This window comes from Micromonospora yasonensis (genome assembly GCF_026013475.1).
Classification (GTDB): Bacteria; Actinomycetota; Actinomycetes; order Mycobacteriales; family Micromonosporaceae; genus Micromonospora; species Micromonospora yasonensis.
Genome location: NZ_JAPDPH010000022.1, coordinates 1 through 54,404 on the forward strand (window position 1 = coordinate 1; position 54,404 = coordinate 54,404).

Annotated in this window: 55 protein-coding genes, 2 pseudogenes and 1 riboswitch; of the genes and pseudogenes, 31 read left to right on the top strand and 26 right to left on the bottom strand. The window is 73.3% G+C overall.

The window, feature by feature from the left end:
- From sepH to ONA70_RS07410, 3 genes are all read right to left on the bottom strand, one after another.
- The coding region (sepH, locus tag ONA70_RS07400) for a septation protein SepH (RefSeq protein ID WP_265005585.1) at positions 1-965 on the bottom strand (965 nt) is incomplete at its 3' end.
- Positions 966-1,153: 188 nt separating this feature from the next.
- Positions 1,154-2,281 (bottom strand): phosphoserine transaminase, encoded by a 1,128-nt coding sequence (gene serC / locus ONA70_RS07405; RefSeq protein ID WP_265005586.1) that lies wholly within the window; start codon positions 2,279-2,281, stop codon positions 1,154-1,156.
- A gap of 276 nt (positions 2,282-2,557) precedes the next feature.
- A complete protein-coding gene (locus tag ONA70_RS07410; RefSeq protein ID WP_265005587.1) occupies positions 2,558-3,664 on the bottom strand; it encodes a citrate synthase 2 in 1,107 nt (368 codons plus the stop codon).
- Positions 3,665-3,933: 269 nt separating this feature from the next.
- On the opposite strand from ONA70_RS07410, the gene pdxH reads away from it, so the two are divergent.
- The 7 genes from pdxH (at position 3,934) to ONA70_RS07445 (ending at position 9,936) form a co-directional block, all read left to right on the top strand.
- Positions 3,934-4,563 carry a pyridoxamine 5'-phosphate oxidase gene (gene pdxH, locus ONA70_RS07415; protein ID WP_265005634.1) on the top strand — a complete coding sequence of 210 codons (630 nt, stop codon included), beginning with the start codon at positions 3,934-3,936 and terminating at the stop codon, positions 4,561-4,563.
- Positions 4,560-5,855, top strand: a complete 1,296-nt coding sequence (locus tag ONA70_RS07420) for an MFS transporter (RefSeq protein WP_265005588.1) — start codon at positions 4,560-4,562, stop codon at positions 5,853-5,855. The genes pdxH and ONA70_RS07420 overlap by 4 nt, the downstream gene beginning before the upstream one ends.
- A gap of 67 nt (positions 5,856-5,922) precedes the next feature.
- Positions 5,923-6,846, top strand: a complete 924-nt coding sequence (locus ONA70_RS07425) for an aldose 1-epimerase family protein (RefSeq protein ID WP_265005589.1) — start codon at positions 5,923-5,925, stop codon at positions 6,844-6,846.
- Between the two features lie 2 nt (positions 6,847-6,848).
- Positions 6,849-7,451, top strand: a complete 603-nt coding sequence (locus ONA70_RS07430; RefSeq protein WP_265005590.1) for a nitroreductase family protein — start codon at positions 6,849-6,851, stop codon at positions 7,449-7,451.
- Between the two features lie 121 nt (positions 7,452-7,572).
- Positions 7,573-7,878, top strand: coding sequence for a type II toxin-antitoxin system VapB family antitoxin (locus tag ONA70_RS07435; RefSeq protein WP_265005591.1), 306 nt, complete (start codon positions 7,573-7,575; stop codon positions 7,876-7,878).
- Positions 7,879-7,910: 32 nt separating this feature from the next.
- Positions 7,911-9,071: an acyl-CoA dehydrogenase family protein gene (locus ONA70_RS07440; protein WP_265005592.1), complete on the top strand. Its 1,161-nt coding sequence runs from the start codon at positions 7,911-7,913 to the stop codon at positions 9,069-9,071.
- Between the two features lie 100 nt (positions 9,072-9,171).
- On the top strand, positions 9,172-9,936 hold the full coding sequence (locus ONA70_RS07445; protein WP_265005593.1) for a DUF4230 domain-containing protein: 765 nt from the start codon (positions 9,172-9,174) through the stop codon (positions 9,934-9,936).
- 52 nt (positions 9,937-9,988) lie between these two features.
- On the opposite strand, the gene ONA70_RS07450 is transcribed toward ONA70_RS07445, so the two are convergent.
- The gene (locus tag ONA70_RS07450) at positions 9,989-10,186 is read right to left on the bottom strand and encodes a PspC domain-containing protein (protein WP_265005594.1); all 198 of its coding nucleotides are present in this window, start codon (positions 10,184-10,186) and stop codon (positions 9,989-9,991) included.
- 401 nt (positions 10,187-10,587) lie between these two features.
- Between ONA70_RS07450 and ONA70_RS07455 the strand changes: the two genes are divergently transcribed.
- From ONA70_RS07455 to ONA70_RS07480, 6 genes are all read left to right on the top strand, one after another.
- Positions 10,588-11,958 carry an L-serine ammonia-lyase gene (locus ONA70_RS07455; protein ID WP_265005595.1) on the top strand — a complete coding sequence of 457 codons (1,371 nt, stop codon included), beginning with the start codon at positions 10,588-10,590 and terminating at the stop codon, positions 11,956-11,958.
- A gap of 64 nt (positions 11,959-12,022) precedes the next feature.
- Positions 12,023-12,853 carry an ABC transporter permease gene (locus tag ONA70_RS07460; protein ID WP_265005596.1) on the top strand — a complete coding sequence of 277 codons (831 nt, stop codon included), beginning with the start codon at positions 12,023-12,025 and terminating at the stop codon, positions 12,851-12,853.
- Entirely contained in the window at positions 12,854-13,597 is a 744-nt protein-coding gene (locus ONA70_RS07465) for an ABC transporter ATP-binding protein (protein ID WP_265005597.1), read from the top strand.
- Positions 13,594-15,585 carry a DUF5941 domain-containing protein gene (locus ONA70_RS07470; protein ID WP_406601161.1) on the top strand — a complete coding sequence of 664 codons (1,992 nt, stop codon included), beginning with the start codon at positions 13,594-13,596 and terminating at the stop codon, positions 15,583-15,585. The genes ONA70_RS07465 and ONA70_RS07470 overlap by 4 nt, the downstream gene beginning before the upstream one ends.
- A gap of 16 nt (positions 15,586-15,601) precedes the next feature.
- Positions 15,602-17,791: a bifunctional glycosyltransferase/CDP-glycerol:glycerophosphate glycerophosphotransferase gene (locus ONA70_RS07475; RefSeq protein ID WP_265005598.1), complete on the top strand. Its 2,190-nt coding sequence runs from the start codon at positions 15,602-15,604 to the stop codon at positions 17,789-17,791.
- An 86-nt stretch (positions 17,792-17,877) separates the two neighbouring features.
- Positions 17,878-19,182: an ABC transporter ATP-binding protein gene (locus tag ONA70_RS07480; protein ID WP_265005599.1), complete on the top strand. Its 1,305-nt coding sequence runs from the start codon at positions 17,878-17,880 to the stop codon at positions 19,180-19,182.
- A gap of 101 nt (positions 19,183-19,283) precedes the next feature.
- Here the strand turns inward: ONA70_RS07480 and ONA70_RS07485 are convergent, their stop codons facing one another.
- Both ONA70_RS07485 and ONA70_RS07490 read right to left on the bottom strand, forming a co-directional pair.
- A complete protein-coding gene (locus ONA70_RS07485; RefSeq protein ID WP_265005600.1) occupies positions 19,284-19,583 on the bottom strand; it encodes a hypothetical protein in 300 nt (99 codons plus the stop codon).
- On the bottom strand, positions 19,580-19,792 hold the full coding sequence (locus ONA70_RS07490) for a hypothetical protein (RefSeq protein WP_265005601.1): 213 nt from the start codon (positions 19,790-19,792) through the stop codon (positions 19,580-19,582). Before ONA70_RS07490 ends, ONA70_RS07485 begins: the two co-directional genes overlap by 4 nt.
- 207 nt (positions 19,793-19,999) lie before the next feature.
- Between ONA70_RS07490 and ONA70_RS07495 the strand changes: the two genes are divergently transcribed.
- From ONA70_RS07495 to ONA70_RS07515, 5 genes and pseudogenes are all read left to right on the top strand, one after another.
- On the top strand, positions 20,000-20,800 hold the full coding sequence (locus ONA70_RS07495) for a helix-turn-helix domain-containing protein (RefSeq protein WP_265005602.1): 801 nt from the start codon (positions 20,000-20,002) through the stop codon (positions 20,798-20,800).
- A pseudogene (locus ONA70_RS07500) lies at positions 20,791-20,978 on the top strand (DUF397 domain-containing protein). The gene ONA70_RS07495 and the pseudogene ONA70_RS07500 overlap by 10 nt, the downstream one beginning before the upstream one ends.
- A 60-nt stretch (positions 20,979-21,038) precedes the next feature.
- A complete protein-coding gene (locus tag ONA70_RS07505; RefSeq protein WP_265005603.1) occupies positions 21,039-21,506 on the top strand; it encodes a DUF4442 domain-containing protein in 468 nt (155 codons plus the stop codon).
- 47 nt (positions 21,507-21,553) lie between these two features.
- The gene (locus tag ONA70_RS07510; RefSeq protein WP_265005604.1) at positions 21,554-22,303 is read left to right on the top strand and encodes an HAD family hydrolase; all 750 of its coding nucleotides are present in this window, start codon (positions 21,554-21,556) and stop codon (positions 22,301-22,303) included.
- Entirely contained in the window at positions 22,300-24,672 is a 2,373-nt protein-coding gene (locus ONA70_RS07515) for a glycoside hydrolase family 65 protein (protein WP_265005605.1), read from the top strand. The genes ONA70_RS07510 and ONA70_RS07515 overlap by 4 nt, the downstream gene beginning before the upstream one ends.
- Before the next feature lie 41 nt (positions 24,673-24,713).
- On the opposite strand, the gene ONA70_RS07520 is transcribed toward ONA70_RS07515, so the two are convergent.
- The 3 genes from ONA70_RS07520 to ONA70_RS07530 form a co-directional block, all read right to left on the bottom strand.
- Positions 24,714-24,890, bottom strand: a complete 177-nt coding sequence (locus ONA70_RS07520; RefSeq protein ID WP_265005606.1) for a hypothetical protein — start codon at positions 24,888-24,890, stop codon at positions 24,714-24,716.
- 62 nt (positions 24,891-24,952) lie between these two features.
- Positions 24,953-25,300, bottom strand: coding sequence for a thioredoxin (trxA, locus tag ONA70_RS07525; protein WP_319956366.1), 348 nt, complete (start codon positions 25,298-25,300; stop codon positions 24,953-24,955).
- Positions 25,270-25,662, bottom strand: a complete 393-nt coding sequence (locus tag ONA70_RS07530) for a MerR family transcriptional regulator (protein ID WP_265005607.1) — start codon at positions 25,660-25,662, stop codon at positions 25,270-25,272. The genes trxA and ONA70_RS07530 overlap by 31 nt, the downstream gene beginning before the upstream one ends.
- 128 nt (positions 25,663-25,790) lie before the next feature.
- On the opposite strand from ONA70_RS07530, the gene ONA70_RS07535 reads away from it, so the two are divergent.
- A complete protein-coding gene (locus ONA70_RS07535; RefSeq protein WP_265005608.1) occupies positions 25,791-26,450 on the top strand; it encodes a dienelactone hydrolase family protein in 660 nt (219 codons plus the stop codon).
- An 80-nt stretch (positions 26,451-26,530) separates the two neighbouring features.
- Here the strand turns inward: ONA70_RS07535 and ONA70_RS07540 are convergent, their stop codons facing one another.
- From ONA70_RS07540 to eccB, 7 genes are all read right to left on the bottom strand, one after another.
- Positions 26,531-27,169, bottom strand: coding sequence for a C39 family peptidase (locus ONA70_RS07540; protein ID WP_265005609.1), 639 nt, complete (start codon positions 27,167-27,169; stop codon positions 26,531-26,533).
- 303 nt (positions 27,170-27,472) lie between these two features.
- On the bottom strand, positions 27,473-27,814 hold the full coding sequence (locus ONA70_RS07545; protein ID WP_265005610.1) for a YkvA family protein: 342 nt from the start codon (positions 27,812-27,814) through the stop codon (positions 27,473-27,475).
- Positions 27,815-27,853: 39 nt separating this feature from the next.
- Complete coding sequence (locus ONA70_RS07550) at positions 27,854-28,675, bottom strand: hypothetical protein (RefSeq protein ID WP_265005611.1); 822 nt, start codon at positions 28,673-28,675, stop codon at positions 27,854-27,856.
- A gap of 150 nt (positions 28,676-28,825) precedes the next feature.
- Positions 28,826-29,290, bottom strand: a complete 465-nt coding sequence (locus tag ONA70_RS07555; protein WP_265005612.1) for a hypothetical protein — start codon at positions 29,288-29,290, stop codon at positions 28,826-28,828.
- 162 nt (positions 29,291-29,452) lie between these two features.
- Positions 29,453-30,682: a WXG100 family type VII secretion target gene (locus tag ONA70_RS07560; RefSeq protein WP_265005613.1), complete on the bottom strand. Its 1,230-nt coding sequence runs from the start codon at positions 30,680-30,682 to the stop codon at positions 29,453-29,455.
- The gene (locus ONA70_RS07565) at positions 30,675-31,049 is read right to left on the bottom strand and encodes a hypothetical protein (protein ID WP_265005614.1); all 375 of its coding nucleotides are present in this window, start codon (positions 31,047-31,049) and stop codon (positions 30,675-30,677) included. Before ONA70_RS07565 ends, ONA70_RS07560 begins: the two co-directional genes overlap by 8 nt.
- 115 nt (positions 31,050-31,164) lie before the next feature.
- Positions 31,165-32,652: a type VII secretion protein EccB gene (gene eccB / locus ONA70_RS07570; RefSeq protein ID WP_265005615.1), complete on the bottom strand. Its 1,488-nt coding sequence runs from the start codon at positions 32,650-32,652 to the stop codon at positions 31,165-31,167.
- 162 nt (positions 32,653-32,814) lie between these two features.
- Between eccB and ONA70_RS07575 the strand changes: the two genes are divergently transcribed.
- Complete coding sequence (locus tag ONA70_RS07575) at positions 32,815-33,987, top strand: type VII secretion protein EccE (RefSeq protein ID WP_265005616.1); 1,173 nt, start codon at positions 32,815-32,817, stop codon at positions 33,985-33,987.
- Here ONA70_RS07575 and eccD read toward each other — a convergent pair.
- Positions 33,971-35,368 (bottom strand): type VII secretion integral membrane protein EccD, encoded by a 1,398-nt coding sequence (gene eccD / locus ONA70_RS07580; protein ID WP_265005617.1) that lies wholly within the window; start codon positions 35,366-35,368, stop codon positions 33,971-33,973. The genes ONA70_RS07575 and eccD overlap by 17 nt on opposite strands.
- A gap of 172 nt (positions 35,369-35,540) precedes the next feature.
- Here eccD and eccCa point away from each other — a divergent pair, with 172 nt between their 5' ends.
- The 3 genes from eccCa (at position 35,541) to ONA70_RS07595 (ending at position 40,388) form a co-directional block, all read left to right on the top strand.
- Positions 35,541-39,506 (top strand): type VII secretion protein EccCa, encoded by a 3,966-nt coding sequence (gene eccCa, locus ONA70_RS07585; protein WP_265005618.1) that lies wholly within the window; start codon positions 35,541-35,543, stop codon positions 39,504-39,506.
- Between the two features lie 266 nt (positions 39,507-39,772).
- Entirely contained in the window at positions 39,773-40,081 is a 309-nt protein-coding gene (locus ONA70_RS07590) for a WXG100 family type VII secretion target (RefSeq protein ID WP_265005619.1), read from the top strand.
- 28 nt (positions 40,082-40,109) lie between these two features.
- Positions 40,110-40,388 carry a WXG100 family type VII secretion target gene (locus tag ONA70_RS07595; protein ID WP_265005620.1) on the top strand — a complete coding sequence of 93 codons (279 nt, stop codon included), beginning with the start codon at positions 40,110-40,112 and terminating at the stop codon, positions 40,386-40,388.
- Between the two features lie 84 nt (positions 40,389-40,472).
- Here ONA70_RS07595 and mycP read toward each other — a convergent pair whose 3' ends face one another.
- Both mycP and ONA70_RS07605 read right to left on the bottom strand, forming a co-directional pair.
- Positions 40,473-41,708: a type VII secretion-associated serine protease mycosin gene (gene mycP / locus ONA70_RS07600; RefSeq protein WP_265005621.1), complete on the bottom strand. Its 1,236-nt coding sequence runs from the start codon at positions 41,706-41,708 to the stop codon at positions 40,473-40,475.
- 56 nt (positions 41,709-41,764) lie between these two features.
- Positions 41,765-42,103 (bottom strand): helix-turn-helix transcriptional regulator, encoded by a 339-nt coding sequence (locus ONA70_RS07605; RefSeq protein ID WP_265005622.1) that lies wholly within the window; start codon positions 42,101-42,103, stop codon positions 41,765-41,767.
- Between the two features lie 175 nt (positions 42,104-42,278).
- Between ONA70_RS07605 and ONA70_RS07610 the strand changes: the two genes are divergently transcribed.
- Positions 42,279-42,950, top strand: coding sequence for a carbonic anhydrase (locus ONA70_RS07610; protein WP_265005623.1), 672 nt, complete (start codon positions 42,279-42,281; stop codon positions 42,948-42,950).
- A gap of 67 nt (positions 42,951-43,017) precedes the next feature.
- On the opposite strand, the gene ONA70_RS07615 is transcribed toward ONA70_RS07610, so the two are convergent.
- On the bottom strand, positions 43,018-44,037 hold the full coding sequence (locus ONA70_RS07615; protein WP_265005624.1) for a coiled-coil domain-containing protein: 1,020 nt from the start codon (positions 44,035-44,037) through the stop codon (positions 43,018-43,020).
- Between the two features lie 4 nt (positions 44,038-44,041).
- A riboswitch (cyclic di-AMP (ydaO/yuaA leader) is annotated at positions 44,042-44,172 on the bottom strand.
- Between the two features lie 154 nt (positions 44,173-44,326).
- A complete protein-coding gene (locus tag ONA70_RS07620) occupies positions 44,327-45,634 on the bottom strand; it encodes a YibE/F family protein (protein ID WP_265005625.1) in 1,308 nt (435 codons plus the stop codon).
- 191 nt (positions 45,635-45,825) lie between these two features.
- Here ONA70_RS07620 and ONA70_RS07625 point away from each other — a divergent pair, with 191 nt between their 5' ends.
- Both ONA70_RS07625 and ONA70_RS07630 read left to right on the top strand, forming a co-directional pair.
- Entirely contained in the window at positions 45,826-46,278 is a 453-nt protein-coding gene (locus ONA70_RS07625; RefSeq protein ID WP_265005626.1) for a DUF6153 family protein, read from the top strand.
- 118 nt (positions 46,279-46,396) lie between these two features.
- Positions 46,397-46,999 carry a DUF305 domain-containing protein gene (locus ONA70_RS07630; protein ID WP_265005637.1) on the top strand — a complete coding sequence of 201 codons (603 nt, stop codon included), beginning with the start codon at positions 46,397-46,399 and terminating at the stop codon, positions 46,997-46,999.
- A 57-nt stretch (positions 47,000-47,056) separates the two neighbouring features.
- Here ONA70_RS07630 and ONA70_RS07635 read toward each other — a convergent pair whose 3' ends face one another.
- Together ONA70_RS07635 and ONA70_RS07640 are read right to left on the bottom strand one after the other, a co-directional pair.
- Positions 47,057-47,242, bottom strand: a complete 186-nt coding sequence (locus tag ONA70_RS07635; RefSeq protein ID WP_265005627.1) for an SHOCT domain-containing protein — start codon at positions 47,240-47,242, stop codon at positions 47,057-47,059.
- 172 nt (positions 47,243-47,414) lie between these two features.
- Positions 47,415-47,714: a metal-sensitive transcriptional regulator gene (locus ONA70_RS07640; protein ID WP_046568942.1), complete on the bottom strand. Its 300-nt coding sequence runs from the start codon at positions 47,712-47,714 to the stop codon at positions 47,415-47,417.
- A gap of 152 nt (positions 47,715-47,866) precedes the next feature.
- Between ONA70_RS07640 and ONA70_RS07645 the strand changes: the two genes are divergently transcribed.
- From ONA70_RS07645 to ONA70_RS07665, 5 genes are all read left to right on the top strand, one after another.
- Positions 47,867-48,076: a heavy-metal-associated domain-containing protein gene (locus tag ONA70_RS07645; protein ID WP_265005628.1), complete on the top strand. Its 210-nt coding sequence runs from the start codon at positions 47,867-47,869 to the stop codon at positions 48,074-48,076.
- Positions 48,077-48,111: 35 nt separating this feature from the next.
- Positions 48,112-49,086 (top strand): hypothetical protein, encoded by a 975-nt coding sequence (locus tag ONA70_RS07650; protein WP_265005629.1) that lies wholly within the window; start codon positions 48,112-48,114, stop codon positions 49,084-49,086.
- 14 nt (positions 49,087-49,100) lie between these two features.
- Entirely contained in the window at positions 49,101-51,353 is a 2,253-nt protein-coding gene (locus tag ONA70_RS07655) for a heavy metal translocating P-type ATPase (RefSeq protein ID WP_265005630.1), read from the top strand.
- A gap of 95 nt (positions 51,354-51,448) precedes the next feature.
- Positions 51,449-51,622: a CsbD family protein gene (locus ONA70_RS07660; protein WP_265005631.1), complete on the top strand. Its 174-nt coding sequence runs from the start codon at positions 51,449-51,451 to the stop codon at positions 51,620-51,622.
- A 205-nt stretch (positions 51,623-51,827) separates the two neighbouring features.
- Positions 51,828-52,322, top strand: a complete 495-nt coding sequence (locus tag ONA70_RS07665; RefSeq protein ID WP_265005632.1) for a hypothetical protein — start codon at positions 51,828-51,830, stop codon at positions 52,320-52,322.
- Between the two features lie 12 nt (positions 52,323-52,334).
- Here ONA70_RS07665 and ONA70_RS07670 read toward each other — a convergent pair whose 3' ends face one another.
- The 3 genes and pseudogenes from ONA70_RS07670 to ONA70_RS07680 form a co-directional block, all read right to left on the bottom strand.
- The gene (locus ONA70_RS07670; protein ID WP_265005633.1) at positions 52,335-53,579 is read right to left on the bottom strand and encodes an RNA polymerase sigma factor; all 1,245 of its coding nucleotides are present in this window, start codon (positions 53,577-53,579) and stop codon (positions 52,335-52,337) included.
- Positions 53,576-53,938, bottom strand: coding sequence for a YciI family protein (locus ONA70_RS07675; protein ID WP_265005638.1), 363 nt, complete (start codon positions 53,936-53,938; stop codon positions 53,576-53,578). Before ONA70_RS07675 ends, ONA70_RS07670 begins: the two co-directional genes overlap by 4 nt.
- A 102-nt stretch (positions 53,939-54,040) precedes the next feature.
- Positions 54,041-54,404 (bottom strand): annotated as a pseudogene (locus ONA70_RS07680) (DUF2786 domain-containing protein); the annotation flags it as partial.

Sequence of the window (54,404 nt, forward strand, 5' to 3'; positions counted from 1 at the left end):
CCCTCCCCCCTTCCCCTACCCGCCCCCCTTCCGATCTGTACGGCGGGGACCTCCTTCGGCGCGTCCGAGTCGTCGTCGAACGCCGACCCCTGACCGCCGCCGAGCAGTGCCGCCGCGCCGCCCGAGACGGCCCGCTGCCGGGGTGCGTCCGGGCCGGCCATGGCGGCCGGGGACCGGGTCTCCAGGCCCCGGCCGGACGAGCCGCCGAGCGGCCGGTCCAGCGAGGCGAGCAGGGCATCCCGGCCGGCGCGGATCGGGTCCCGCCCCGGGCGGGTGTGATCGGCCGGCGTCGGCAGGCCGTGCCCGCCCCGGTTCGGCTCGCCGCGCGACGGGCCGGGCAGCGCGTGGCCGCCCCGCTCCGGCGCCGGCTCCTGGCCGAGGATCGGCGTGGGGCGCTCGGCGCACAGGTATTGCGCCATGTCGTCGTGCGGGGCGACCTGCTGCCGGGTCTTGTCGAGGTCCCAGACCGCCTGTGCGGTGGCCTTGCCCGACGGCCAGGTGGCGATGATCCGCCAGGTGCCGTCGTCCCGCCGGTACGCGTCCCAGGAGATCTTCTCGGTGTCGATCCCGTGCTGGGCCAGCCGGCCGTTGACCACCTCGGCCAGCGGGGTGGGCTTCTCCGCGCCCTTGAGCCGGGTCCGGCGGGCGTGCTGGGCGAGCATGGCCCGCTCCTGGAGCACCGGGCCCGCGTAGCGCAGGACGCGGTCGACCGGGACGCCCGCGATCCGGGCGACATCCTCGGCGGACTCGCCGGAGCGGATCCGGGCCTGGATGTCCCGCGGGGAGAGGGACGGCGTCGGGTCGGCCGAGGTCGGCACCACCGCCAGGGGCGCCGCGCCAGGTTCGGCGTGCAGCACCCCGGCGACGCGTTCGTCGATGGGGAGGGCGAGCAGGCGCCCGACCTCGTCGGTGAGCACCAGAGCCTGGCCGTCCTCGGAGAGGGCGACGAAGCGTACTGGGCGCATGGGCTTGCCTCCGTCCCGCTTCGCTGGCCGTCACGCCACGAGCCGGCCACCCGGGCGTCTCGCACCACCGTACGCTCATCTACCCGAAGGTGGGGGATGCGACACCCGGCATGTCGTGACTGAGCTGCGGTGATGATCACCGTGGGTGGCCGTCGGAGCCCCGACGACCACCCACCGTCACGAGGTGATCAGAGTCGCTCGACCACGTAGTCGATGGACGCGGTGAGCGCCTCGACGTCGGCCGGCTCGACCGCCGGGAACAGCGCGACGCGGAGCTGGTTGCGGCCCAGCTTCCGGTACGGCTCGGTGTCCACGATGCCGTTGGCGCGCAGCGCCTTGGCGATCGCCGAGGCGTCCACCCCGTCGGCGAAGTCGATCGTGGCGACCACGTTGGAGCGCAGCGCCGGGTCGGCCACGAACGGGGTGGCGAACTCGGCGCGCTCGGCCCAGCCGTACACGATGCCGGCACTCTCGGCGGTGCGCTTGGCCGCCCAGGAGAGGCCGCCCTGCGCGTTCATCCAGTCGGTCTGCTCGGCCGCCAGGAAGATGGTGGCCAGCGCCGGGGTGTTGTACGTCTGCTCCAGCCGCGAGTTGTCGATCGCGGTGACCAGGTCGAGGAAGGCCGGGATGTAGCGGCCCGACTCCTTGATCTCGGTGGCCCGGGCGATCGCGGCCGGCGACATCAGGGCCAGCCAGAGGCCGCCGTCGGAGCCGAAGCACTTCTGCGGGGCGAAGTAGTAGACGTCGGTCTCGCCGACGTTGACCTCCAGGCCGCCGGCTCCGGAGGTGGCGTCGACCAGCAGCAGCGAGCCCTCGTCGGCACCCGCCACCCGGCTGATCGGCACGGCCACGCCGGTGGAGGTCTCGTTGTGCGGGGTGGCGTAGACGTCCACGCCCGCCTCGGCCACCAGGGCCGGCGCGGTGCCCGGCTCCGACTTGCGGACGGTCGGTTCGCCCAGGAACGGGGCGTCCTTGACCGACTTGGCGAACTTCGCGCCGAACTCGCCGAAGCTGGCGAACTGGGCCCGGTCGCGGACCAGCCCGAAGGTGGCGACCTCCCAGAACGCGGTGGTGCCACCGTTGCCGATGACCACCTCGTAGCCCTCGGGCAGGGCGAAGAACTCGGCGAGGCCCCGGCGCAGTCGGGCCACCTGGTCGCGTACCGTCTTCTGCCGGTGCGAGGTGCCCAGGTAGCTGGTGGCGACGTCGGCAAGTGCGGAGACCGCCGCCGGACGGACCTTGGACGGCCCGCAGCCGAAACGCCCGTCGGCGGGCTTGATGTCGTCGGGAATCCGGATGGTCGGTGCGTCAGCCACGGTTGTCTCGATCCTTCCGCATGGGCGAGGGCGGGCCCTTCAGCGGGCGCGGACCAATGGCCGGCTCGTGCGCCGGGCGCACGGGGAGGCCGGGTCCGCCGACCCGGCCGGCAACGCTGCCGGCCTTCATCCTCGCACCCCCGGCACCCGCTCCGGCGGTTGGTCCCACTCCTGCCACTGAGGGATGCGCCACACGCGGCGAGGCCCCGGCCGGAGCCGGGGCCTCGCTGGCGTTCCTTCTCTGCCGAAGGCGTTGAGAAGGGCCTTCCTCACCCCTCAGACGCCGTGCGGGATGGCGTTCCAGCCCTCGACCTCCTGCGGCTTGCGCGGGCCGTGGCCGACGTACCGGGCCGACGGGCGGACCAGCCGCTGTAGCTTCTTCTGCTCGAGGACGTGCGCGGACCAACCGCCCATCCGGGCACAGGTGAACATCGAGGTGAACATGTGCGCCGGCACCTCGGCGAAGTCCAGCACCACGGCCGACCAGAACTCGACGTTGGTGGCGAGCACCCGGTCCGGGCGGCGGGCCTGGAGCTCGGCCAGGGCGGCCTTCTCCAGCGCCTCGGCGACCTCGAAGCGCGGCGCGCCCAGCTCCTTGGCGGTACGGCGGAGCACCCGGGCGCGCGGGTCCTCGGCCCGGTAGACCCGGTGGCCGAAACCCATCAGCCGCTCGCCCCGGTCGAGCACGCCCTTGACGTACCCCTCGGCGTCGCCGCTGCGCTCGACCGCCTCCAGCATGCTGAGCACCCGGGAGGGCGCGCCGCCGTGCAGCGGGCCGGAGAGCGCCCCGATGCCGGAGGAGATGCAGGCGGCGGCGTCGGCACCGGTGGAGGCGACGATCCGGGCGGTGAAGGTGGAGGCGTTCAGGCCGTGCTCGGCGGCCGAGATGAAGTACGCGTCGACGGCCTTGACGTGCCGCGGGTCGGGCTCACCCCGCCAGCGCTTCATGAACCGCTCGACGATCGTCTCCGCCTTGTCGATCTCCTTCTGCGGCACGGCCGGCAGGCCGAGGCCGCGGGCGGACTGGGCGACGAAGGAGAGCGCGGTGACCGACACCCGGGCCAGGTCCTCGCGGGCCTGCTCGTCGGAGATGTCGAGGAGCTGGTTGAGCCCCCAGTACGGGGCGAGCATGGCGACCGCGGACTGCACGTCGACGCGGATGTCGCCGGAGTGCACCGGCACCGGGAACGGCTCGGCCGGCGGCAGGCCCGGGCCGAACCGCCCGTCGACCAGCAGCGCCCAGACGTTGCCGAAGGAGACCTGACCGATCAGATCCTCGATGTCCACGCCGCGATAGCGCAGCGATCCGCCCGCGCGGTCCGGTTCGGCGATCTCGGTCTCGAAGGCTACGACGCCCTCCAGGCCCGGTTTGAAGTCGGACATGTCGTCTCCTGGCTTCCGGCGGTGGTGGCCGCGCGGGCTCGACCGGCCCGCGGCTTAGGCGACCCTCAGGGATGTGTTCGTGACATCTTGCCTGCTCGGTAACCGAGTGCGCGACCCGCGGCGACTGTGCGCCACATGACATCCCCGCCAGTGGACAAGCTCGCGGGCTGGAGAAGACTGGGTGGCGGGGCGTGGCCAGCGTCGGGGGACGCCGGACGCCGAGGGAAGGAACGACGAGAGTGACGGGCAACACACCAGCTCCGGCCGATATGCGTAACGAGTACGCGGCCGACCTGGGCCTTTCCGAATCGGATCTCGCGGCGGACTGGCCCACCCAGTTCGCCCGCTGGTTCGCCGACGCGGTGGCGTACCCGCTCCCCGAGCCGAACGCCATGGTGGTCGGCACCGCCGACGCCGACGGCCGCCCCAGCGGCCGGACCGTCCTGCTCAAGGGGTACGACCCCGAGGGCTTCGTCTTCTACACCAACTACGGGTCGCGCAAGGGCGTCGAGGTGACCGCCAACCCGTGGGCCAGCCTGGTCTTCCCCTGGTTCCCGATGCAGCGCCAGGTGGTGGTGGCCGGGCGGGTGGAGCGGGTCGACCGGGCCGAGACCGAGGCGTACTTCACCAGCCGGCCGCGCGGCTCCCAGCTCGGCGCCTGGGCCAGCGCCCAGTCCACGGTCGTCCCGGACCGGGCCGCGCTGGACGCCACGTACCGGGCCGCGGCCGAGCGCTTCGCCCGGGTCGACGAGATCCCCGCGCCGCCGCACTGGGGCGGGTTCCGGGTCCGCCCCGAGACCGTGGAGTTCTGGCAGGGCCGGGCCAGCCGGCTGCACGACCGGCTGCGCTTCCGGCGGACCGACGAGGGTGCCTGGGTCGTCGAGCGGCTGGCACCGTGACCGGAGTGAAGGAGGCCCGGCCGCGCGGGGCGCACCGCTGGGCGATCGACCTGCGCCCACTCGGCGTGCCGGCGTACCGGCGGGTGTGGCTCGGCAACGGCGTGGCCATGTTCGGCTTCCAGTTCACCGCCGTGGCGGTGCCGGTGGAGATGTTCGACCTGACCGGCGGCTCGTTCTGGGTCGGCCTGCTCGGGATCGCCGGCTTCCTGCCGCTGCTGGTGTTCGGACTCTGGGGCGGGGCGGTCGCCGACGCCCGGGACCGGCGGCGGGTGCTGCTGGCCGGGGGCGCCCTGCTCTGGGCGTCGACCCTGGCGCTGCTGCTCCAGTCGCTGCTGCGGGTGGGCAGTCCGCTGCTGCTGCTCGCGCTGGTGGCGGTGCAGTCGACCGCGTTCGCGATCACCTCGCCGGCCCGCAGCGCGATCCTGCCCCGGCTGGTGCCGGTCGAGCTGGTCCCGGCCGCCAGCACGCTGAACTTCACCACGTTCACCGCGACCTCGGTCTTCGGCCCGCTGACCGCCGGCCTGATCTTCGCCACCTGGCCCACCGAGGCCGGGCTGCCGATCGCGTACGCGGTGGACGCGCTGCTGTTCACCGTCTCGCTCTGGGCCACCCTGCGGCTGCCGGCGATGCTGCCCGAGCCGGACCCGGACGGCGGCGGCGGCGGCTCGCGTCGGGCCGGCCTGTCCAGCATCGTCGACGGGTTCCGCTACCTGGCCACCACGCCGGTGCTGTTGCTCTCCTTCGCCATCGACCTGATCGCGATGATCCTGGCGATGCCCCGGGCGCTCTTCCCCGAGCTGGCCCAGGAGCGGTTCGGTGGCGGCGCCGCGGTCGGCTGGCTCTACAGCGCCATCGCCATCGGCGCGATGCTGGGCGGCCTCACCTCCGGCTGGATCGGCCGGGTACGCCGGCAGGGCCTGGTCCTGGTGGTCGCCGTGGTGGGCTGGGGCGTGGCGATCGCCCTGGCCGGGCTGGCCCGCCAGCTCTGGCTGGTGGTGCTGCTGCTCGGCCTCGCCGGAGCCGCTGACCTGGTCAGCGCGACCCTGCGGCAGTCGATGCTGCTGGTCTACGCGCCGGACCGGATGCGCGGCCGGCTCCAGGGGGTGAACACCGTGGTGGTCGCGGGCGGCCCGCGTCTGGGCGACCTGCGGGCCGGCGCCACGGCGGCGGCGTTCGGCACCGGGGTCGCCATGGTCGGTGGCGGCCTCGCCTCGGCCGTCCTGGCCGTACTGCTGGTGGTGGCCTTCCCGGCACTGCTCCGCTACCGGTCCGCCACCGCCGCCACCCGGTAGCAGGGGACCCTGCCCTACCGCCGGCGTTGACCGGGGGCCCTTCCTCACGTCGACTAAGGTCGCCGGCATGGAGATCGCCGCGCAGTCACCGTCCGGGGCACAGTGGACCATCGCCGCCGACGGCCACGAGGCCGTCGTGGTCGAGGTCGGCGGCGGCCTGCGGACCTACCGGCACGACGGGGTCGACCACCTCGACGGGTACGAGGCGGACGAGCTCTGCCCCGGCTCGGCCGGCCAGGTGCTCGCCCCCTGGCCCAACCGCATCCGGGACGGCGCGTACACCTTCGGTGAGCGGTCGTTGCAGCTCGACCTGAGCGAGCCGGCCCGGCACAACGCCCTCCACGGGCTGGTCAACTGGGTCGCCTGGCATTTGATCGAGCAGTCGCCGGAGAGCGTCACGATCGGCTACGACCTGCCGCCGCGCCCGGGCTACCCCTGGTCGCTGCGGCTGCGTACCCGGTGGACCGTGGGGGCGGACGGGCTGCGTGCCGAGCACGAGGTGACCAACCTGAGCGGGGAGCCGGCGCCGTTCGGCTTCTCGGTGCACCCCTACCTGCGGCTGGCCGGGGTGGGTGTGGACGAGGTGTCGCTGCGGGTGCCGGGGCGTACCCGGGTGCTGGTGGACGGCCGGCTGCTGCCGGTCGCCGCCACCGAGGTGGCCGGCACCGAGTACGACTTCACCGAGCCCCGGGCGATCGGTGCCGCGGTGCTCGACGTGGCCTTCGGCGACGTCGTCCGGGACGCCGACGGCGGCTCGTCGGTGACCCTCGCCGGGCCGGGCGGGGCGGCCGTGCACGTCTGGGCGGACCGCGAGTTCGGCTGGTGGCAGGTGTTCACCGGCGACACCCTCTCCGGCGAGCGCCGCCGCCGCTCGGTCGCGGTGGAGCCGATGACCTGCCCGGCGGACGCGTTCCGTTCCGGCAAGGGCCTCATCACGCTGGCCCCCGGCGAGACCTGGCGGGGTGCCTGGGGCATCCGGCCCGGAGCCTGAGCGTGGAGTTCGCCGAGGTCGTCCGCCGGCGCCGGATGATCCGTAACTACGACCCCGACCGGCCGGTCCCGCCCGAGGTGGTGGACCGCCTGCTGGCGCACGCGACCCGGGCGCCCTCGGCGGGTTTCGCCCAGGGCTGGGGTTTCCTGGTGCTGGAGGAGCCGGCCGACCGGGAGCGGTTCTGGGCGGCGGCCACCCCGGGTGGTGGCGGGCGGGAGCGCTGGCTGGCCGGGATGCGTCTGGCCCCGCTGATCGTGGTGCCGCACGCCAACCGCTCCGTCTATCTGGACCGGTACGCGGAGGCGGACAAGGGCTGGACGGACCGGTCGACCGAGCGCTGGCCGGTGCCCTACTGGTACGTGGACACCGGCTTCGCCGCGCTGCTCATGCTGCTCACCGCCGTGGACGAGGGGCTTGGCGCGTGCTTCTTCGGCATCCCGCCGCACCGGCTCGACGCGTACCGGGAGGCGTTCGGGGTGCCGGCGGAATACGAGCCGGTCGGCGCGATCACCATCGGTTACCGGGCGCCGGACCACCGGTCACCGTCGTTGCGCCGAGGTCGGCGCCCGGTGGACGAGGTGGTCCGGCGGGGCCGGTGGAGTTGAACGGATCCCGGCGGGGTAACGGTGCTGGCGAAACCGACATGAGGGAGTAAAACGCGGTGTGGCGGGTGCGGCTAGGCTGGCACCGACATCACCAGCCGGGCCAGGGGGAGGGGAGCGCGCCTTGATCTTCAGAGCGGTCCGGGACGGGCGTCCCTACCCGGAGCACAACCTCACGCTCAAGCAGTGGGCGGAGATCCCGCCGCGCCCGCTGCGGCTGGACCAGCTCATCACCACCAAGCGCGAGCTGGCGCTGGACAAGCTCCTCGCCGAGGACTCCACCTTCTACGGCGACCTCTTCCCGCACGTCGTGCAGTGGAACGGCGGCCTCTACCTGGAGGACGGCCTGCACCGGGCGCTGCGGGCGGCGCTCCAGCAGCGCAACCAGATCCACGCCCGGGTGCTGGTGCTCAGCCCGCTGGGCGAGTGACCCCCTCCCTGAGTCTTCGTTAAGGTGACGGCATGACTCCTCTCGACCTGCTCGACATCGACGCGTCGCTGGACGAGGAGGAGCGGCAGATCCGCGCCGTCGTGCGCCAGCTCGTCGACGATCGGGTACGCCCCCACGTCGCCGGCTGGTACGAGGACGGCCAGGTCCCGGCCCGCGAGCTGGCCCGCGAGTTCGGCAAGCTCGGCCTGCTCGGCATGCACCTGACCGGGTACGGCTGTGCCGGCGCGTCGGCCGTCGCGTACGGACTGGCCTGCCTGGAACTGGAGGCCGGCGATTCCGGCGTCCGCTCGCTGGTCTCGGTGCAGGGTTCGCTGGCCATGTACGCCATCTGGCGCTACGGCAGCGAGGAGCAGAAGCAGCGCTGGCTGCCCGCCATGGCGGCCGGTGAGGCGATCGGCTGCTTCGGGCTGACCGAGCCGGACCACGGCTCCGACCCGGCCTCGATGGCCACCCGGGCCCGCCGGGACGGCGACGACTGGATCCTCAACGGCAGCAAGCTGTGGATCACCAACGCGCCGATCGCCGACGTGGGGGTGATCTGGGCGCGCACCGATGAGGGCGTGCGTGGCTTCGCCGTACCCATGGACACGCCCGGCGTGACGGCGCGCGAGATCCGGCACAAGATGTCGCTGCGCGCGTCGCTGACCGGGGAGATCGCCCTCGACGACGTGCGGCTCCCGGCGGACGCCCGGCTGCCCGAGGCGATCGGGCTCAAGGCGCCGCTGAGCTGCCTGACCGAGGCCCGGCACGGCATCGTCTGGGGCGCGCTCGGCGCGGCCCGCGACTGCCTGGAGACCGCCCTGTCCTACGCGACCACCCGGACCCAGTTCGGCCGGCCGCTGGCCGGCTTCCAGCTCACCCAGGCCAAGCTCGCCGACATGGCGGTCGAGTGGAACAAGGGCCTGCTGCTGGCGCTGCACCTGGGGCGGCTCGCCGACGCCGGCCGGTTGCGGCCCCATCAGGTCAGCGTGGGCAAGCTGAACAACGTCCGAGAGGCCCTCACCATCGCCCGGCAGTGCCGGACCATCCTCGGCGCGAACGGCGTCTCCGGCGAGTACCCGGTGATGCGGCACGCCAACAACCTGGAGAGCGTGCTGACCTACGAGGGCACCTCGGAGATCCACCAGTTGGTCATCGGTCAGCAGCTCACCGGGCTGTCCGCCTTCGCCTGAGCTGCGGGTTCACCCGTTCGGGTCGCCCGACGGGCGAGTGTCGCACCAGGGCCGTACCGTCATCATCAGTCGATGTGTCTGACGAGGACGGTGAGGGCGAATGGCCCGCGACGGTGACATCAACGAGCCCACCAGGGAGTTCCCGGAATACCCGACCGGCGACCACCTTCGGGCCCGGGCGGACGTCACAGGCGAACCGGCACCGGGTGGCCCGCGGTCGTCCGGCGGCCCGGTCCGCGGCCTGCTCGTGGTGCTCGGCGCGGCCGCGCTGGTCGTGGTGGCGCTGCTCGGCGTGCAGGCGACCGGGATCCTGCCACACTTCCGTAACCCGTTCGCCCAGCAGCAGACCGACCGCAGCCAGCCGCCGCTGCTGAAGTCGATCCGGGACCTCAGCCGGTACGTGGCCGCCGAGGGTGACTTCCAGGTGGTCGTCGACCTGCAGAAGGACCGGAAGAACGTGCCGGACTTCCTGCTCAACGAGCGGACGCTCTTCGTCGGGGCGGGCCGGGTCGAGGCGTACGTGGACTTCGCGAAGATCGCCGACGGGGCGGTGGTGGTCTCCGACGACAAGAAGTCGGTGGAGATCAAGCTGCCCGCGCCGCAGCTCGGCGAGACCGACCTCGACCTGGAGAAGAGCTACGTCTTCGCCGAGGAACGCGGCCTGATCAACCGGCTCAACGACCTGGTGGCCGGCGATCCCAACCGGCAGCAGGCGGTCTACAAGCTGGCCGAGGACCGGATCACCACCGCCGCCCGGGACAGCGGGCTGACCACCCGGGCGGAGGAGAACACCCGCAAGATGCTGGAGGGTCTGCTCCGCTCCCTCGGCTACCAGAAGATCACGGTCACCTACACGGCCCCCTGATTCTCGACACCGACGCCCGCCCGGTCCCCGGGCGGGCGTCGCGCTGTCCGGCTCAATAGCGCACGCGGTCCTCGTTGGGCATCAGGATCCAGAGGATCAGGTAGATGATCACCTGGGTGCCGGGCAGCAGCAGCGACAGCAGGAACAGCAGCCGGACCATGCCGGCGGACATGCCGAACCGCTGGGCCAGACCGGCGCAGACACCGGCGAACATGCGCCCCTGGCGGGGCCGGACCAGTTTGCGACTCATCGTCGTACTCCCACTCTGCGGCGATCCGCCGCGCTGAATTCCACGCTAGGAACGGGTGCCCACCGCGCCCTCGGCCCCGAGGAGGATCGGCGACCCGGGCACCCGTAGGTGCATACCCCGGCCGGCCCCGCCCGAAGGACCCGGCGATCGCCGGCGAGGCGGGTGTGGTTGCTTGCCGGCGGTGCCCGCCCCGGCCGCTCGTGCGGCGGGGTGGTGACGGTGGGGAGGCGGGTGGCGGCGGAGAGTGGGCGTGTGCCGGGGTGCGGACGGGTACTGACCTGGGCAGGTAGGCTCGCCGGTCGGGCCCCACACCCCCGGGGTCCACCCGTCGTCCCGGACCGGGGACGGCGCACACCGGCCCGGATCCGTACAACGGGTACGACGGCGAGGAAAGTGCAGCCATGATCAGCGTTTTCGACCTCTTCAGTGTCGGTATCGGGCCGTCCAGCTCGCACACCGTGGGTCCGATGCGGGCCGCGCGGACGTTCGTGGCCGGGCTCAAGGCGGACGGGCTGCTCGCCGACGTGACCCGGGTGCAGGCGGAGTTGTTCGGTTCGCTGGGCGCCACCGGGCACGGCCACGGCAGCGACCGGGCGGTGCTGCTCGGCCTGGAGGGCGAGGCCCCGGAGACGGTCGACACGGACAGCGTCGGGCCACGGGTGGCGCGGATCCGGGCGGAGCGGCGGCTGAGCCTGCTCGGCGCCCAGGAGATCGACTTCGACCCGGACCGGGACCTGGTGCTGCACCGGCGGCGCTCGCTGCCGTACCACCCGAACGGGATGACCTTCGCGGCCTTCGACGCGGCCGGGGCGCAGGTACGCGCCCGGACGTACTACTCGGTGGGCGGCGGCTTCGTGGTGGACGAGGCGGCGGCCGGGGCGGACCGGATCAAGCCGGACAGCACCCGGGTGCGGTACCCGTTCCTCACCGGCGCGGAGCTGCTCGCGGTGACCGGGGAGACCGGGCTGTCGATCAGCGAGGTGATGCTGGCCAACGAGCTCTCCTGGCGCGGCGAGGCGGACGTGCGGGCCGGGCTGCTGGAGATCTGGCGGGTCATGCGCGAATGCGTGGACAACGGCTGCGCCCGCGACGGCGTGCTGCCGGGCGGGTTGAAGGTCCGCCGCCGGGCGGCCGAGCTGCGCCGCAGCCTGGAGGCCGAGGCCGACGCCACCGACCCGCTGCGCGCGATGGACTGGGTCACCCTGTTCGCCCTGGCGGTGAACGAGGAGAACGCGGCCGGCGGCCGGGTGGTCACCGCGCCGACGAACGGAGCGGCGGGGATCATCCCGGCGGTGCTGCACTACTACACGCGGTTCGTGCCGGGTGCCTCGGACGAGGGTGTCATCCGGTTCCTGCTGGCGGCCGGCGCGATCGGGGTGCTGTTCAAGGAGAACGCGTCGATCTCCGGGGCGGAGGTGGGCTGCCAGGGTGAGGTCGGGTCGGCCTGCTCGATGGCGGCGGCCGGGCTCGCCGAGGCGCTGGGCGGCACCCCGGCGCAGGTGGAGAACGCGGCCGAGATCGGCATGGAGCACAACCTGGGGCTGACCTGCGACCCGGTCGGCGGCCTGGTGCAGATCCCGTGCATCGAGCGCAACGCGGTGGCCAGCATCAAGGCGATCACCGCCGCCCGGCTCGCGCTGCGCGGTGACGGCGTGCACGCCGTCTCGCTCGACAAGGTCATCAAGACCATGCGGGAGACCGGCGCGGACATGAAGGTGAAGTACAAGGAGACGGCGCGGGGCGGCCTCGCCGTCAACGTCATCGAGTGCTGAACCCGAAGGGGTGACCCCGGGGGTAGCGTTGTCGACCGGTGATGGCGGAGGCGAGGATGGGACGGTGACGACAGGAGTCGCCGCGCTCTGGTCGGCCCGTAACTCGCTGCGCATCCTGGTCAAGCGGGACCTCGCGGTGAAGTACCAGCAGTCGCTGCTGGGCTACTTCTGGTCGCTCCTCGAACCGCTCGGCATGGGCCTGATCTACTGGTTCGTCTTCGGCGTGCTCTATTCCGGCGCCACCCGGCGCCACCTGGGCGAGGCGGCCGGGTCGTACCCGCTCTTTCTGATCACCGGCATCTTCGCCTGGATGTGGGCCAGCTCGGCGCTCAGCGAGGCGACCAACGCGTTGACCGGGCAGGCCCGGTTGATCACCACGATGAACGTGCCCCGCCAGGTCTTCCCGATCGGCCGGGTCACCGGCCGGTTCGCCGAGTACCTCGCCGGGCTGCCCATCCTGGCCGGCATCGCGGCGATCTACCTGGCGCACGGGAAGATCCACCCCGGCTGGTGGCCGCTGCTCGCCCTGCCGCTCGCGGTGGCGGTGCAGTTCGTCCTGCTGGTTGGGCTCGCGCTGCTGCTGTCGGCGTGCAACGTGCTGATGCGGGACATCGAGCGCTTCATGCGGCTGATCATCCGGGTGCTCTTCTACGCCACCCCGATCATCTATCCGCTCACCCTGGTCCGGGACTCCGGCATGCCGACCTGGATCAAGATCGGGTACGAGCTGAACCCGCTGGTCGGCATCTTCCAGCTGCACCACGCGATCTGGTACCCGGACCAGTTCCCCGACGCCCGGCTGCTCGCCGTGACCGTGCTGGACAGCCTGCTGGTGCTGGCCGCCGGCTGGTGGTCGTTCCGCCGGCTCGAACCGGCCGTGCTCAAGGAACTCTGAATGCCGGCGATCATCGAGGCGGAGGGGCTCGGCATCCAGTTCGTGCGCAACCGGCGCCGCCAGCTCCGGCTGCGCGAGCTGCTGATCCACCGCGGCCGGCGGAGCGCCGCCACCGACCAGTTCTGGCCGCTGCGGGACGTGTCGTTCCGGATCGAGCCGGGCGAGACCGTGGGGGTGGTCGGGCGGAACGGCACCGGCAAGAGCACTCTGCTGCGGTTGATCGCCGGGGTGCTGATCCCCGACGAGGGCCGGATCCGGGTACGCGGCGCGGTGGCCCCGCTGCTGGAACTCTCCGCCGGCTTCTCCAACGACCTGACCGGGCGGGAGAACCTGTACCTGGTGGGCGGGCTGCACGGGTTGTCCACGGCGTACCTGCGACGACACTTCGACGAGATCGTCTCGTTCGCCGGGGAGCAGGTCGAACGCTCGGTGGACACCTCGGTCCGGCACTACTCGTCCGGCATGAAGGTCCGGCTCGGTTTCGCGATCATCGCGCACCTGCCCCATCCGATCCTGTTGATGGACGAGGTGACCGCGGTCGGGGACGCGGAGTTCCGCGCCAGGTGCTATGCGACCATCGAGCGACTTCTCGCGGAAGGGCGCACGCTGGTGCTGGTGTCACACAACGAAAAGGACCTCACCCGGTTCTGCCGTCGGGGGCTCTACCTCGACGCCGGACGGCTGACCGTCGACGGGACCATCGACGAGGCGCTGCGGGCGTACGCCAGCGCTTCGACGCGGTGACGCTCGCGATCGTGCTCGCCGCCGGGCCGGCGGCGGGCCTGACCACCGAATCCGGGGAACGCCTGGCCGACCGGCTCGCCGGGCAGTGGCGGCGGGCCGGGGCGACCGAGGTGCGGGTGGCCGCCGGCCTGACCGAGCTGGCCGAACTGCTGGCCGCCGCGACCGGCCCGGTGCTGCTCAGCGAGGCCGACCTGGTGGCGCACACCGCGGTGCTGAAGCACCTCGCGACCAGCCCGGTGGGGCCGACGGTGGCCCTGGTGCTCACCGACCCGCCGGCGCCCGGCCGGGCGACGGTCCGTGAGGACCGCGGCCAGGTGGTCGCGGTGAACGATCAGGCGGGCGCGACCGGGGTGTTCGGCGGCGCGCTGCGGGTGGGCCGGGCGGACCTGCCGTACCTGGTCGCCGCCGCCGAGCGGGCGGCCACCGGGGGCGTGGACCCGGCGTCCGCGCTGGACCAGCTCTTCGCCGGACTCGCCGGGCGCGGGTCGCTGATCTTCGCCCACCGGGTACGCCTGCTCGTGGCGCACCGGGTCGGCACCGAGGCGGAGCTGCGCGCGGCCGAGGCGGCGGTGGCCACGGTCGACGAGGACAAGGCCGAGCTGCGGCTGTCGGTGAAGGAGCGGGACGACTTCTTCACCACGTTCTTCGTCAGCACCTGGTCCCCGTACGTGACGAAGGCGGCTGCCCGGCTCGGCCTGAGCCCGACCGGGGTGACCATGATCTCGGTGGCTTTCGCGGTGGTCGCCGCCGTGCTCTTCGGGGTCGGCGGCCGGGCCGCGCTGGTCGCCGGCGGTGTCCTGCTCTACCTGGGCTTCGTGCTGGACTGCGTGGACGGGCAACTGGCCCGCTACACCCGGCACTTCAGCGCCTGGGGTGGCTGGCTGGACACCATGGCCGACCGGGCCAAGGAGTACGTGGTCTACGCCGGCCTCGGCTACGGCGCCACGCACGCCGGCTTCCGCTACGGCTGGGCGCTGGCGATCGCCGCGATGACCCTGCAGACCGTACGGCACATGACCGACGCCTGGTACGGCGTGCTGCACGACGAGGCGGCCCGGCGGCCCCGCGCCACGGTCGAGGACGCCGAGGGCATCGGCGGGAAGCTGAACGCGGCCTCGACGAAGGTGCAGGCGGACACCGGTTCGGTGTCGTACTGGCTGAAGCGGACGGTGGTCTTCCCGATCGGGGAGCGGTGGGCGCTGATCGCGCTGGCCACCGCGCTCTTCAGCCCGCTGGTGGCGCTTGGCGCGGTGCTGGTCTGGGGCACGCTGGCGTTCGCGTACACCGGGGCGTTGCGGACCCTGCGCGCCTGGTGGATGCGGGTGCCGGTGATGACCACGGTCGATGTGACCCTGCACCGGGACGACGGCCCGGTGGTCCACCGGTTCGCGGCGGCCCGCCCGTCGGGCCTGGAACGCTTCCTGCTCCGGGCTGCCCGCCCGGGGGTCGGCGTGCTCTGGCTCGCCGTGCTGCCGGCGCTGGGGCCGGTGGTGCTGCTCCTGCTCGCCTGGCGATGGGGCACCGACACGCCGCGTTGGGTGGTCGTGGTGGCCCTGCTGGTCTGGCTGCTGGCCGCGCTGGGCGTCCGGGCGACGCCGGACGGGCCGCTGGACTGGCTGATCCCGGCCGCGCTGCGGGCCGGGGAGTATCTCTTCGCCATCGCGGTCGCGGTGGTCGGTGGCGCGCCCGCCTGGCTGATCTTCGGGTACGTCTTCGTGCTGACCCTGCACCACTACGACCTGACGGCCAGGCTGGAGAAGCGGCAGGTGGCACCGCCGCTGCACGCCGCCTCCCTGGGCTGGGAGGGGCGGTCGGTCCTGCTGGGTCTCGCGGCAATAGCCGGAATCGTGAGCTTCGCTCTGGCTACACTCGGTGCGTACCTTCTAGTGGTTTTTGTCGCGAGCGTGGTCCTCGCCTGGGTGGTCCTGCCGGCTCGCGCCCGGCGGGCGCCGGCCCCGACGGGCGGAGGTGTCCGCTCGCCGGGCTGACGGAGGGCCGGCCGGGATGACTCTGCTCAGCTTCATCGTTCCGGCCTATCGCGTGCAGGGCTACCTCCGGGAGTGTCTCGACTCGATCCTCGAGCAGCCGTACGACGACCTCGAGGTGGTCGGGATCGACGACGCCTCACCGGACCGCAGCGGCGAGATCCTGGTGGAGTACGCGGAGCGCGACCCTCGGGTCCGCCCGGTCCGCCTCGCCGAGAACGTCGGGCTCGGTCCGGCCCGCAACATCGGGCTGGACCGGGCCGTCGGCGAGTACGTCTGGTTCGTCGACGGCGACGACTGGCTGGTCCCCGGCTGCCTGCCGCACGTGGCCGACCGGCTCGACGCCACCCGCCCGGACGTGCTGATCGTCGACCACCTCCGGGCGCACTGGAACAACATCGGCACCCGCAGCGCGATGGGCGACGTGTTCCCGGAGCCGCCCGGCGAGACGACCTTCCGGCTGCTGGACCGGCCGGAGACCGTGCGGCTGCTGCACACCGCCTGGAACCGGCTGGTCCGGCGGGAGTTCCTGGTCGAGCGGGGCCTGCGCTTCGAACCCGGCTGGTACGAGGACGTCTCGTTCAGCTATCCGGTGCTGCTGGCCGCCGAGCGGATCGGCGTGCTGGACCGGATCTGCCTCAACTACCGGCAGCGGCGGACCGGGGCGATCACCCGGACCCGGGGCGACCGGCACTTCGAGGTGTTCGCCCAGTGGCACCGGGTGTTCCGGCTGCTGGACCGGTGGGACGCGGAGGCCCTGGCGCTGCGCCCGGACCTCTTCGAGCGGATGATCTGGCACTACCTGACCGTGCTGGGCAACGGCGAACGGATCGCCCCCAAGCTGCGGCCGGCGTTCTTCGCCCAGATCCACGCCGACTACGCCCGCTTCCTGCCGCCCGGCGGCTACCCGGTCCCGCCCGGCGTGGAGGGGCTGAAGCACCGCCTGGTGGCCGCCGGGCGCTGGCGGACGTTCAGCGCGCTGCGCGACGCCAACCAGGCGGCCGAGACGGCCCGGCGGACGGCCCGCCGGGTCCGGCGCCGGGTGCTGCCGGTGGCTCGGCGTACCGCGCAGCAGGCCCGGGACGCCGCGCTGCGCGAGTACTACCGGGGCGAACTGCACCGGCCGCTGGACCCGACGCTCGCGGTCTTCGCCGCGTACTGGTACCGGGGGTTCGCCTGCAATCCGGCCGCCATCTACACCGCCGCGCGCCGCCTCGCCCCGGAGGTGCGCGGCGTCTGGGTGGTCCGGCGGGACCGGGTGGACACCCTGCCGTCCGGTGTGGAGTACGTGGTCTCCGGCACCCGGGACTACTACCGGGCGCTGGCCCGGGCCCGGTGGCTGGTCAACAACGTCAACTTCCCGGACTTCGTCCGCAAGCGGCCCGGCTCGGTGCACCTGCAGACCCACCACGGCACCCCGGTCAAGGTGATGGGGCTGGACCAGCAGCGGTACCCGATGGGGGCGATGGAGATGGACTTCGCCAAGCTGCTGCACCGGGTGGACCGGTGGGACTTCAGCGTCTCCTCGAACAGCTTCTCTACGCAGATGTGGGAGCGGGCGTACCCGGCCGCGTACACCACCCTGGAGGTCGGCTACCCGCGCAACGACCGGCTGGCGCTGGCCACCCCGGACGAGTGCCAGCAGGTGCGGAAGGAACTGGGCATCGGGCCGGACGAGTTCGTGGTGCTCTACGCGCCCACCCACCGGGAGCACCTGCCCGGGTGGCGGCCGCCGTTCGACCCGGACCGGATGCGCGACGTGCTCGGCCCGTCGGGCCGGCTGCTGATGCGCAGCCACTACTTCCTCGACCGGGGCCGGCGACCCCGGGGGCCGGCCGCCGGCGGGGTGCTGGACGTCAGCGACCACGACCGGGTGGAGGACCTCTACCTGGCGGCGGACGTGCTGGTCACGGACTACTCGTCGGCCATGTTCGACTACGCCGTGCTGGACCGGCCGATCGTGGTGTACGCGCCGGACTGGGACGCGTACCGGGTGGCCCGGGGCGTCTACTTCGACCTGATCGCCGAGCCGCCCGGCGCGGTGGCCCTGGACTTCCCGGCCCTGCTGGAGGTGTTCCGGTCGGGCGCGCTGCGCGCACCGGAGGCCGAGAACGACCGGCACCGGTTCCGGTCACGGTTCTGCGCCCTGGACGACGGGCACGCCGCCGAGCGGGTGGTCCGCCGGGTCTTCCTGGACGAGCCGGCCTGACAACATGGCACGTTTACCCGATGTGCGAACCGAATGATCCTCGTCACAGTCATTCCCGGGTTCGGCCGAGAGCTGGGGAGGAGACGGTGACCACCGTCGCGCTCAAGGATGTCACCAAGGTGTTCCAGGACGGGACAGTCGCGGTCGACACCGTCAATCTGGACGTCAACGACGGCGAGTTCATGGTGTTGCTCGGCCCGTCGGGCTGCGGCAAGTCCACCGTGCTCCGCATGGTGGCCGGGCTGGAGGACCCGACTTCGGGCGCCGTCATGCTCGACGGTGAGGTGGCCAACGACCTGCCACCCCGGGAGCGGAAGATCGCCATGGTCTTCCAGGACTTCGCCCTCTATCCGCACATGACCGTCGGCGACAACATCGGCTTCCCGCTGCGGCTGTCCGGCGTCGAGCCGGGGCCCCGCGGCGAGCGGATCCAGGACGTGGCCAGCGCGCTCGGCATCGGGGACGTGCTGGCCCGCAAGCCCAGCCAGCTCTCCGGCGGCCAGCGGCAGCGGGTCGCCATGGGGCGGGCGATCGTGCGCCGGCCCGGCCTGTTCCTGATGGACGAGCCGCTCTCCAACCTGGACAGCGGCCTCCGGGCCGAGCTGCGCGCCGAGATCTCCGGGCTGACCCGCGAACTTGGCGTCACCACCATCTACGTCACGCACGACCAGGCCGAGGCGCTGACCATGGCCGACCGCGTCGCCATCATGCGCAAGGGCGTGCTCCAGGACGTGGGCACCCCGACCCAGGTGTACGGCCGGCCGGCGACCCTCTACGTCGCCGCGTTCCTCGGCAGCCCCCGGATGAACCTGCTGGAGGCGTCGGTCTACGTCCACCTCGACCGGTACGTGGCGCTGAACCTCGGCGAGCAGACGCTCTACCTGCCCTGGGACGACATCCGTAGCCGGGCCGTGGCGCACTACCACGGCGAGCGGATCGTGGTCGGGATGCGGGCCGAGGCGCTCACCCCGGTCGCCCCGGGCGCCCAGGGCCACGTGCTCCAGGGGCGGATCCGCTACCTGGAGCACCACGGCCACGAGTCGCTGGCCTTCCTCGACATCGGCGCCACGGCGATCGTGGTGGACGAGATGGGCACCCCCGTGGAGAACACGGTGCCCGGCCAGCGTGGCCTGCGCCGGTTCGGCCACGTGATGCAGCGTCTCGCCGGCCGGTCCGTGGACGCCCCGGTCTCCGCGCCGAGCGGTGCCGGAAACCGGACCAGCGTGCTCCCCGACCCGGGCCGGCACCACCGCCGCCCGGCGGAGCTGGCCGTCCGGCTCGCCCCGTACCCGGCCGTGTCGGCGGGGCACCCGCTGGCCGTCCAGGTACGCATGGACGCCCTCCACTTCTTCGACGAGCGCGGCGACCGGATCGACGTCGGCTGGCGCTGAGGTGTAAGGAAGGGCCCCCTATTAACGTTTTCGGTATAGGAAGGGCCCCCTGTTAACACCACGGCTCAGGGCGGACCCCCGATCGGGCGGCGGTAAGGGCCTCAGGCCACGAATCGGGTGAACAGTTCGGCCGGGGCTGGGCCGCCGTCCGGATTGAGCCGGCAGAGGTCCCGGGCCGCCTCGTAGAGCATCCCGCACAGGTAGAGCGACAGGCCGATCTGGTTGGCCGCGTACTCCGCCTTGAGCAGCAGGCGGGCCTGCGGGCACGGCCACGGTTGCCCGCAGGCCCGGCAGCACCACATCGGGCGCAGCGGGGTGTGCGGCGTGGCGTGCGACGGGCACGCCCGGGGCCGGTCCGCCGCCGGCCCGTCGCCTGGCTGCGGAAGCTGGTGGCTGATCACGCCGGCCCGTCCGAGATGGTCGGGCGGGTCCATCGGCCGCCGTTCGCGCGCCACTGCTGGGCCGGGGTCAGGTTGCCCACCCGGCCGGGGCTCATCGTGGGCAGCGGTCGGGTCGGCTGCCGCATCCATTCCGGCAGGTTGTCGCCCCGCACCCGGCGGGGCAGGGTCGGGACTGCCGCACCCCGGCACCGGAACCAGCGCAGACGCATGTACGCCTCCTTCGTCGTGGGGAGCGGCCCGCCCCGGCCGGGGGGATCGGCGGGGCGGGCCCGGAGTCCGTCGCTCCGCACCACGGACGGCTCCGCTGCGTGACAGTCTGCTCACCGGTCCACTAAGGTCGGAAGCCGTTCCGCCCCCACCACCCCGGCCGTGCGATCGGCCGTCCCCCGTGTGCAGACGCGTACAGAGGTGTGCAGATGAGCCGGATGCCGATGCTGGAACTGTTCGCCGGGGAGCTGCGCCGGCTGCGCGCCGACGCCGGGCTGTCCCAGGAGGCGCTCGGTGAGCGGATCAACTACTCGGCCTCACTGGTGGCGGCGGTGGAGCAGTGTCGCCGCGCGCCCCGGGAGGAGTTCACCCAGCGCTGCGACGAGGCGCTTCAGGCCGGTGGCCTGCTGATCCGGATCCGAGAGGCGCTGCTCAAGGAGTCCCTGATGCCGTGGTTCCGCGAGTGGGTGACCATCGAGCAGGAGGCGACTGCGCTGCGCAGCTTCGAGCCGCTGGTCGTCCCCGGCCTGCTCCAGACCGAGGCGTACGCCCGGGCGCTCTACGAGGGCGCGGCACAGCTCGTCGGGGAGGCCATCGAGCAGCCGCTCGCCGCCCGGCTGGCCCGGCAGACGGTCCTGACCCGGCCCGCGCCGCCCCAGTTCGTGGCGGTGCTCGACTACACCGTGCTGGAGCGCCCGATCGGCGGCCCGAAGGTGATGCAGGAGCAGCTACGGCACCTGGTCGAGGTGGGTCGCCGCCCCCGCGTGCACCTGCACCTGGTGCCGCGTGAGGTCGCTGCCTACCCGGGGCTGAACGGCGCGTTCGTGCTCGCCACCCCACCCGACGGTGACGACCTCGGCTACCTGGATAACCAGTTGCACGGCACCATCGTCGAGCGGACCGTGGACGTAAACTCCCTTCGGCAGATTTGGGAGTCCGTGCGCGCGGAGGCGATGCCGCACGGGGCCACCCTCAAGGCGATCTCGGAGGCGGCGGAACAATGGACCTGACCGGCGCGATCTGGCGCAAGAGCACCCGCAGCAGCGGCAACCAGGGCAACTGCGTGGAGGTCGCCGACAACCTCCCCGGCGTGGTCGGGGTCCGGGACAGCAAGGACCGGCCGGGCCGGTGCTCACCTTCACCCCGGCGAGCTGGGCCGCGTTCGTGGAGTTCGCCAGGCGCCGCTGACTGCCGCCAGGTGCAAGGCAGCCCCTTGCCGGTGAAGTTACCGACAAGTAGCGTGCGGGCATGTCCATCGACTCTCGCCAGGTGGCGGCCGGTCTCCTCGAAGCCGTGCCGTTCGCCCGTACGCTCGGTATCGAATTCGTCGAGGTCGCGCCCGAGGCCGAGGGCGGGGTACGGGCGGTGGTCCGGCTTCCCGACGTCCCGGAGCACCACAACCACGTCGGTGGCCCGCACGCCGGGGCCATGTTCACCCTGGGGGAGACCGCGTCCGGGGCGGCGGTGCTCGCGGCGTTCGGTTCGGTGCTCGACCGGGCGGTGCCGCTGGCCGTGACCGCCAGCATCGCCTACCAGAAGGTCGCCCTCGGTCCGGTGCGGGCCACCGCGCGGTTGGGGCGTACCCCGGCCGAGGTGATCGCCGAGCTGGACGCGGGGCAGCGGCCGGAGTTCCCGGTCGAGGTGGAGATCGGCACCGAGGACGGCATCATCACCTCCCTGCTCACCGTGGTGTGGACGCTCCGCCCGAACCGCTGACGTCCGAATCGTGGTTTCCCGCGCGGTCCGCTGGATAGATTCAGACAATGCTGGGCCTACCCGCTCACGTGACCGCCTGTCTCTTCGATCTGGACGGTGTGCTGACGCAGACCGCCAAGGTGCACAACGCCGCCTGGACCGAGACCTTCAACGCGTTCCTCGAGCAACGCGCGGCGGCCACCGGCGAGGCGTTCCGCCCGTTCGACCCCGGGCCGGACTACAACCGGTACGTGGACGGGAAAGCACGGGCCGACGGAGTGCGCTCCTTCCTGGCCTCGCGCGGCATCACCCTGCCCGAGGGCTCGCCCGACGACCCGCCGGAGGCGGACACGGTCAACGGGGTGGGCAACCGCAAGAACGTCATCCTGCTCAAGCGGATCCACACCGACGGGGTGGAGGTCTACGCGGGCTCGGTGCGCTACCTGGAGGCCGCCGCCCGCGCCGGGCTGCGCCGGGCGGTCGTCTCGGCCAGCGCCAACTGCGCGGCCGTGGTGCAGGGCGCCGGGCTGGAACCGCTGCTGGAGGCCCGGGTGGACGGGGTGCTGGCCCGCGAGCGGGGGCTGCGCGGCAAGCCGTACCCGGACACCTTCCTGGCCGGCGCCGAGCTGCTCGGCGTCAAGCCGGAACAGGCCGCCGTCTTCGAGGACGCCCTCGCCGGGGTCGAGGCCGGCAAGTCCGGCGGCTTCGGGTACGTGGTGGGCGTCGACCGGGTCGGCCAGGCCGACGACCTGCGGGCGCACGGCGCCGACGTGGTGGTCACCGACCTCGCCGAGCTGCTGACCGGGGTGCCGACGTGATCCGGGAACGGGCGTATCCGGTCGAGCCGTGGCACGTCCGGGAGACCCAGCTCGACATGGACGTGCTCGCCCAGTCCGAGTCGGTCTTCGCCCTCTCCAACGGGCACGTCGGGCTGCGCGGCAACCTGGACGAGGGGGAGCCGCACGGCCTCCCCGGCACCTACCTGAACTCCTTCTACGAGCTGCGCCCGCTGCCGTACGCGGAGGCCGGCTTCGGCTTTCCGGAGTCCGGCCAGACCATCGTCAACGTCACCAACGGCAAGCTGATCCGGCTGCTGGTCGACGACGAGCCGCTCGACGTCCGGTACGGCGAACTCCTCTCCCACGAGCGGGTCCTCGACCTGCGGGCCGGCACCCTGCACCGGGAGGTGCACTGGCGCTCGCCGGCCGGGCGGGAGGTCAAGGTCCGCAGCACCCGGCTGGTGTCGTTCACCCAGCGATCGGTCGCCGCGATCAACTACGAGGTCGAGGCGGTCGACGGGCCGATCCGGCTGATCCTCCAGTCCGAGCTGGTGGCCAACGAGGCCCTGCCGCCGCAGAGCCGCGACCCGCGGGTCGCCGCCGTGCTGGAGTCCCCGCTGCTGGCCGAGGAGGACCTGACCACCGACGACGGTGGGCTGCTCATCCACCGGACCAAGGTCAGCGGCCTGCGGCTCGCCGCCGCCATGGCGCACGACGTGCACGGACCGGAGCGCACCACCATCGAGTCCGAGGGGTACGAGGACTGGGTCCGCACCACCATCGGCTGTGTGCTCAAGCCCGGCCAGGCGCTGCGGGTGGTCAAGTACCTGACGTACGGCTGGTCCAGTCGACGCTCGCTGCCGGCGCTGCGGGACCAGGTCGGGGCGGCCCTGGCCGCGGCCCGGCTGGACGGCTGGGACGGGCTGCGCCGGGCGCAGCGGGAGTACCTGGACGAGTTCTGGGACGCCGCCGACGTGCGGGTGGAGGGCGACCCGGAGGTGCAGCAGGCCGTCCGGTTCGGCCTCTTCCACGTGCTCCAGGCCGGCGCCCGCGCGGAACGCCGGCCGATCTCGGCCAAGGGGCTCACCGGTCCCGGGTACGACGGGCACGCGTTCTGGGACACCGAGATGTTCGTGCTGCCGGTGCTCACGTACACCCAGCCGTCGGCGGTGCGGGACGCGCTGTACTGGCGCTACTCCACCCTCGAACAGGCGCATGAGCGGGCCCGCACGCTCAACCTGGCCGGGGCCGCCTTTCCGTGGCGGACCATCGAGGGGCCGGAGTCCTCGGCGTACTGGCCGGCCGGCACGGCCGCCTTCCACATCGCCGCCGACATCGCCGACGCGCTGCGCCGGTACGTACTGGTCACCGGTGACGTGGGGCTGGAGCGCGAGATCGGGCTGGAGCTGCTGATCGAGACCGCCCGGCTCTGGCGCTCACTCGGCCACCACGACCGCAACGGGCGGTTCCACATCGACGGGGTGACCGGACCGGACGAATACACCGCGGTCAAGAACGACAACATCTACACCAACCTGATGGCGCAGCGGAACCTGCTGACCGCCGCCGACTGCGCGATGCGCTACCGGGACCAGGCCCTCGACCTGGGGGTCTCCGAGGAGGAGGCGGCCGCCTGGCGGGACGCCGCGCACGCCATGCACGTCCCGTACGACCCCGACCTGGACGTGCACGAGCAGGTGGAGGGGTTCACCCGGTTGCAGGAGTGGGACTTCGAGCACACCCCGCCGGAGAAGTACCCGCTGCTGCTGCACTACCCGTACTTCGACCTCTACCGGAAGCAGGTCGTCAAGCAGGCCGACCTGGTGCTGGCCATGCACTGGCGCGGGGACGCCTTCACCGGCCTGGAGAAGCTGCGGAACTTCCTCTACTACGAGCGGCGTACCGTCCGCGACTCCTCGCTGAGCGCCTGCACCCAGGCGGTCATGGCGGCCGAGGTCGGCCACAGCGAGCTGGCCCACCGCTACCTGCGCGAGGCCGCCCTGATGGACCTGCACGACCTGAACGAGAACACCCGCGACGGCGTGCACATGGCCTCACTGGCCGGTGCCTGGATCGCGCTGGTCGCGGGCTTCGGCGGCCTGCGTGACCACGACGGGACGCTCTCCTTCTCGCCCCGGCTCTCCAGCGGGCTCAGCCGCCTGGAGTTCTCCCTCCAGTGGCGGTCGGTGCACCTGCGGGTGGACGTCCGGCCGCACCAGACGACGTACTCGCTGCGCAAGGGGGGACCGGACACGGTGCTGGAATTGCGCCACCACGGCGAGACGGTCCGGGTCACCACCGCCCAGCCGGTCACCGTGCCGGTGCCGCTGGCGCACCCGGCCGGGCCGGAGCCGGAGCAGCCGCCGGGTCGGGCCCCCCTGCTGCACCTGCCGGAGGACAGCAGCTGAAGCCGGCCCGGCGATCGCACCGGGCCGGCTTCCGGCGTACGTCAGAACTGGCGGCCGTTGGACGGCCGGCCCTCGGCGTCCCGGGGCGCCATGGCCCGGGGATCGTCGGCGGTACGGGCCTGCGCCGCCTCGTCCGCCCAGTCCCGGGAGCGCTCGGCGTCCCGTTCGCGGCGTTCCCGTTCGGCGGCCTGCTGTCGGGACCTGTCCTGCTTGGCCATGACGATCCTCGCGATCCGTCGGGGTCCGTTGGTCACCCCGCGCGTTCCCGCTCGGCGTCGGCTCAACCGTCCAGGTGCCGGGCGAAGCTCAGCCGCAGGTGGTTCTTGGGCCGGGAGCCGACGATCGAACCCACCACCTGACCGTCCCGGAACACCATCATGGTCGGCATGGACATCACCTGGTACGCCCGGGTGGTCGCGGGGTTCTCGTCCGAGTTGAGGGTGACGAAGCGCAGCCTGTCGCCGAACTCCTCGGCCAACTCCGCGAGGTGCCTGGAGACCGCCCGGCAGGGCGGGCACCACTCCGCCCAGAAGTCGACCACCACCGGCCGGTCGGCGGCCAGCACCCAGGTCGCGAACGTGGCGTCCGTGACCTCGATCAGTCGGCTCTCTTGCGTGTCCTGAGGCATGTTTCCTCCCGGTGGGCGATGGCGCGGGCGAGCTGGTCGTGCAGCTGTCGGCGGACCGCGCCGAGCCGGTCGAGGTAGTCGTCCACCTCGGCGAGCTTGCGTCGCAGTACCGCGACGGAGTCCGGGCAGACGTCGCCGGAGCTGTGCCCGGCCCGCAAGCAGGCCACGAAGGGCCGGATGTCGTCCAGGCCGAAGCCGACCGCCAGCAGGGCGCGGATCTCGTGCACGACGCGCAGCTCCGCCTCGTCGTAGATCCGGTAGCCGTTCGCCGAACGGCGGGGTCGCACCAGCCCGTGGGTCTCGTAGTACCGCAGGGTCCGGGTGCTCGTACCGGCCCGCTCCGCCAGCTCCCCGATTCGCATCAGACCCTCCCCGACCAACCCGTGCCGCCCACGCTAAACCTTGCCGCCGACGTCAAGGCAAGGCCGCGCGGCGGGAGGAGGTGAGGGGGAGGCGGGGGCGGGTATGCGGGTGGGTGGGAGGTGTGGGGATGGAGACGCGTGAGGTGACGGTTCCGGTGGTGGAGGGCGGGCTGGCCGCCGACGTGATCGTGCCCTCCGAGGCGATCGGCGTGGTGCTGTTCGCGCACGGCAGCGGCAGCTCGCGGCACAGCCCGCGCAACGTGGCCGTCGCGCACCAGCTCAACGACCGGGGGCTGGCCACCGTGCTGATCGACCTGCTCACCCCCGACGAGGACGCGCGGGACGAGATCACCGCCGAGCTGCGCTTCGACATCGGGATGCTCGCCGAGCGGCTGGCCGGCATCGTCGACTGGATGGCCGCCGACCCGAGCCTGGGCCGGCTGCCGATCGGACTCTTCGGGGCCAGCACGGGCGCGGCCGCCGCGCTGGTCGCCGCGGCCGCCCGGCCGGAGCAGGTCCGCGCGGTGGTCTCCCGCGGTGGCCGCCCCGACCTGGCCGGCAGCTCCCTGGCGGCGGTACGCGCCCCGACGCTGCTGCTGGTGGGCGGCCTGGACGAGCAGGTCATCGTGCTCAACGAGCAGGCGCAGGCCCAACTGGGCGAGGTCGCCGAGCTCCGGATCGTGCCCGGCGCCACCCACCTCTTCGAGGAGCCGGGCACCCTGGAGCAGGTGGCCGACCAGGCGGGGAGCTGGTTCACCAGCCGGTTGCGTACCCCGCACCCGGCCTGAGCGGGCGGCCCGGCACCGCCCGGTGGCGACGGCGAAAGGCCGGCCTCCCGTTGGGGAGACCGGCCCTTCGTGCTGCTCGGTCAGGAGCTGTAACCGCGGCTGGCGATCCAGTTGGCCAGGTCGGCCACGTTCATCCAGTACGTCGGCTCGTTCGGGCTGGCCGGGTCGGCGATCAGCACCGTGTTGCCGTCGTCCTTGTACTGCACCACGGTCAGGTAGTGGCCCGGGTAGCTGTGCGCCACGCCGTCGACGTCCACGGCGCTGCCGATGATGTTGGCGACGACCGGGCGGCCCTGGTCCACGGCGGTCTTGACGTCCGCCCGCAGCTGCTCGACCTGCTGCTTGGTGGCCGAGTTGTCCCGGATCTCGGTGGTCTTGTACTTGCCACCGGTGTACTCGTTGAGCACCCGGGTGATGTCGATCGCCGAGTCGGTGCCGTTCTCAGTCGTGCCCAGCTTGGCGGCCAGCTCGTCCTGGCTCACCGTCTTGCCCTCAGAAGACAGGGCGATCCGGGTCGAGGCCGGGCCGCAGTAGTAGAAGTTCGGCTGGGCCTGATAGTCGAAGCGCGCGCTGCGCTCGCCCTTGGCGCCCTTGTCGGCGGTCACCGGCTTCGGCTGCGCCGGGGCCGCGTGTGCGGCCATGGCCGGGCCGGCCACGACGCCACCGGACATCACCAGACCGGCGACGGACAGCATGCTCTTGCGGAAGATCGAATTCATGTCGAAGCTCCATTCGGGGGGTTGCGAACCCCGTCGCGGGGACGCAGCAGCACCGGGACTGGCGCTCGGCGGTAAGGGGATGCAGTCGGAAGGTCTCCGCTCGCTCACCGAATGTGCAACGGCCGCCAACCCTCCGTGATTCCGCTCCTCCTATGTCCCCGCTCACCCCGGAACCGGACATCCGGCGCGCCGAGGCTGACAACACGCCACAACTTCGGGCAAGTTGTTGCCTCCGCCTACCTGGAGGCAGCAACTTCCCGGCAGCTGCGCGGATCTTGGTGGCGTGCGCTCGGCGTACCGGCGTTATGACACGGGACGGTGTGGGCGGTTCGGCATCGGCGGCCGCGGCGGAGGGTCGGCGAGGCCGCGCTGGGCGGCGCGGTGCTTGGCGGCCAGGCGGCCCAGGTAGAACAGGGCGCCGGCCAGCACGCCCATGTCGTCCAGGTAGATCGGGTCGGGGAGCAGGTCGACCGGGAGGATCGCGTAGATCAGCGCGCCGTAGAAGGCGACCTTGCCGCCGACGCCCAGCGCGCCGAGCAGTCGGCGGGTGCGGACCACCCGGATGGCGAGCAGCACCGCGCCGACCAGCGTCGCCAGCGCGACGACGCCGGCGAGCACCAGCAGGATCCAAGCCTCTCGGGACACGAGGTCACGCTAACCGAACCCGGCCACCTTCGCCTGCGGTCAGTACGCCGGCACCGCCGCCCGGCCCCGGGCCGCCGGCCCGGACTCCGTCCGCGCAGCGGCCGGCAGCTCCCGGGTGGCCTCCGGCCCGGCTAGGTCCACGATGGAAAGCGGGGAACGCCGCTCCGGGTCCGGCCGGGTGGCCGCGTACGCCTCGTCGCGCAGGCTCCGCGCCGCGGCGGCGGCCAGCTCCGCGGCCCGCCAGGCGGCCTGCTCCCGCTCGTGGGCGGCGGTGTGCCCGGCCCGGACGTTGTCCCGGATCAGCCGGCGCAGCAGCAGTTCCTGCTCCACCGGGTGCCGGCGCGGGTCCCAGCCGCGGTGCCCGAGGATGTCGCTGAGCTGCTCGACGGTGATCTCCCCACGCTCCTGCGCCGCCGTCGCCGCCCGGTGCAGCCAGCGCTCCCGGTCCGCGTACTCGGCCGGCGTCCGGGCCGTCCGGGGCAGGGGCAGCGCGGCGGCGGCCGCCAGCCGGCGGACGTCCTCCTCCGCCGCCTCGTACGCCTGCCACGCCGCCTCGACCGCCTCCTGGGCCGCCAGCCACTCGGCCCGCCGCCGCTCGGCGGTCGTCGCGGCCCGGGCGGCGGCCACGTCCACCTCCTGCGCGTACCGGGCCCGCTCGCGGGAGCGCTCGCGGGCCTCCTCGGCCAGCTCCAGGCTGCTCGGCCGGGCCGCCTCGCTGATCCGGTCGCCGAACACCGCGCGGAACCGGTCCGGGCGGACGATCAGGGCGGCGATCACGATCGCGGCCACGGCGATCAGGGCCAGCCAGATCACGGCGGCCTGGGGGACGTCGTACAGGATTGCGGAGAAGACGGTCTGCATCACCAGCACCTCGTGGTGGGACGTTCGGAGTCAACGGTCTGGGGGCCTGGGCGACGGGCGGGGGACTGCCGCCGGGCGCGGTGGGCACGGACCGAGCCGTACCCCGATGGGCGGCGAGACATGCCAGGGCCGGGTGAGCGGCCGGCGCGATCAGGCGCGCGGCGGGCCGCGGCGGGTGGCCGACTCCCGGCCGGGATCGGCGGAGGGCGCCACCACGGCGGCGGCCGGACGCACCATCGCGGCCTGGGGCTCGACGTGGCGCGACGGCGCGGCGGTGGCCGGCGCGGTCGACGCCGCCCGCAGGGTGGCGGAGTCGGCGGTGGTCACCCCGGCCTCGGACGCCCACACGACGGTCATCGCGCTCAGCGCTGGCGCGGCGTCGGCGGGACCGGCCAGGGACAGGGCCGTCGGGGCATCGACCGGCCCTTGCGAGACCTGAGGGCCGGCCGGCGGGCGGACCGTCGAGACCGGACGGAGCGGATCGGCAGGGACCGGTGCGGTCAGACCGTTGAGCCCGACGACGAGCACCAACGCGGTCGCCGCCATCCGGGTGAACCGGCGCATGGCGCGCAGCGTCGCCGCCCAGACGGGCGGGGCGAACGCTACGGGGTGCACCTTTTCAACCTATCGGTCGGATCCGCCTCGTGCACCCCGATGAGCGGTCCGGATCGCGTGACCCGGCCCACGATGCGTTGTGGACGGACCGCGGGAACCGGGTACGACGAACGGCGCGGCGCCCCTCGTCGGAAGGCCGCCGCGCCGTCGGTCAACGCGTGATCAGTCGGTGCCGAGCACCGAGGGCGGGGCCGACCGGCCGTCGCCCCAGACCATCTCGTCCTCGGTCAGCCAGGTGAGGTGCTCGTCCGTCTCGTCCTCGTCGCGCTGGCCGTGCTTGCCCAGCACCCCGTTGCGCCCGGGCATCGCGGAGCGCGCGCCGGCGCCCTTGCCACCGTTGGACCGGCCCTCGGCGTCGACCACGGCCCCCCGGCCACCGGCGAGTCGACCGGTGCCGGCCGCCGACCGGTTCTCCAGCCCGCCCGGGCGACCGCTCACCCCGCCGGTGGAGCCGGCCAGCGAGCCCGTGCCCACCCCGGGCACCCCGAAGAACGAGTTGCCGCCGCTGGTCGGGACGGTGGAGGAGGCGCTGCTCAGCCCGGTGAGGCCGGTCGTCGGGCCGGGGCTGGTGAGCGGCGGCGCGGCGCCGGCCAGCGAGGTGCCGGCCGGGTCGGTGACGCCGATCGAGCCGATGGTGCCCGGACCGCCGGTGCCGGTGGTGGTGCCCGGGCCGGTGCCCACCGTGCCGCTGGTCGGCCCGGTGTGGTGGACGCCGGAGGTGGTCGCGGTGGCGGTGGAGGTGGAGCCGAACGTGCCGGAGGTCGGCCCGGCGGACGGCGTGCCCACCGAGGGGCCGTTGCCCAGCGTCGGGCCGGTCTTGTCGGTCTGGCCCGGCAGGCGGTCGTCGGGCTCGTCCGGCACGACGATCCGCCCGTACGCGGAGAAGTCGTAGCCCTCGGCGAGGTTGGCGACGACCTGCACCATCCGCTGGTGCGCCTTTTCCTGCTCGGCCTCGTCCTGCTTGTGGCCGACGAACCCGCCGATCACCGCGCCGGCAGCGCCGCCCATCAGGAAGCCCTTGACCGCCCCGTCGACCAGCTTGTCGTTGTCGTCGGTCTCCTCCGGGCTCTCCGCCTTCGACTGGGCGGTACGCAGCTCGGTGGCCATCATGCCGAGCGCCTGCTTGATGCCGGCCATGCCCTCGGCCAGGTTGCCGGAGTAGTCGACGACCAGGTTCAGCCGCTGGTGGAACTCCCGAGCGGCGTCGCCGGACCAGGTCTTGGCGAGCGCGTCGAGATCCTTCGCCAGGTCCCGGCCGAGGCCGTCCAGGGTGTCCTTGAGGGAACTCCACTGGGCGCTGAGCCCGTCGATCTGCTTCGGGTCGCCGGCGGTGATGCCCTGGTAGAGCTCCTTGTGGCTGACGGGCTCGTAGCGCTGGGTGTACTCAGACACGCGGATCCTCTCCCTTCGCCGGCTGCATCGCCTCGCGGACCCCGGCGAGGGCGGCGATGATGTCGGCCGCGGCGGCGGCGTTGCGCGCCTCGGCGGTCCGGTAGTTCGTCATGATCGTCTTGGTCGCCTCCCGGGCGGCCTCGATCGCCCGACGCAGCCGCTCGGCGTGGTTGACGAAGCTCGCGTGCGTCTGGGAGTAGCGGCGGGCGTTCTCGGCCGCGTCGGTGAAGGAGCCCAGCGCCGGCGGCCGGCACTGCATCTCGGTGTTGAGCTTCTTCAACACCGACTCGGCCTCGCTCAGCCGCTGCTCAAGCCGCTGGTGGAAGTCCTCCAAGGACAGTACGTCTACTGTCGTGCGCCCGGTCATGGCTGCATCCCCGTAGTCATCGTCGAGAACCGTTGGCCACGCTCAGGTTAGTCGACCCGAGCCAGCCGGGGCGACCCGTACCGGTGTCGCCTCCACATCGGACCGCGCGCCGCGGTCAGCCGCCCTGTTGCGAGGCGGACCCGGACGGCGCCGGAGTGCCCGACTGGCCCGACTTGTCCGCCGCGGCACCCCCTGACCGGGCACCCGGGTCGAATTCGTTCATCGCGTCCCGCCGCTCCAACGCCGGGCCGGTCGGCACCAGGGCCAGCAGCGACGCCGGCACTGCCAGCGGCGGCACCTCGCCGTAGCCGAGCGCGGTGCGGGCGTCCCCGGAGGCGGTCCCGAGCGGGTAGCGGACCCCCTGGGCGGTGATCAGGTAGACCGTGGCACCGGCCGCCGGCCCGCCCGTGTCCCCGGCCGCGGCCTGCACCAGCACGCCCTTGCCGCCGGGCAGCAGCACACCCTCGGCGGTGCGCACCGCGTCCCGGCCGGTCTGCCGCGCGGCCACCCCGGTCGTCGCGGTCAGCTCGGTCGGGGGCTGGTCGAAGACCTCCAGCGTGGTGGTCGGCGGCTGGCCCGGCCCGCCCGACCGGTAGCTGGCGCAGAGCACCGTGCGCCCCGCCCGGACCTCGTGCAGCGTGGGCAGCTTCTGCGGCAGGCCCTCGGGGTCCAGCCGCCGGTCGGTGAGGAGCTCACCGACCTGGGACGGGGTGACGTCGGTGGGCCGGCCGCCGTCTCCGAGCAGCAGCGCGGTCATCTCCGTGACCGCCACCAGCCCCTGCTTGGTGAGCACGTAGTACTGGTCGGCGGCCCGGAAGACCTGGCCGATCCGGGCCGGTCGGTCGGCCACCGTCAGGCCGCTCGGGCCGCCGTACCCGTCGATGCTCGGCTTGCGCAGGGCGGGCCCGACCGGCACCGCGTTGAGCAGTTGCTGCCCCACGGTGAGGGTGGGCGCAGCGGCCATCTTCAACGCGACCAGGGCCTGCTCGTCGCCGACGACGCGCAGCTGCGTGCCCCCGGTGAGCAGGTACCGGGTGCCGTCCACCCGGACCAGCACCGCCTGATCGGTGAGCGGGGTGCCGCCCGGCAGCGGCCGGTCGATCACCAGCCGGGTGGTCGAGCGCTGCGGGTCGACCGGATCGGGTACGTCGCAGACCGACCAGGGGAGGCCGACCAGCGACTTCCGGGCCGGCACGTCGTCCGGCGCACCCACGATGCCGACGGTGCGGCCGCGCGGGCGGTCCTTGATGGCGGCCTGCGACATGGTGCGGACCTGCGGATCGGCCTCGTTGAGGATGAGCCGGGCGGAGGCGTAGTTGAGCGTCGGGTGCAGCCGCCCGTCGTCGGTGAAGACGTACGTGGCGCCGGTCTCCCGCTCGATCACCAGCGTGTTCGGCTCCAACGGCGCGGCGTTGCCGGTGAACTGGCCGTACGCGCCCGCGCCGCCGAGCACCACGGCGGCCGCGATGATGCTGCCGAACACCGCCATGCCGAGCCGCCGCATCGGCAGGTCGTTGGTCTCCGGGTCACCGGAGAGCAGTGCGGAGACGATGCGGCGGGTGACGAAGCGGTACGCCTGCACCTGATCGCGGCGGGTCCGCATGACTAACCTCCGGCGGGGGTGGGTCCCACGACGATCAGGTCCGAACTCCGTCGCGGGCTTCCCTACGATAAGGGGCCGTCGGAGGTGCGTCGGGACCCCGCCCGCCCCCGACGTCGCACCGATCCGGCGGATGCCCAGGATGTCCAGAAGGGACGCTCACCGATGACGCAGGTCCAGGCGCCACCCGGTCGTACGGCCACCGCCCCCGCCGGCCCGGACGATCGCCCGGTCACCCCGGCCGACAAGCGCCGGCGCGGCCGGCTCGGCCCGGTGGTGGTCGGCCAGCTGGTGGTGGTGGAGTGCGCCGCGCTCGCCGTGTGGTTCGCCACCGGCGGTCCGGCCTGGCTGCTCCCGGCCGTCGGCGGGCTGGCGCTGCTCGCCGTGGTGGCCGCCTTCGCCCGGCGCGGCGGCCGCTGGTGGTACGAGGACCTGATGCTCCGCCGCCGGCTGCGTCGCCGCCGGGGCCGGGCGAAGGGCGCGGTGCCCTCCGGCGACCCGCGGCTGGCCGCGCTCGCCCCGGAGCTGGCCGTCGTCGAGCTGACCGAGCGCGGCAACCGGATCGGCGTCGGGCAGGACGAGCGGGGTTGGTTCGCGGCGGTCGCGCTGACCGGCCGGCCGGGCGCCCCCGCCGGGTCGATCGAGGCGGCCCAGGTGGACCGGGCGCTCGCGGTGCTCGCCGACTTCGCTGGCCCGGTCACCCAGACCCAGGTCGTCTCGCACACGCTCGTCTGGTACCCGGCGCCGGGCGCCCCGCCGGCCGCGCACCGGACGGTCTGGGTGGCGCTGCGCCTCTCCGTCGCCGACGCCCGCGCCGAGACGGTGAGCCGGGGCGGCGGCGTGCGGGGCGTGCACCGTACCGTCGCGGCCGGCATGGGCCGGCTCGGCAAGGCGCTGAACGCCGCCGGCCTCCCGCACCGGGTCCTCGGCCGGGACGAGCTGCACGCGGCGGTGGTCTCCGGGGCCGGGCTCGACCTCGCGCCGCAGGCACCGGTGGAGAGCTGGACCAGCCTGAGCGGCGGCGGCTGGACCCAGCGCTGCCTGGCCCTGCGGGTCCGCCCCAACGGCTCACTGGGCGCGCTGGTGGACGCGGTGACGGCCACCTCCGCGCCGTCGCACACGGTCGCGGCGGTGGTGCTCCCCGGCGGTCGCCGGGTTCCCCCGCTGCTCCGGGTGGCGGCGATGGACGGGCACGCCGCCGCGCTGGTGAAGGCCGTCCGGGACGTGGCGAAGCGGGTCGGCGTGCCGGCCCGCCTGCTGGACGGGCAGCACGGCCCCGGCGTCTACGCCACCGCGCCGGTGGCCACCGCGATGGGCACGGTCACGGTCGAAGGTTGACGATCCAGCCGTACAGGCCGCAGACCCAGACGGTCAGCGGGACCAGGGCCACGATCAGCAGGATCTCGACGATGTCGAGGGTGCGCCCCCAGACCGGCGAGATCCGCTTGCCCGCCACCGTCAGCCCGTAGATCAGGCTGATCAGCGCGGCCAGCAGCAGGCCGCCGAGGATCAGCCCGAGCCGGACCGGGAGCGAGCCGGCGCCGAAGGTGGCCATGGCGGCCAGCCCGAGGCCGACGGTGCCGGCCAGCAGCACCGGGACGCGCTGGGCGCGGCCGATGAACGGGCGGGCCCGCAGCAGCGAGAGCAGGGCCAGGACCAGGCAGAGCAGCACCGACGGCAGCCGGCCGTTGTCGGCCAGCACGAGCTGGCCGCCGAGGACCAGCACCGACACCGTCCACAGCAGACCGGTGAGGAACGCGTCGGCGCGCTCGCTGTTGCGCAGCACCTGCCGGCCGTCCACCGACTCGGTGTCGCTCTTCAGGTCGTCCGGGCCGGTCGGGATCGACGGCACCGGCAGCCGGGCCAGCCGGTAGGAGATCATCGGCAGCGCCGGCAGGGCGGCGAACGCGATGGTCGCGACCACCGCCGCGGCGGCCGCCGCGCCGATGCCGAAGGCCAGGCAGAGCGCCGCGCCGATGCCGACCGCCACGCCCACCGCGACCGCGCCGAGGAAGAGCGGCAGCCGGTCGCCGACGGCGAGCGCGGCCACCGCGGCGAAGAGCACCACCGCGGTGGCGGCCATCAGCAGGTGCGGGCTGGCCAGGTCGGCCAGCTTCCGGTCACCGGCGAGCACCAGCAGGCCGCCGATCGCCGCGTAGCCGAGGCCGGCCATGGCCAGCACCGAACCGGTACGGCTGTCACCGGCCGCCCGGGACAGCACGGCGGAGGTCACCAGCAGGGCGAGGGCGACCACCAGCGCGGCCAGCGCGCCGGGCAGCTGTGGCGGCCCGGCGAAGAGCGCCGCCACCGCGCCGGCCGCGAGAGCCGCCCCGGCGAACAGCACCGCGAACGAGCGGGTGGTGCCGACCTGCCAGGTACCGGGACGCTGGTTGGTGGCGGTGGCGACCGCGTCCACCACGTCGTCGAAGACGATCTCGGGTGCGGCCGAGGCCCGGGGGTTGAAGTAGAGCACCTCGCCGTCCCGGACGCCGAGCTGCGCCGCGGTACGGCCGCCGTCCAGCGGTGGCCCGCCGAGCCGCGACAGGCTCCACCCGCCGTGCCGCACGCCCTCGTCGGCGAGGTCCTCTCCGGCGTACCGCAGCAGGGTGGGCAGCAGGTCGGCCAGTGGGACATCCGACGGCAACGCCAGATCCATCCTGGTCCGGGGCGCCACGATGGTGATCCGGCTCAGCCCGCCGGTCGCCGTCTTCGTCGCCACTGAGGCCTCCTCGTGCTCGCCTACGATCCACCTCGGCCGGTGGCGTCGCCCCCCCCGTGGGTCCGCGACGCCTCCGGGAGATTACCTACGATGGCGGTCGCACAGGTTGCCCACCCGACGACTCGGGTCGTTGGCAGACCACGATCAGGGCCGCTTCTGGGGAGGAGATGCCGTGAGCACGGTGGTGTTCCGCCGGCTTCCGCGTCAACCGGGGCCCGCGCTGCCGCGCGGCGAGGTGTTGCTGGAGTCCCCGCCGGAGCTGCCCGAGCAGCAGCCCCGCGGCATGGGCCAGGTGTTGATGATCCTGCCGATGCTCTGCGGCGTCGGCGCGATGGCGTTCCTCTACGCCGGGCGCGGCGGCGGCATGATGACGTACGTGGCCGGCGGCCTGTTCGGCGTGTCGATGCTCGGCATGGCGATCGGCACCCTCGGCAACGGCGGCAACGACAAGGCCGAGCTGAACGCCCAGCGCCGCGACTACATGCGCTACCTGGCCCAGATGCGCAAGCGCACCCGGCGGGCCGCCGAGCAGCAGCGGGCGGCGATGACCTGGCGGCACCCGGAGCCGGACGCGCTCTGGTCGATCGCCGCCTCCCGTCGGCTCTGGGAGCGGCGGATCACCGAGGACGACTTCGGCGAGGCCCGGATCGCGCTCGGCCCGCAGCGGCTGGCCGTCGAGATCGTGCCGCCGGAGACCAAGCCGGTGGAGGACCTGGAGCCGATGAGCGCGATCGCGCTGCGCCGGTTCGTCCGGGCCCACTCCAGCGTGCCGGAGCTGCCCACCGCCCTGTCGCTGCGCGCGTTCAGCCGGATCGCGCTGCGCGGCGAGCGGGAGGCCGTGCTCGACCTGGCCCGGGCCGCGGTCGGCCAGCTGGTCACCTTCCACGCCCCGGACGACCTGATCGTCGCGGTGGTGGCCGCCCCCGACCGGCAGCCGGTGTGGGACTGGGTGAAGTGGCTGCCGCACGCCCAGCACCCGGGGCGTACGGACGCCGCGGGCGCCCGCCGGATGGTCTTCGCCAGCCTCGCTGAGGCCGAGACGGCGCTCGCCAACGAGCTGGGCGGGCGGCCGCGGTTCGCGCCGGAGGCGAAGCTGCTCACCACCGCCCCGCACCTGGTGGTGGTGCTCGACGGCGGTGAGGTCTCGCCGACCTGCGCGCTGATGGGGCCGGGCCTGCTCGGCGCCACGGTCATCGACCTCTCCGGCGCGGTGCCCCGGGACGCCGGCCGCTGGCTGCTCTGCCTGGACGTCGGCGACGGCACCGGGCTGGACCTGGTCCGTGGTGCCACGGCGTCCCGGCTCGGCCGGCCGGACCGGCTCAGCCTGGCCGCCGCCGAGGGGCTGGCCCGGCAGATCGCCCCGTACCGGCTCTCCCAGCAGCAGGGCGCGAGCACCGAGGAGCCGCTGGCCCGCAGCATGGAGCTGCCGGACCTGCTCGGCGTCGGCGACGCGGCCACGGTGGACGCCCGGCAGACCTGGCGGCCCCGCAGCCACCGCGACCGGCTGCGCATCCCGCTCGGCGTCGGTCCCGACGGCAACGTGGTCGAGCTGGACTTCAAGGAGTCGGCGCACGAGGGCATGGGCCCGCACGGCCTGGTCATCGGCGCGACCGGTTCCGGCAAGAGCGAGCTGCTGCGCACGGTGGTGGCGGCGCTGGCCGTGACCCACTCCTCCGAGGAGCTCAACTTCGTCCTGGTCGACTTCAAGGGTGGCGCCACCTTCGCCTCGCTGGACGCGTTGCCGCACACCAGCGCGGTGATCACCAACCTCTCCGACGAGCTGCCGCTGGTCGACCGGATGCGCGACGCCCTGGCCGGTGAGATGAACCGCCGGCAGGAGGTGCTGCGGGCGGCCGGCAACTACGTCTCCCGGTACGACTACGAGAAGGCCCGGGCGGCCGGTGAGCCGCTGGACCCGATGCCCAGCCTGCTCATCATCTGTGACGAGTTCAGCGAGCTGCTCGCCGCCAAGCCGGACTTCATCGACCTCTTCGTCATGATCGGTCGGCTCGGCCGGTCGCTCGGCGTGCACCTGCTGCTGGCCTCCCAGCGGCTGGAGGAGGGCAAGCTGCGCGGCCTCGACACCCACCTGTCGTACCGGATCGGTCTGCGGACGTTCTCGGCGGTGGAGAGCCGGATCGTGCTCGGCGTGCCCGACGCGTACGAGCTGCCGAACGCGCCCGGCCACGGCTACCTCAAGACCGACACCAGCACGATGCTCCGGTTCCGGGCGGCGTACGTCTCGGGGCCGTACCGGGCGCCGGGGCAGGTGCAGCGGTCCACCCGGGCCCAGGTGCAACGCCGGATCGTGCCGTACAGCATCGACTACGTCCCGGTGCCGGCCGCACCGGCCCGGTTGGAGACCGCGCCGGAGCCGGAGCAGACCGGCGACGGCAAGGCCGTGGCGATGCTGGACGTGCTGATCGACCGGCTCAAGGGCCAGGGCCGGGAGGCGCACCAGGTCTGGCTGCCCCCGCTGACCGATCCGCCGGGCCTGGCCGAGCTGCTGCCGCCGCTGAAGGTGCACCCGACGTACGGCCTGACCACCGCCGACTGGCCGGGACGCGGCCGGCTCACCGTGCCGGTCGGCATCGTCGACCGCCCGTACGAGCAGCGGCGCGACCCGATGATGGTCGACCTCTCCGGCGCGGGGGGCAACGTGGTCATCGTCGGCGCGTCGCTGAGCGGCAAGAGCACCATGCTGCGCTCGATGCTGGCCTCGCTGGCGATCACCCACACCCCGCGCGAGGTGCAGTTCTTCTGCCTCGACTTCGGCGGTGGCGCGCTGCGCAGCCTGGAGGGGCTGCCGCACACGTCCGGGGTGGCCGGGCGGCGGGACACCGAGGCGGTCCGCCGGACCATCGCCGAGGTGGTCGCGATCATCGACGAGCGGGAGCTGCGCTTCACCCAGCACGGCATCGACTCGGTGGCCAGCTACCGTCGCCGGCGCGCCGCCGGCGAGTTCGCCGACGACCCGTTCGGCGACATCTTCCTGGTGGTCGACGGCTGGAACACCCTGCGCCAGGAGTACGAGGAGCTGGAGCAGACCATCACCAACCTGGCCAACCGGGGCCTCGGTTTCGGCGTACACGTGGTGATCACCGCCGTGCGGTGGGCGGAGATCCGGATCAACATGCGGGACCTGCTCGGCACGAAGCTGGAACTGCGGTTGGGCGATCCGGCCGAGTCGGAGATCGACCGGCGGGCCGCGCAGAACGTGCCGGTCGGCTCACCCGGCCGCGGTCTGACCCGCGACAAGCTGCACTTCCTCAGCGCGGTCTCGCGGATCGACGGCAAGCGCGACATCGAGGACCTGACCGAGGCGTCGGTGGCCCTGGCCGGGCACGTGGCGGCCAACTGGCCGGGCCGGCCGGCGCCGAAGGTCCGGCTGCTGCCCCGCAAGCTGGCGGTCACCGAGCTGGCGAAGGTCATCGACCGGTCCGTCCCGGGCATCCCGATCGGGGTCAACGAGTCGGCGCTCGCCCCGGTCTACCTCGACCTGGCGAACGAGCCGCACCTGACGGTGTTCGGCGACGCGGAGTGCGGCAAGACCAACCTGCTGCGGCTGATCGCCCGGGGCATCGCCGAGCGGTACACCCCGGCCCAGGCCCGGCTGGTCATCGCCGACTACCGGCGGGGCCTGCTCGGTGCGGTGGAGGGCGATCACCTGCTCGACTACGCGCCGTCCAACCAGGTGTTCAGCCAGGGCCTCGGCTCGATCCGCAGCGCCCTGCAGAACCGGCTGCCCGGGCCCGACGTGACCACCGCCCAGCTGCGCGACCGGAGCTGGTGGAAGGGCCCGGACCTCTACATCCTGGTGGACGACTACGACCTGGTCGCCTCCGGCGGCAGCAACCCGCTCAGCGCGCTGCACGAACTGCTGCCGCAGGCCCGGGACGTCGGCCTGCACCTGATCATCACGCGGCGGGTCGGCGGCGTGGCCCGGGCCCTCTACGAGCCGGTGCTGCAACGTCTGCGCGAGCTCGACTCGCCGGGCCTGCTGATGTCCGGCAACCGGGAGGAGGGCGCGGTCTTCGGCAACCTGCGGCCGAGCCCGCAGCCGCCGGGCCGGGGCACGCTGGTCCGCCGCCGGGACGGGCAGCAGCTGATCCAGACCGCGTGGACGGAGCCGGTATGAGCGACCGGGAGGCCGCGCGCGCGTCGGGCGTTCGGGAAGCCGGGGGGACGCTGTGGCGCGCGTCCGTCCATCTCGTACTGTCGTCGGTGTGATCCGTTGCGACTCTTGACGTGCGGCATCAGCACGGCCCGAAAGCAGGGCTGCGCGCGTTGGACGTCGTCCGCTACGGTTCGTTTGAAGTGTCCGTCGGTGGGGTGTGTACGCCTTGCCGCGGGGGAGGGGCGCGGCGGATCCGCCGCCACGAAGATGACGGAAGGGTGTGAAGCATGGCGTTCGAGGTCAGTGCAGCGACTCTGCACACCGCCGCGAGTGACGTGCGGTCCACGCGCAGCGAGGTCGACGGTGAGCTCAAGAAGCTGTGGAACGTGGTCGACGACCTGGCGATGGCCTGGAAGGGCCAGGCGTCGACCGGTTTCCAGTCGCTCATGACGCGGTGGAGCGAGGACACGAACAAGCTGCTGACGGCGATGGACAACATCGCCGACCTGCTCGACAAGTCGGGTACGACGCACCAGGTCAACGACGAAGAGCAGCAGCAGATGCTGGACAAGTTCCACTCTGCTCTCAACCCGTGATCCGCGAAGACAGGCGAAGGAGGAATTGATGAGCATCAAGGTTGATTACGCCGTTCTCGAGAGCAGCAACCAGCAGATGCAGGCCATCTCGCGGACCATCGACGAGAAGCTGGACACGCTGCGGTCGATGCTGACCAAGCTCGAGTGGGAGGGCCAGGACCGCGTGGCCTACCAGCAGCACCAGGCTCAGTGGGACGCGGCCGTCCGGGACATCAACAAGGTCCTGAACGAGATCGGCTCGGCGGTCGGCATCGCGCGCGAGAACTACATGACCACCGAGATGAACAACTCCAAGGTCTGGTCCTGATCTGACCGGTCTCCTGCGGCTCCGCCCGGCATCGCCGAGCGGAGCCGCAGCGCGTTGCGGGCCGGGTCGGCCGTGACCGGCCTGCTAGGCGTCCAGCGGCGTGGAGCGGCGGCCGGGACGCCAGCCGCGCCTCCGACCGAGGATCAGGATCGGCCGGAGGGTCAGCAGGACGGCGGCCAGCCCCGCGCCGACCACGGCCACCCAGATCGCCACGGTCCGCTGCCAGGCCAGCGGGTCGGCCGGCGGGGCGGGCTCCGGCATCTTGCCGAGCGGCGGATTGGGCCGGGTGCCCAGCAGGCTGGTCACCGCCCGGTACGGGTCGACCATGCCGTACCCGACCTCGGTGTTGTGCCCGTCGGGCGGGTTGTCGGCGGTCCGGGTCAGCCGGTAGGCGACCTGCTCGGGGGTGAGGTCCGGGTGCGCGGCCCGGATCAGGGCGGCCACCCCGGAGACGTACGCGGCGGCGAAGCTGGTGCCGCCCTGCGGCTCGTAGAGGTAGCCCGACCCCCCGGGGGCCGGACCGACGATGTTCAGGCCGGGCGCGGCGATGTCCACGTAGTCGCCGGTGACCGAGCTGCCGACGTGCCCGCCCTTCTCGTCGATCCCGGCGACGGCGATCACCCCGTCGTACGCGGCCGGGTACGCCGGCTGGTCCTGCTGGTTCTCCTGCCGGTTGCCGGCGGCGGCCACCAGCACGACGTTCTTGCGGAGGGCGTAGTCGACGGCGTCCTTGAGCCGGTCGTCCTGGAGCGTCACCAGGGAAAGATTAATCACGGCGGCCTCGTGGTCGACCGCCCACTTGATCGCCTTGCCGATCTCGGCCGGGATCGACTCGTCGAAGGTCCGCTGGTTGTCGGCCAGGATGCGGATCGGCAGGATCTTCGCCTCGGGCGCGATCCCGCTGTACGGCACGCCGGTGCCCTCCCGCCCGGCGATGATGCCGGCGACCAGGGTGCCGTGGCCGACCAGGTCGCACTGCCCGTCGAGCGGCACCAGGTGGTTGAAGTCGGTGCCCGGCAGCACCTTGTCGCGCAGCAGGGGGTGGCGGGGCGAGACGCCGGAGTCGATCACCGCCACGGTGATCCCCTTGCCCTTGGTGACGCGCCAGGCCGCGTCCGGGGCGAGCCGGTTCAGCGCCCAGGTGGGCTGGGTCGGGGCGGGGTTGCCGGCCGGGCCGCACTTCGGCGCCGCCGCCGCCGGGGCGGGCGCCACCAGGACGGTGCCGAGCAGCGCCGCGACCGTTCCACAGAGGATGGACCGGAACCGGTGCCCGGTACCGGCGTTCACCGTCGTCCCGTCCGACCGCAAGCTGTCCCGCACGCGGCTGAGACTACCGTCGCCGTGTCCGCCGTGCGGTGACGGGCACGGCGGGCCGGTCAGCGCTCGGCGGGTTCGGTGGCCGGTTCGGCGGTGAAGAGCGCCAGGAGGGCGCCGACCTGCTGGTCGGCCTCGGCCGGGTGGCGGAAGTGGCCGCTCGGGTTGATCGTGTACTCGTTGCGCCGGCCCACCCTGGTGCGCCGCAGGTACCCGCCGGCCTCCAGGTCGGCGACGATCGCCTGGGCGGCCCGTTCGGTCACCCCCACCTCGTCGGCCACGTCCCGCAGTCGGGCGGTGGGGTTACGGGCGATGGCCAGCAGCACGTGCCCGTGGTTGGTGAGGAAGGTCCAGTTCCGGGCGCTCCCGTTCTCGCCTGCTGTCGTCGCCATGGCCGCCATGGTATTGCCCGGTGCCGGGTCGGCCGGTTCTGGCCCGCTCCGGAGTGCGGGCCGGACGGGAGCGCCGACGGGGCCGTGGTCAAGGGTCGCCCGACGCATGAATTCTGTATCACGTATACCTTGACGTGCCTTGTGCTGCGTGTGACGGTGAGGGCATGACGAGGAAGGCACTGCATTGACGCCGACCACTCCGGAACAGGCGCTCGCGGAGCTGTGCGCCGGCAACAACCGGTTCGTCACCGGCGCTCCCCGCCATCCGAATCAGGACGCCGGTCACCGGGCCGCCGTCGCCGACGGCCAGCACCCGTTCGCGGTGATCGTCGGCTGCTCCGACTCCCGGCTCGCCGCCGAGATCATCTTCGACCGGGGCCTCGGTGACCTCTTCGTGGTCCGCACCGCCGGCCACACCGTCGGCCCCGAGGTGCTCGGCAGCGTCGAATACGCGGTCACCATCCTCGGCACCCCGTTGGTCGTGGTGCTCGGGCACGACTCCTGCGGCGCGGTGCAGGCTGCCCGGGAGTCGGTGCGTACCGGCACGTCCCCGGCCGGGCACCTCGGCGCGCTGGTCGACGCCGTCGCGCCCAGCCTGCTGCGGGCCGCGCGGGAGGGTGTGGAGGACGTCAACGGGATCGTCGACATCCACATCGCGCAGACCGTGGAGGCCATGCTGGCCCGCTCCGCCGTACTCGCCGAGCGGGTGGCCGCCGGGCGGTGCGCGGTGGTCGGCATGTCGTACCGGCTCAGCGCGGGCGAGGTGCGCACAGTCGCCGCGGTGCCCGCCCGGGCGCCGTCCGCAACGCTGCCTGCCCCGGCCGCCCCCGGGGACCAGGCGCCCGCCGCCGCCTGACCGACCCCGCAAACGGCACAGGGGCCGCCCGCGAGTGCGGGACGGCCCCTGTTCGCGTGCGTTGGCGCTACAACAGCGACATGTGTACGTGGTCGGTGTGGTTGGAGGGCCCGCTGTACCTCTTCCAGCCGGTCGCCGGGAACCAGATCTGCCGGTTCCAGATCACGTAGTAGATGCCCAGCCGGTCGGCGTTGCGGATGAGGAAGGCGGCGACGTTGTTGCCGTACATCCGCATGTCGTTGTTGTGCCAGGAGGAGAAGCCGCTCCTCTGCAGCGACCAGTCGCAGGCCCGGCCCTTCGGATGCTCCCACGGCCCACCGGACCGGTAGCAGCCCGCGAAGCGGTTGAAGCCGGCCTTCCTGACCTCCTTGTACGCGTGCAGCGTGCGCGGCGTGACGCAGCCCGAGGTGGTCGGGTCGTCCTCGCTGCACGACTCGGGCTTCCAGTCGCCGTCGGCGGTGCGGCCGGGGCCGATCGCGGCGACCTTCGAGGTGGCCGAGACCAGGCCGCCGGTGAAGCCCATCCCACCGACCAGCTTCAGCGCCTTCTCCGTCTCGGCCTTCTCCCGGGCCATCACGTTGGTCTGCTTCTGCTGCTCGCGTACCTCGGCGTCGAGGGCGAGCTTGGCCTGCTCGGCGCGGTTCTTCGCCGCGTTGACCGCGGCGAGCTTCTGGGCGTTCACCATGTTCAGCTCGTCCAGGGCGGCGGCCCGGCGGACGAACGAGTCGGGCGAGTTGCTCTCCAGCAGCATGGTCATCGCGCCCAGGCGGCCGGTCCGGTAGGACTGCGCCGCGATCGCGGTGACCTGCGGGCTGAGCGCATCGAGTTCCTGTTGCGCCGCGCGTACCTCCAGGGCCAGCTGGAGCTGGCGCTTCTTCGAGTTCTCCAGCTTGGTCTTTGCCCGGATGAAGTTGCGGTTCGCCTGCGCGATGGCGTCGGAGATGAGCTGGGGCTCGCCGTCCTCCTCGTGCCCGGAGGGGGTGGGCGCGTTGGGCGCGGCCGAGGCCGGGGTGGGCCCGAGGATGATGGCGCAGGCGGCGAGCACGGCCACCACGGGTGTCAACCAGCGGCGTAGGGGTGCCGTCACAGTGTTCCCTTCCATCGACCGCCGACCGGGTTAGCTGCCGGGTTCGGGACGGAAGAGGCCCCTACCGCTGGCGCGGATTCACCCCAGGTACCTGGTTCCCCGGCTCGCCTGTGGGCGATTGGGCGGTGGCACCGCTGGCGCCGCTGCGCGCCTTTGACGGTGACCGGCAGTGAGGTTACCTGAGAGTCCGCGCGGGGATCTACGTCCGGAAGCCGACCAGAAGCCCTATTTCGTCGTGCCGGTGCGTGACCAGCATCGCGTGTGAAATTGGTGGTCACGCTGCGGAGTGTCACCATACGGCGTCCGTGGTCGTCGCCGACCCGGGTCGGCCACCGAGCGCCGCCAGAGCGTCGTCCCGGTCGGCCGGCGGTCGTGGCCGCACCGGCCCCTCGGGGCCGGCGGTCGCGGCGGCACCACCGCGACCGGCGGTGGCCACCACGGCGGCCAGCCCGGTGGTCAGCGGTACGGCGGCGATCAGGCCGAGCGTGGCCACCGCGCTGCGGACGATCTCCTGGGCCATGAATTCGCTGGTGAGGATCTGGCTGACTGGCCGCGAGTCGGCGACGAGCAGGAGCAGCAGCGGCAGCGACGCGCCCGCGTACGCCAGCACGATGGTGTTGACCGTGGAGGCGATATGGGCCCGGCCCACCCGGGTGGCCGCCCGGTAGAGCTGGATCCGGGACAGCTCCGGGTTGGCGTGCGCCAGTTCGGTGACCGTCGCGGCCTGGGTGACCGTGACGTCGTCCAGTACGCCCAGCGAGCCGATGATGATGCCGGCCAGCAGTAGCCCGTGCAGGTCGACGTCGCGCTGGAACATGGAGAGCGTGGTGGCGTCCTCGCTGCCGAAGCCGGTCAGGTGGGTGGCCGCGGTGGCCAGCGTGCCGAGGACGCCGGTGAGCACCAGGCTGCCCAGGGTGCCGAGGACCGCCACCGAGGTCTGCGCGGTGATCCCGTGGGTGAGATAGAGCACCACGAACATGATCAGCGCGGCGCCGACGATCGCGACCAGCAGCGGTGGCTGGCCGGCGCCGATCCCGGGAAGCACGAAGCCGAGCAGGATGGCGAAGCTCGCGGCCAATCCGCCCAGGGCGGCCAGCCCACGCCAGCGGCCGAAGGCCACGATGGCGACGGCGAAGAGCACGGCGAGCCAGACCAGCGGCGTACCCCGCTGGTGTTCGGCGATGTGGTAGTTCTTCGTCGCCGGGTCGGCCGGGTCCGTCAGCTCGACCAGGATGATCTTGTCGCCGACCTCGACCCGGGGCGCGCCCGGGCCGGACGGGACCGGCGCCTCGACCTGGCGACCGGCGTCCGGCCCCTGCTCGGCGGCGACCGTGACCGTGCCGCACGGACCGTCGGAGCCGCCCGGGGCCTCCTCCGGCGTCTCGGGGGTCACCGGGCAGGCCTCGGTCACCACCCGGGTGACGGTGCCCTGGTAGCGCGGCGGCTCCGGGCCGGCCGCCGGCTCCCGGGTGTCCCGGGGCCAGAGCACCAGCGCGGCGATCACCGTGATCGCGAAGAGCGGCACCACCGTGGCGAGCAGCAGCCGCCGTACGCCCGGTGGGGCGGACGGAGCGGGACGGGTGTGGTCGGCGCCCATGGCGGATCTCCCAACGATTCGCGGCGGGATACGTGTCACCCGGTCGGTTCATCGACCGGGCCGCCCGCGGGACGGCGCAGGCCGGGTCGTCGTCGGAATGGTAGCCAGCCGGCCCGGCCGCGCGGCCGGATCGGGACGGGCCCGGCGGGTTCCTCCCGGGTCCCGGGGCGATGGCCGCTACCGTGGTGATCGTGGCGACGGGGACGGCGGTGACCGGACGGTGGGTCCGGCTCCTGCTGCTGCTCTGCACCCTGGTCGGGCTGACCGTGATGCACACCCTCGGCCACGGCGCGCACACCCCGGCCGACCACGCCACCGGGCACCCGGCGGCCCACGCCGCCTCCGCCGCGATGGCGGCCGGACCGGTCGTCGCCGGCCCGGACCAGGACTGCCCGGGGGACGGCTGCCAGGTGCGCGCGCTCCCGCTCGGCGACCTCGGCGGGCATCCGTCCGGGTGGAGCGTCTGCCTCGCGGTGCTCGGCGCGTTCGCGGTCGCGCTGCTGGTCGCAGTGCTGCTGCGGGTCCGGTCACGCCCAGCAGGCCCGACCGTCGGTGGCGCGCTCACGCTCACCGTCGGCCCGCGCGCCCCGCCGGCACGGCGGTACGGACTACGCCTCGCCACGGCGTCGGTGCTGCGCAGATAGGAGCGCCCGGCGCGGGTCGACCGGACCACCCGGTGACCCGCGTCCCCGCCCGCTGCGTACGTTCCGACACCGAAAGGCTTTCACCGTGTTCACTCGTACCCTCGCGCGTCGGGCCGCCATGGCCGGCGCGACCGTAACCGCGGCCCTTGTCCTCGCCGGCTGCGGCGGCGACCACTCGACCTCCGGCGCGGACCACGACATGCCGGGCGTGAGCGGCACCGGCACGCCCGCCGCCGGGGCCTCGGCCTCGTTCGGCGACGCGGACGTGATGTTCGCCCAGATGATGATTCCGCACCACCGGCAGGCCGTGGCGATGGCCGAGCTGGCCGGGTCCCGGGCCGCCGACCCGGAGCTGAAGAAGCTGGCCGGGCAGATCAAGGCCGCCCAGGCGCCGGAGATCGCGACCATGACCGGGTGGCTCGCCGCCTGGGGGCGGCCGGTCCCGTCGGCGAGCGCCGGCCACGGCATGCCGGGGATGGACCACGGCATGCCCGGGATGATGTCCGATGCCGAGATGGACAAGCTCGGGGCGGCGTCCGGCACGGACTTCGACCGGCAGTTCCTGACCATGATGATCGCCCACCACGAGGGCGCGATCACCATGGCGAAGGACGAACTGGCCCGGGGCGAGAACCCGGACGCCAAGGTGCTCGCCGAGCAGATCGTCACCGCTCAGCAGGGTGAGATCGACACCATGAAGAAGATGCTCGACCGGCTCTGAGCCGGGGTGCGCCGGGTGCCGGGGTCGCCGCGACCTCGGCGCCCGGCGCCGGGTCGGTCAGCTGAGACCGGCGCGTCGACGCCGGTACTCCTCCTCGTCGATCTCGCCGCGGGCGTACCGCTCGTCGAGGATGCGTCGGGCGGTGCCGGGGCCGGCCGTGGCAGGGTCCCGTTCGGTGAGCCGGAACACCAGCCACACCAACCCGATCAGCACCGCCAGCCCCACCAGGGACCAGATCCACATCCAGCCCATCATCGGACCGTTCCACATCATCTGGCCGCCCTCCCGTTCGTACCCGAGGGGCGGCCGGTCCGGCGCGAGGTGGCGCCGGCCCCGGTCGCCACCTCGAACGTACGTCGGCGCGGACCCGTCCGGGACAGGTCGGGTGGCCCGAGTTACGGGACGGAAGTCCTGGTCAGCCCCGCTTCATCAGCCGGCCGACGGCGGCCATCATCTCGGTCGCCATCTCGTCGGCGCGCCCCTCGGCGGCACCCTCGTGCATGCAGTGCCGGGCGTGCCCGTCGAGCAGGCCGAGGCCGACCTTGTCCAGGGCGGCCTGGATGGCGGAGATCTGGGTCAGCACGTCGATGCAGTAGCGGTCGTCCTCGACCATCTTCTCGATGCCGCGGACCTGGCCCTCGATACGGCGGAGCCGCGCGAGCAGCTGGTCCTTGCTGGCGGTGTAGCCCCGGGTCGGGGTCGTCGGTGCGGTCATGAGATAGAGGATAGCGTACCCCTCGGGGGTATGGTACGGTCCGATCAGCGGCAGATACCCCCGGCGGGTATCTGCGAGAACGAAAGTGGCAGCCGTCTCTCTTCCTGCTACCCCTGGGGGGTATAGGATGGGGCGGCGGGAAGGGAGTAGCGATGGTCACCAACACGTACCAGGTGCAGGGCATGACCTGCGGGCACTGCGTCAACTCGGTCAGTACCGAGGTGAGCGCCCTGCCGGGCGTCAGCGACGTGCAGGTGGATCTGGCCTCCGGCCAGGTCACCGTCACCAGTGAGAGCCCGTTGGACACGGACGCCGTCCGCGCCGCCGTGGACGAGGCCGGTTACGACCTCGTCGGGGCGTGACGGGTCCGAGGACCCGAAGGAACCGAGGTAGCACCATGAACACGGCGACCAAGCTGAGCGGCTTCGCCCTCGGCCTCGCGGCGGTGTTCGGCACGGCGTACGGGGTCGGTCACCTGGCCGGCCCCGTCGCCCCCGCCGCCGAGACCCGTCACGACGCCACCGAACCCGGCCACGACAGCACCGCATCCGGCCACGGCGACGCCCACGCGGGCGCCGACGCCACCGCCCACCTGCCCGGCGGGCTGCTCGTCTCCGACCGGGGCTACACCCTGCAACCGGTGACCGCCCCCGCGGGCGAGTTCGCCTTCCGGATCACCGGCCCGGACGGCCGGCCGGTCACCCGCTTCGACGTGGCGCACGACAAGCGCATGCACCTGATCGTCGCCCGGCGCGACCTGTCCGGCTTCCGGCACGTCCACCCCGAACTGGCCGCCGACGGCACCTGGCGGGTCGCCTCGCCGCTCGCCGGGCCGGGCGTCTGGCGGGCGTTCGCCGACTTCACCCCGACCGGCGGCGAGCCGCTGACCCTCGGGGTCGACGTCACCGTCCCCGGCGCGCTGGCCGAGCAGCCACTGCCGGCACCGGCCACCAGCACCACCGTCGACGGCTACACCGTCACCCTGGCCGGCACCCCGCAACCCGGCCGGTCCAGCCGGCTCACCCTGACCGTCAGCCGGGACGGGCAGCCGGTCACCGACCTCCAGCCCTACCTCGGGGCGTACGGGCACCTGGTGGCGCTGCGTCAGGGCGACCTGGCCTACCTGCACGTGCACCCGGAGGGCGCGCCCGGCGACGGGCGGACCCCGGCCGGCCCGGCGGTCACCTTCTCCGCCGAGGTGCCCTCGGCCGGGACGTACCGCCTCTACCTGGACTTCCGGCACGGCGACGCGGTGCACACCGCGGAGTTCACCGTGGTGGCCGGTGACGTCCCGCCGCCGGCCGCGCCGACCACCACCACCGCGCCGACCCCGGAGGCCGACCACGGCACCCCGGGGCACGGACACAACTGATCGGAGGTGCCGCGATGACCTCGACCGCGAAGTCCCTGCCGGTCGCGCCGAACCAGATCGAACTCGCGATCGGCGGCATGACCTGCGCCTCCTGCGCCGCCCGGATCGAGAAGAAGCTCAACCGGATGGACGGCGTCGAGGCCACGGTCAACTACGCCACCGAGAAGGCCACCGTCCGGTACGTCGACGACGTCACCCCGGCGGACCTGATCGCCACCGTGGAGAAGACCGGCTACACGGCCGCCGTACCGCCGCCGCCCGCACAGGCCGCCGAGGCGACCGCCGAGCCGGTGGACGAGCTGCGCGGGGTGCGTACCCGGCTGTGGGTGTCGGTGGCGCTGGCCGTGCCGGTGATCCTGCTGGCCATGGTGCCGGCCTGGCAGTTCGACTACTGGCAGTGGCTGTCACTGACCCTGGCCGCCCCGGTCGTGGTCTACGGCGGGCTGCCGTTCCACCGGGCCGCCTGGATCAACCTGCGGCACGGCGCGGCCACGATGGACACGCTGGTGTCGCTCGGCACCCTCGCCGCGTTCGGCTGGTCGCTCTGGGCGCTCTTCCTCGGCGACGCCGGGATGCCCGGGATGACCCACCCGTTCCGCTTCGACATCACCCGCACCGACGGCGCCGGCAACATCTACCTGGAGGCGGCGGCCGGGGTCACCGTGTTCATCCTGGCCGGCCGCTACTTCGAGGCCCGCTCCAAGCGCACCGCGGGCGCCGCCCTGCGGGCCCTGCTCGAACTCGGCGCCAAGGACGTCGCGGTGCTGCGCGGCGACCGGGAGACCCGGATCCCGGTGGACCAGCTCGTCGTCGGGGACCGGTTCGTGGTCCGCCCCGGTGAGAAGGTCGCCACCGACGGCGTGGTCGAGGACGGCACCTCGGCGGTCGACGCCAGCATGCTCACCGGCGAGTCGGTGCCGGTCGAGGTCGGGCCCGGAGACAGCGTGGTCGGCGCGACCGTCAACGCCGGCGGCCGGCTGGTGGTCCGAGCCACCCGGATCGGCGGGGACACCCAGCTGGCCCAGATGGCGAAGCTGGTGGAACAGGCGCAGACCGGCAAGGCGGCCGTGCAGCGGCTCGCCGACCGGATCTCCGGGGTCTTCGTGCCGATCGTGATCGCGCTGGCCGCCGGCACGCTGGGCTGGTGGCTCGGCACCGAGGCCGGGACGACCGCAGCGTTCACCGCCGCGGTGGCCGTGCTGATCATCGCCTGCCCGTGCGCCCTCGGCCTGGCCACACCGACCGCGCTGCTGGTCGGCACCGGTCGGGGCGCCCAGCTTGGCATCCTGATCAAGGGCCCGGAGGTGCTGGAGTCCACCCGCCAGGTCGACACCGTGGTGCTGGACAAGACCGGCACCGTCACCACCGGCCGGATGACCCTGGTCGACGTGCTCCCCGCCGCCGGCCAGGACGCCGACGAGCTGCTCCGGCTGGCCGGCGCGCTGGAGGCCGCCTCCGAGCACCCGATCGCCCGGGCGATCGCCGACGGCGCCGCCGAGCGCGGTCCGCTGCCGGCCGTCACCGGCTTCGCCAATGCCGAGGGGCTCGGCGTGACCGGGTCGGTCGACGGCCGGGACCTGGTCGTCGGGCGGCTCCGGCTGCTGCGGGAGCGGGGTCTCGACGTACCCGAGGAGGTCGTGCGGGCGGCGACCGACGCGGAGGCCGCCGGGCGGACGGCGGTCCTGGCCGGCTGGGACGGCCGGGCCCGCGGGGTGCTCGCGGTGGCCGACGTGGTGAAGCCGACCAGCTCGGCGGCCGTCGCCCGGCTGCGCGAACTCGGGCTGACCCCGGTGCTGCTCACCGGTGACAACGCCACCGTCGCGCAGGCGGTGGCCGCCGAGGTCGGCATCGACCAGGTGATCGCCGAGGTGCTGCCCGCCGACAAGGTCGACGCGGTGCGGCGGCTCCAGGCCGAGGGGCGGACGGTGGCCATGGTCGGCGACGGGATCAACGACGCCGCGGCGCTGGCCCAGGCCGACCTGGGACTGGCCATGGGCACCGGCACCGACGTGGCGATCGAGGCGTCCGACCTGACCCTGGTCCGGGGCGATCTGATGGCGGCCGTGGACGCCATCCGACTGTCCCGGCGCACCCTGCGGATCATCAAGGGCAACCTGTTCTGGGCCTTCGCCTACAACGTGGCCGCCCTGCCGCTGGCCGCCGCCGGCCTGCTCAACCCGATGATCGCCGGGGCCGCGATGGCCTTCTCCTCGGTCTTCGTGGTGGCGAACAGCCTCCGGCTGCGGGGCTTCCGCCCGGTCGGCTGATCCCGACGGGTTCACCCTGGGTGATGTCGATGGGTTGAGTCGCCGGACGGCGGGTACCTCCACATCGTCAGGACAACTGCTGAGTGGAGGTTTCGATGGGTCACGACGACAAGATCGACAACGCGACCGAGAACACCGCCGGCAAGGTCAAGGAGGGCGTCGGCCGGGCCACCGACAACGAGCGGCTCGAGGCCGAGGGCCGCACCGACCAGGCCGAGGCCAACCTCAAGCAGGCCGGCGAGAAGATCAAGGACGCCTTCAAGAGCTGAACAATCTCGTACGCGTCGCCGGGCCGGCACCTCGCCGGCCCGGCGTGCTGCGCGCGGACCACGTGTCCGGCGCGCGCGCCGGATGCTTGGCACACTCGATCCGACGCCGCCCGATTCGTCCGGGGCGCGGGCGGCGGCGGCACCGCGAGAAAGCCCCGGCCGACCACCGGCCGTGACCGACGGCCGACGACCGTACGGGGAGAAGATGTCCGCCACCACCGTGTTCCGCGCCGCCGCCCTGGTGACCATGACCGCGCTCGCCGCCGGCTGCCAGTCCGCCGGGGAGGACACCGCGGCCCCGGCCGGCGGCCCGACCGCCGCGCCGACCGTCTCCGCCGAGACCGCTCCGAGCACCGCCCCGACGACGCCGGGAACCGCGGCGAACACCGCTGCGGTGTGCGCCGCCGTGGACAAGCTGATCATCGCCAAGAGCAAGGAGATCGCTGCCCAGTCCGCCGCGGCCGCCGGTCGTCAGCTCACCCCCGAGCAGATCAACGCGCAGGTCAAGGCCGACCTCGCCGACCTGGCCGACGGCGTACGCGGCCAGGCCGTCAGGGCCGAGGACCCGGAGATCAAGGCGTTGGTCACCGAGACCGCGCGGAAGATCGACGCCGGCGCGAAGTCGGCCACGCCGGTGAAGTGGCTCAGCTCGACGTTCGTGGCGATCCCGCAGCGGCTGACCCGGGAGTGCCGGGCCTGACCCTCGGCGACCTCATCGGTCGGTGGCCAGCCGGGCGGCCTGTACCTCCAGGTAACGCCGCTCCGGGAGGCTGGTGGTGGCGCGGGCGGCGGCCAGGTACGCCGCCCGCGCGTCGTCCCGGTCGTCGGCCAACTCCAGCAGGTGGGCCCGGACGGCGGCGAGCCGGTGGTGCCCGGCGGTGCGCTCGTCCGCGTCGAGCGGCGCGAGCAGGGCGAGCCCGGCCCGGGGACCGTCCACCATGGCCACCGCGGCGGCCTGGTTGAGGGTGACCATCGGGTTCGGTGCGATCCGGGCGAGCACCCGGTAGAGCGCGACGATCTGCGGCCAGTCCGTCTCCGCCGCCGACGGCGCCTCGGCGTGCACCGCCGCGATCGCCGCCTGCACCTGGTACGGGCCCGGCGGCGACCAGGTCAACGCCTCGGTCACCAGGGCCACGCCCTCCTCGATCGTCGCCCGGTCCCAGCGGTCGCGGTCCTGCTCGGAGAGCGGGATCAGCTCGCCGTCCGGGCCGGTCCGGGCGGCCCGGTGCGCGTCGGTCAGCAGCATCAACGCCAGCAGCCCGGCCGCCTCGCCGTCGTCCGGGAGCAGCCGGCGCAGCTCCCGGGTCAGCCGGATCGCCTCCCCGGTCAGCTCGGCCCGGTGCAGTTCGGCACCGCTGGAGGCGGTGTAGCCCTCGTTGAAGACCAGGTAGAGCACGTGCAGTACGGCACGCAGCCGCTCGTCCCGGTCGGCGGGCGAGGGCAGCACGAACCGGGCTCCGGCCGCCTCGATCTTCTGCTTGGCCCGGCGGATCCGCTGGCTCATCGTCGGCTCCGGCACCAGGTACGCCCGGGCAATCTCGGCGGTGCTCAGCCCGCCCACCGCGCGTAGTGTGAGGGCCACCTGGGCGGAGCTGCCGAGCGCCGGGTGGCAGCAGAGGAAGAGCAGCTTCAGCGTGTCGTCCGCGGCCGGCGGCTCCTCGTCGGCCGGCGGGGCGACCGCCGCGTACGCCGGCTCCCGGACCGCCACCGCGACCTCGCGGTCCCGGCGCGCCCGCTCACTGCGCCACTCGTCGGTGAGCCGGCGGGTGGCTACGGTGACCAGCCACGAGCGGGGATGGTCGGGGACGCCCTGCGCCGGCCACTGGGTGGCGGCGGCGAGCAGCGCCTCCTGGACCGCGTCCTCGCAGGCGTAGAACTGGCCGTGCCGGCGGACCAGCACGCCGAGGACCTGCGGCGCGAGGGTGCGCAGCAGGTCCTCGACGACCGGCGACGTCACATCTCCGTCCCGGCCTGGTCCATCACCGCGCGCACCTCCAGCACGCCGAAGCCGTGCTTGACGTCCGGCCAGCTCGCCGCGATCTCGGCGGCCCGCTCCGGGGTCTCGCAGTCGACCATCAGGTAGCCGGCGAACTGCTCCTTGCTCTCCACGAACGGCCCGTCGGTGATCTCCGTGCCGCCGCCGGCAGCGGGCCGTGCCGTACGGGTCTGCGACGGGTGGGCCAGGGCGTCGCCGCCGACCAGCTCCCCGGACTCGGTCAGCTCCTTCATGATCACGTCGACCTCGCCGAAGATCGCGTTCCGCTCCTCCTCGGTCAGCTCCTCCATGAAGCCGGGCCGGTTCCAGATCAGCAGCATGTACTTCACGGTCCACTCCTCGGGTACGGGCCACCGGCGGTGGCGCCTCTCGCAGACGGGTCGGAGCCGGGACGTCCGATCCGACATCCTTCCCGAAAAAATTCAGCGACCGCGTACCGCCCGGCGGGCCGGCGCGCCGACGTCCAGCGAAGCGCGGTCGGCGGCCGAGGTGCCCGAGGTCCAGCCCTCGACGTCACGTACCTGGAGCCGGTGCCGGGTGACCCCGGGAAAGAGCTGGTCGAGGCGCTCCCGGACGGCGTCCGTCCGGGCGGCGAGCACCGGGAGCAGCCGGTCGTCGCCCCGCTGCTCGGCCGCCGCCCGTTCCTCGGCCGCGGTGGCCGCCCGCAGCCGCTCCCCGATCCGCAGCGCGAACGCGTTGAGGAACGACTCGTCGTAGCCCCTGGTCCGCCGGCCGCTGCCGGTACGCCGCTCGCCCCGCCCGCGCAGCATCGCGGCGGTGGCCTGC

What these genes read in the sequence shown, in the direction of transcription:
- ONA70_RS07630 (WP_265005637.1), top strand. Translation starts at nt 46,397, where the DNA reads ATGGCCGGCGCGACCGTAACCGCGGCCCTTGTCCTCGCCGGCTGCGGC.
- trxA (WP_319956366.1), bottom strand. Translation starts at nt 25,300, where the DNA reads ATGCCTCAGGACACGCAAGAGAGCCGACTGATCGAGGTCACGGACGCC.
- ONA70_RS07440 (WP_265005592.1), top strand. Translation starts at nt 7,911, where the DNA reads ATGACTCCTCTCGACCTGCTCGACATCGACGCGTCGCTGGACGAGGAG.
- ONA70_RS07510 (WP_265005604.1), top strand. Translation starts at nt 21,554, where the DNA reads ATGCTGGGCCTACCCGCTCACGTGACCGCCTGTCTCTTCGATCTGGAC.
- ONA70_RS07490 (WP_265005601.1), bottom strand. Translation starts at nt 19,792, where the DNA reads ATGCGTCTGCGCTGGTTCCGGTGCCGGGGTGCGGCAGTCCCGACCCTG.
- ONA70_RS07540 (WP_265005609.1), bottom strand. Translation starts at nt 27,169, where the DNA reads ATGAATTCGATCTTCCGCAAGAGCATGCTGTCCGTCGCCGGTCTGGTG.
- ONA70_RS07650 (WP_265005629.1), top strand. Translation starts at nt 48,112, where the DNA reads ATGAACACGGCGACCAAGCTGAGCGGCTTCGCCCTCGGCCTCGCGGCG.
- ONA70_RS07535 (WP_265005608.1), top strand. Translation starts at nt 25,791, where the DNA reads ATGGAGACGCGTGAGGTGACGGTTCCGGTGGTGGAGGGCGGGCTGGCC.
- ONA70_RS07505 (WP_265005603.1), top strand. Translation starts at nt 21,039, where the DNA reads ATGTCCATCGACTCTCGCCAGGTGGCGGCCGGTCTCCTCGAAGCCGTG.
- ONA70_RS07530 (WP_265005607.1), bottom strand. Translation starts at nt 25,662, where the DNA reads ATGCGAATCGGGGAGCTGGCGGAGCGGGCCGGTACGAGCACCCGGACC.
- ONA70_RS07425 (WP_265005589.1), top strand. Translation starts at nt 5,923, where the DNA reads ATGGAGATCGCCGCGCAGTCACCGTCCGGGGCACAGTGGACCATCGCC.
- ONA70_RS07450 (WP_265005594.1), bottom strand. Translation starts at nt 10,186, where the DNA reads ATGAGTCGCAAACTGGTCCGGCCCCGCCAGGGGCGCATGTTCGCCGGT.
- ONA70_RS07655 (WP_265005630.1), top strand. Translation starts at nt 49,101, where the DNA reads ATGACCTCGACCGCGAAGTCCCTGCCGGTCGCGCCGAACCAGATCGAA.
- ONA70_RS07550 (WP_265005611.1), bottom strand. Translation starts at nt 28,675, where the DNA reads ATGCAGACCGTCTTCTCCGCAATCCTGTACGACGTCCCCCAGGCCGCC.
- ONA70_RS07475 (WP_265005598.1), top strand. Translation starts at nt 15,602, where the DNA reads ATGACTCTGCTCAGCTTCATCGTTCCGGCCTATCGCGTGCAGGGCTAC.
- ONA70_RS07605 (WP_265005622.1), bottom strand. Translation starts at nt 42,103, where the DNA reads ATGGCGGCCATGGCGACGACAGCAGGCGAGAACGGGAGCGCCCGGAAC.
- ONA70_RS07645 (WP_265005628.1), top strand. Translation starts at nt 47,867, where the DNA reads ATGGTCACCAACACGTACCAGGTGCAGGGCATGACCTGCGGGCACTGC.
- ONA70_RS07565 (WP_265005614.1), bottom strand. Translation starts at nt 31,049, where the DNA reads ATGACCGGGCGCACGACAGTAGACGTACTGTCCTTGGAGGACTTCCAC.
- ONA70_RS07635 (WP_265005627.1), bottom strand. Translation starts at nt 47,242, where the DNA reads ATGTGGATCTGGTCCCTGGTGGGGCTGGCGGTGCTGATCGGGTTGGTG.
- ONA70_RS07410 (WP_265005587.1), bottom strand. Translation starts at nt 3,664, where the DNA reads ATGTCCGACTTCAAACCGGGCCTGGAGGGCGTCGTAGCCTTCGAGACC.
- ONA70_RS07495 (WP_265005602.1), top strand. Translation starts at nt 20,000, where the DNA reads ATGAGCCGGATGCCGATGCTGGAACTGTTCGCCGGGGAGCTGCGCCGG.
- ONA70_RS07445 (WP_265005593.1), top strand. Translation starts at nt 9,172, where the DNA reads ATGGCCCGCGACGGTGACATCAACGAGCCCACCAGGGAGTTCCCGGAA.
- ONA70_RS07665 (WP_265005632.1), top strand. Translation starts at nt 51,828, where the DNA reads ATGTCCGCCACCACCGTGTTCCGCGCCGCCGCCCTGGTGACCATGACC.
- ONA70_RS07575 (WP_265005616.1), top strand. Translation starts at nt 32,815, where the DNA reads ATGACGCAGGTCCAGGCGCCACCCGGTCGTACGGCCACCGCCCCCGCC.
- ONA70_RS07640 (WP_046568942.1), bottom strand. Translation starts at nt 47,714, where the DNA reads ATGACCGCACCGACGACCCCGACCCGGGGCTACACCGCCAGCAAGGAC.
- ONA70_RS07675 (WP_265005638.1), bottom strand. Translation starts at nt 53,938, where the DNA reads ATGCTGCTGATCTGGAACCGGCCCGGCTTCATGGAGGAGCTGACCGAG.
- pdxH (WP_265005634.1), top strand. Translation starts at nt 3,934, where the DNA reads ATGCGTAACGAGTACGCGGCCGACCTGGGCCTTTCCGAATCGGATCTC.
- eccB (WP_265005615.1), bottom strand. Translation starts at nt 32,652, where the DNA reads ATGCGGACCCGCCGCGATCAGGTGCAGGCGTACCGCTTCGTCACCCGC.
- ONA70_RS07620 (WP_265005625.1), bottom strand. Translation starts at nt 45,634, where the DNA reads ATGGGCGCCGACCACACCCGTCCCGCTCCGTCCGCCCCACCGGGCGTA.
- ONA70_RS07590 (WP_265005619.1), top strand. Translation starts at nt 39,773, where the DNA reads ATGGCGTTCGAGGTCAGTGCAGCGACTCTGCACACCGCCGCGAGTGAC.
- ONA70_RS07465 (WP_265005597.1), top strand. Translation starts at nt 12,854, where the DNA reads ATGCCGGCGATCATCGAGGCGGAGGGGCTCGGCATCCAGTTCGTGCGC.
- ONA70_RS07455 (WP_265005595.1), top strand. Translation starts at nt 10,588, where the DNA reads ATGATCAGCGTTTTCGACCTCTTCAGTGTCGGTATCGGGCCGTCCAGC.
- ONA70_RS07660 (WP_265005631.1), top strand. Translation starts at nt 51,449, where the DNA reads ATGGGTCACGACGACAAGATCGACAACGCGACCGAGAACACCGCCGGC.
- ONA70_RS07595 (WP_265005620.1), top strand. Translation starts at nt 40,110, where the DNA reads ATGAGCATCAAGGTTGATTACGCCGTTCTCGAGAGCAGCAACCAGCAG.
- ONA70_RS07520 (WP_265005606.1), bottom strand. Translation starts at nt 24,890, where the DNA reads ATGGCCAAGCAGGACAGGTCCCGACAGCAGGCCGCCGAACGGGAACGC.